Raw genomic sequence first — 57,671 nt, 5'->3', positions numbered from 1 at the left:
GGCGTCCTTCGGCGGCGGTGGCGCCGCGCAGCTCGAGCATCACGACGAGGTGATCACCGTGGGTGACCTGTCCGGCTATCACGGCGGTGAAGTGTGCGGTGGCTCCGTCTATGAGCACCGCATCGCCGACCGCATGGTGGCGGACGTCCGCGAATCGTTCGCCCGTCTTCGAGGACAACCTGCCGACATGGGCGGGTTGATCTTCGGCGAGCACCGACACCCCGAGGAGGCCGGAGCGCCGCAGCCTCCGCCAGGTCCGGGAGGAATCCTGGATGCAGATGCTCGCCAACGGCGGTTCCAGGCTCACCCCGGTGAAGGAGGCGACGACCATCCCATCGGGCAGGCCGTCGACCAGGCCGCCACGGCGACGATGGAAGTGGGCACGTGCGCGAGCAGCCGTCGCAAAGCCAACGGATCTTCGATCGGCGCCGGGCCGGCAAGAGCACTCGTAGCAGCAGGAGCACCCGGCGCGACGGGGACGGAAGCGGAGGGCGGGGAGAATACGGGCGAGGCGGTGACGGAAGCGCCGGCGGGGGTCATGCGGTCTCCTTCAGGAACGGGACGGGGGAATCGTGGAGGGCGCCGTCGGCGGCACCGCAACGCCCGGTGGCGCCGATGCCGCGGCGGTTCAGCGCAGCGACGAGGCCTTCGCCGACGTGATACGCCTCCTCCAGGTGCGGGTACCCGGAGAGGATGAAGTGCCGCATGCCCAGGTCGCGGTATTCGGCGATGCGCTCGGCGACTTCGTCGTGGCTGCCGACCAATGCGGTGCCGGCGCCGCCGCGGACGAGCCCGACCCCCGCCCACAGGTTGGGGGCGACTTCGAGGGACCGGGGATCTGCCGTGGGGTCGAAACCCGCGCCCCGGCCGTGGAGCTCGGCCATCCGGCGCTGTCCCTCGGATTGGGACCGGGCCAGGCCCTCCTGAACCCGGCGGACCTCCCGGGGATCGAGTCCGCGCTGCAGGCGGGCGGCTTCGGCCCAGGCTTCCTCGGAAGTATCACGGGTGATCACGTGCAGGCGGATGCCGTGATCGACGGTTCGCCCGGCCCGGGCCGCCGCGGCGTCGACCCGCGCCTTCTTCTCCGCGACCGCCCGGGCGGGCTCACCCCAGGTGAGATAAACGTCGATGGCGCTTCCGGCGACGGCCAATGCCGGGTCGGAGGAGCCGCCGAAGAACACGGGCGGGGCGGCGGCGGGGGGATTGGCCAGGGCGGCGCCCTCGACGTGGACGTGATCGCCGTGGAAATCGACGGCTTCGCCTGCCCAGAGGCGGCGGATCACGGCCAGTTCCTCGCCCGCGCGCGCATATCGCGCGGCTTTGTCCAGATGGTCGCCGAAGGAGCGCTGCTCGTGGTCTTCGCCGCCGACGACGACGTTGACCAGAACGCGCCCGCCGGACAGGTCGGCGAGCGTCGCCGCCTGCTGCGCGGCGAGCGTCGGCGAGGCCAGGCCGGGCCGCAGGGCGACCAGGAATTTGAGGCGTTCCGTGGCGGCGGCCAGCGTCGACGCGATGACCCACGCGTCGGCGCACCACGCGCCGGTGGGGATGAGCACCGACTCGAAGCCGTTCGTTTCCGCGGCCAACGCCAACTGCGTGAGATAGCGCAGGTCCGCTTTCCGGTTGCCGACGTGATTTCCGGCGCCATGGCCGCCCGCGGTGATTCCGCGGGAGTCGCCGTAAGTCGGCAGGAACCAATGCAGGGTCACATCGTGGTCGGGGGACGTTGATTGGAGGTGTGTTTTCTCGGACATGGCGTCGAGTAGACCACCCGGTGCGCGAATTCGGAAGAAACCATTCACCGTGACTGGAATGGCTGTTCCTGAGACCGTTTCCCCAAACAAGTTGACAGACCAGTCGGTCTATTCAATGATGTTCCGCATGCCCCGCTCCGCCCCGTCGATCGCCGACCGCCAGGCCGAGGCCGCCGCGACACCGGCCCCGGCCAAGGCTGCGGCCCACGCCACGCCCCACACCGCGGCCGCAGCCCCGGCCGCTGCCGCAACCCACGCCGCAGCCACGGCCCCGGCCGGCGTTTCGCGCGCGCGGTCCACGGACGCAGCTTCGCCCGCGCGGTCCACGGGCGCGTCCCCCGCCATCAGCCCGACGGCCGCCTTCCGCCTGCCCACTTCGCCGGCGGCGCGGCTGCACCACCAGATCCGCCTGCAGTGGCCGATTACCCGCCCCGATCTGGCGGCGTCGACGGGCCTGTCGCAGCCGACGGTGGCGCGCGGGGTCACGGCGCTGCTCGACGCGGGGCTGGTCGAGGAACGCCCGGACCTGATCACGGGCACGGGGACGGGCCGGCCGCGCGTCCCGCTGGCGCCGGCGAAGTCGCCGTGGCTGCACGTCGGGGCGCACCTCGGGTTACGCACGTCGCACATCGCGATCTTCGACACGGTCGGCCGGGTGCTGCGCGAAACGGACGTCGACTTGCCGCTGGACGCGCTGGCCCCTGACGAGGCCATCGATTCGATCGTCGCCGCCATCCACCGCCTGCGCACCGGCATCGCCCGGCCGCTGCGCACGGTCGGCGCCGCCCTGTCGGGCCACGTCGCCGCCGACGGGACGGTCAACTCGCGCTCCTACGGCTGGGGCCGGACCGACCTGGTCGGCATGCTTTCCGACGGCCTCGGCCTCCCCGCCCTCGCCGCCCCCGACGTCGCCGCGATGGCCGCATCCGAACTGGCGGCCAACCCGCTGCGGGCGGGCGGCGAACGCTTGCCGACGTCGCTGTACTTCTACGCCCGCGAACTCGTCGGAGTGGCATGGACCGTCGACGGCGCGGTGCACCGGCCGGCCCACGGCGACGGGTCGATCGGACATCTGCGGCCGGCGGACAGCGACCTCCTCGGCGGCGCGACGCTGCGGGAGGCGGTCGGCTCCTCCGGAGTGCTCGCCGCCGCCCGCGACGAAGGGGTCCGCGCGGGATCCATCGCCGAGCTCATCGCGGCGGCGCAGACGAACCCGGCGGCCCGAGCGATCCTCGACGAACGGGCGCGCCTGCTGGGGCTGGCGGTGGCCACGGTCGCCGACATCGTCGACCCCGCGCACGTCATCCTCGCCGGCGCGGCGTTCACCGACGATGCCGCCGGCCTGCGCGTCACGGCCCGAACCATCGCCGCCACCTCCCCGGCCCGACGCGACATCAGGGTCTCCCGCGCCCGCGGCACCATCACCCGCGACGCCGCCCGCGCCGTGGCGCTGGATCCGCTGCACGCCGACCCGCTGGGCCTCGCCCCGGCGCGGTGAGGCACAATCGTCGCCCATGCCCGGGGACCACGAACCTTCCAAGCCGGATGCCGTCGAGGGAGCCTTCGCCGCCCTGGCGAGCCAGGCGCCGCCGCGGCCGCCGCTGACCCACATCCTCGGCGCCACCGTCGGGGTGACCATCCCGCTGATCGTCCTCGGCGCCGCGGCAGACGCCACCGACCTGGCCCTGCTCATACCGCCGATGGCCGCCACCGCCGCACTGGTCGTCGGCGGCCCCGACCTGCCGTTGGCGCAGCCCCGCAACATCGTCCTGGGGCATCTGCTCGGCGCGCTGATCGGGCTGGGACTGGCCCACTGGTTCGGTGGGTCGGTGCTGGTCGGCGGGCTCGCGGCGGGCCTCGCCTTCGGCGCGATGCTGCTGCTGCGCTGCGCCCATTCCCCCGGCGCGGCCACCGCCATGCTCCTGGTCACCATTCCCCCGGCGGTCCCCGCCCGCTTCCTGGCCGTGCTCATGGCGTCGGCGGTGCTGGTGATCCTCGCGGGGCTGGCCGCCAATCGGCTGCGCCGCCTCCGCTACCCCGCGTACTGGTGGTGAGCGCCCGCGGGTGCGGGCGGGATGGCGCGCACGCGGGCGTCGTCAAGCACCCCCCGGAATCGCGGCGCGGGCGGAAGGTTTTCCACCCGAAAACGTGATCGCGGTTACCCTGGCGGAGGCAAGGGCGTTACCCCCGTTCACGCCTGCCCGCGGGCCGGGGGCACGCCCTCTGACCAGCCCCGACTTCGGAAGTGACGGTGATCCCCCATGTCCGCCAGCAACGACCGCAAGAAGAAGAGCGACAAGGCCAAGACGAAGGCCAAAACCAAGGCCGCCAAGTCCGCCAAGTCCGCCAAGGACGAGAAGGCCACCAAGACAAAGGCGAAGACCAAGGCCAAGAAGGGCGCCCACGACGCCGCGGCAATGCGCCCGGGCGTCCCCGGCCCCGAACCGGTCGCCTACGACGAGCCGACCGACCCCCGCGAGCCGCTGGCCCCCAAGGACGACCAGACCTCGCCCAAGCCCGCGACGCCCACCGGTTGCCCGGTCCACGCCGACCGCACCGACTTCGCCCAGCAGGGCCCCTACCTGACCACCCCGCAGGGCGTCCGCCGCGCCGAAACGGACCACTCCCTCAAGGCCGGTCCCCGCGGCCCGATCCTGCTGCAGGACCACCACTTCCAGGAGAAGCTGCAGCACTTCGACCGCGAGCGCATCCCGGAGCGCGTGGTCCACGCGCGCGGCGCCGGCGCCCACGGCGTGTTCCGCTCCAACGGCAAGGCCGCGAAGATCACCCGCGCGGGCTTCCTCAAGGAGGGCGTGGAAACCCCCGTCTTCGTGCGCTTTTCGACGGTCGCCGGCTTCCGCGGTTCCATCGACACCGCACGGGACACCCGCGGCTTCGCCGTGAAGTTCTACACCGACGAGGGCAACCACGACCTGGTGGGCAACAACATCCCGGTGTTCTTCATCCAGGACGGCATCAAGTTCCCGGACGTCGTCCACTCGGTCAAGCCGCACATGGACCGCGAGATCCCGCAGGCGCAGTCCGCGCACGATTCCTTCTGGGACTTCGTGTCGCTGCACACCGAGGCGACGTTCCACACCATGTGGAACATGTCCGACCGCGGCATCCCGCGTTCGTACCGGATGATGGAGGGCTTCGGCGTCCACACGTTCCGCATGATCAACGACGCCGGCGAGACGTCGCTGGTGAAGTTCCACTGGAAGCCCAAGCTCGGAGTCCACTCGCAGGTGTGGGAGGAGGCGCAGCTGTCCGGCGGCGCCGACCCGGACCTGCACCGCCGTGACCTGGCCGACGCCATCGAGGCCGGCGCCTTCCCCGAGTGGGACCTGGGCGTGCAGGTGTTCCCGGACAACGCCGAGGAGACCTTCGAGGGCATCGACCTGCTCGACCCGACCAAGCTCGTGCCGGAGGAGCTCGCGCCGGTGGAGATCATCGGCACGATGACCCTCAACGGCAACCCGACGAACTACTTCGCCGAAACCGAGCAGGTCGCCTTCTGCCCGTCGAACATGGTCCCGGGCATCGAGACCACCAACGACCCGCTGCTGCAGGGCCGCCTGTTCTCCTACACGGACACCCAGATGCACCGCCTGGGCGGCCCGAACTTCACGCAGCTGCCCATCAACCGCCCGCATGCCCCGGTCAACGACATGCAGCGCGACGGTTTCGCGCAGCACGCCATCCCCGGCGGCATCAACGCCCACCACCCGAACTCCGTCGACGGCGGCTGCCCCTTCCTGGCCGACCCGGAGACCGCGGGCGGTTACATCGAGGTGCCGCAGGAGATCGCCGACGCGATCAAGACCCGCGAGAAGCCGGCGAGCTTCGCCGACCACTTCTCGCAGCCGCGGATGTTCTGGAAGTCGCTGACCGACGTCGAGCGCGACCACATCATCGAGGCCTACACCTTCGAACTGTCCAAGTGCTTCGACGAGACCATCCGCCGCCGCGTGGTCGGCGAGGTGCTCGCGCACATCGACCAGGAGCTGGCGGAGTCCGTCGCCGAGGGGCTGGGCCTGCCCGCGCCGGATCCGGTGGCCGACCTGCCGGAGCCGGAGCCGTCGCCCGCGCTGTCGCAGATCCGCGGCCCGTACCCGCTGGACGGCCGCCAGGTGGGCATCATCGCCGACGACGACACCGACGCGAAGGCCCTGGACGCGCTGATCGAGGGCATCGACGAAGCGGGCATGGTGCCGCTGGTCATCGCCGACCATGCGGGCCGGCTGGGCGCCGACGGCGACGGCGCGACGGTGCAGCGCACGACGTACAACACGCGCTCCATCGAGTTCGACGCCGTCATCGCCGCGGCCGACGTCGACGCCCCGGAGATCGCCGTGCTGCTCGGCGAGGCGTTCCGCCACCTGAAGGCCATCGCGGCCTTCGGCGACGGGCGGGAGCTGGTCAAGCGCCACGTCGACGCGGACGCGCCGGGCATCGTCCTGGCCGCCGACGGCGGCAAGGCGCTGAAGTCCCTGCTGAAGCTGATGCCGGAGCACAGGGTGTGGGATCGGGCGTGACCGGCCCGGCCACGGAGCGCCCGGCCTCGGGGCGCACCGCCCCGGAGTGATCGGGCCGCGTCGGGCCCGGTCCGGCTTCACCCCGGTCCGGCGGGGCGTCAGGCCAGCTTCACCCCGGCCCGGCGGGACGTCAGGCCAGCTTCACCGCGGTGCCGGAGGCGGTGACCATCAGCATGCCGTTGTCGGCGCCGAGGACCTCGTAGTCCAGGTCCACGCCGATGACGGCGTCGGCGCCGAGGGCCTGCGCGCGCTCGTACAGCTCCGCGAGCGCGGTCTCGCGGGTCTTCTCGAGCTCCTTCTCGTAGGACTCGGCGCGGCCGCCGACGAGGTTGCGGAAGCCGGCGCCGATGTCCTTGAACATGTTGACGCCGGAGATGGCCTCCGAGGAGACGATGCGGATGTAATGGGCGATGTCGCGGCCCTGGATGCTGGGGGTGGTCGTCATGATCATGGCAGCGAGCATACGCAAGGAGGGGCCGCCGCGCCCGGGTTAATTCCGGTCACGGCGGCCCCTCCAACAGCGGTTTCGCTACACGCCGATGGGCATGTCCGCCGGCTCCACCGCACGCGGCAGATTCGACTCGCCCATCAGGTGGCGGTCCACCGCCTCGGCGCAGGCGCGGCCCTCGGCGATGGCCCACACGATCAGGCTGGCGCCCCGGCCGTTGTCCCCCGCGACGAACACGGGGCCGGTGAACGAGCCGTCGTAAAGCGCGTCCGGCTCGAGCGTCGCCCTGTAGTCGCCGTCGCGGACCATGCGGCCGCGCTCGTCGAACACGACGCCCAGCTCGGCGACGATCCCGCCGCGCTCGGGGCCGGTGAAGCCCAGCGCGATGAGCACCAGATCGGCGTCGATGTCGAAGTCGGTGCCCTTCATGGGCACGCGGCGGCCCTCGACGACGGCGACCTCGTTGGCCGAGATGCCGGTGACTCGCCCGTCCTCGCCGTGGAAGGACACCGTGTTGGCGTTGAACACGCGCTTGCCCAGCGTCTCGCCGGACACCCGCGCATCCAGGCCCAGCGCCGCGGTGACCTCCGGCGGCTCCGAACCGGAGATGACGTACTCGCCTTCCTCGTGCGCCGTGGCCACGCGCCAGACCAGCGGGTACATCGGCCACGGGGTCGACGCCGCACGCGAGCGCGGGGCCCGCGGGCGGATGTCGAACTGCGTGACCGACGCCGCGCCCTGGCGCAGGGCGGTGCCGAAGCAGTCGATGCCGGTGTCGCCGCCGCCGATGACCACCACGCGCTTGCCCCGGGCGTCGATCTCCGGCACCTCGGCGTCGCCGGCCGCCACGCGGTTGGCGTGCGGCAGGTACTCCATCGCCTGGTGGATGCCGTCCAGGTCGCGGCCGTCGACGGGCAGGTCGCGCGGCAGCGTGGCACCCGTGGCCAGCACCACCGCGTCGAAGTCCGCCAGATCAGCGGCGCTCGGCGAGATGCCGCAGCGGAACACGGTGCCCTCGGCCTCCATCTGCTCCAGGCGGCGGTCGAGGAACCGGGCCTCCATCTTGTAGTCCGGCACGCCGTAGCGCATCAGCCCGCCGGGCTTGTCGTCGCGCTCGAAGACCGTCACCGCATGCCCGGCGCGGGTCAACTGCTGGGCGGCGGCCAGGCCGGCCGGCCCGGAACCGATCACCGCGACCGACTGGCCGGTGTCGAAGCTCGGCGGGATCGGCTGAACCCAGCCCTCCTCGAAGCCGCGCTCGGCGATGGCCAGCTCGATGTCCTTGACGGTCACCGCGTCATCGTTGATGGCCAGGACGCAGCCGCCCTCGCACGGCGCCGGGCACAGGCGGCCGGTGAACTCCGGGAAGTTGTTCGTCGCGTGCAGGCGGTCGAACGCCTCGCGCCACCGGTCCTGCCGCACCAGGTCGTTCCACTCCGGGATGATGTTGCCCAGCGGGCACGCGGCGTGGCAGAACGGCACGCCGCAGTCCATGCAGCGGGTCGCCTGGGTCTCGATGTGCCCGGGCGCCGGGTGCTCGTGGACTTCCTTCCAGTCCATCAGCCGCAGGGGCACGGGGCGGTGGGCCGGCTCCTCGCGGCGGTGCTTCATGAATCCCTTGGGATCAGCCATTGTTCACTGCCTCCATGATCGCTTCGTTGACGTCCAGGTCCTCGGCTTCGGCGCGCGCGACGACATCGAGCACGCGCGCGTAGTCGCGGGGCATGACCTTCACCATCGACGCGGGGTCGGCGTCGGCGGTGGAGCCGGTCAGCTCGCGGTGGCGGGCGATGACGCCGGTGAGCCACGCGATGTCGTCGGCGTCGGGTTCGAGCAGGTCGACGAGCTCGGGGTTGATGTGCCGGGCCAGTTCCTCCGCCCCGCCGTCGGCGCGGAGGAACGCGATGCCGCCGCTCATGCCGGCGCCGAAGTTGCGGCCGACGGGGCCGAGCACGACGACGCGCCCGCCGGTCATGTACTCGCAGCCGTGGTTGCCGATGCCCTCGACCACCGCGGTCGCGCCGGAGTTGCGCACGCAGAAGCGCTCGCCGACGGTGCCGCGGATGAAGATTTCGCCGCTGGTCGCGCCGAAGCCGATGACGTTGCCGGCGATGGTGTCGCTGGCCGCGTCGGCGGTCGGCGGGGCCGACCGGGACGGCTTGACGACGATCCGGCCGCCCGACAGTCCCTTGCCCACGAAGTCATTGGCGTCGCCCTCGAGGAGCAGCTCCACGCCCGAGGGCACGAAGGCGCCGAAGGAGTTGCCGGCGGAGCCGGTGAGTTCCACGGCGAGCGCGCCGTCGGAAAGCCCCCTGGCGCCGGTGGCCTTGGTGATCTCGTGGCCCAGGCGCGTGCCCACCGACCGGTCGACGTTGGAGATCGGGTAGCTCAGGCGCAGCGGCCCGACGGCGCCGGCCGCGCCGCGGCGGGCGGCGACCAGCAGCGCCGAGGAGTCGGCGATGATCTGCTGGTCGAGCGTGCCCTCCAACCCGTGCTCCTGCGACTTGGTGCAGCGCGGGTCCTGGCCCATCCAGGGGCTCTCGACGGCGTGGAGGATGCGGTCGAGGTTCAGCTTCGCCGCGCGGGGCAGCTCCGCCAGGTCCGAGCGCGGGCGCAGGCACTCGACGTGGCCGACGGCCTCGTCGATGGTGCGGAAACCCAGCTCCGCCAGGTACTCGCGGATCTCCTCGGCGATGAACGTGAAGAAGTTGACCACGTGCTCGGCCCGGCCCGTGTACTTCTTGCGCAGCTCCGGGTTCTGCGTGGCGATGCCGACGGGGCAGGTGTCCAGATGGCAGACGCGCATCATCACGCAGCCCTCCACCACCAGCGGCGCGGTGGCGAAACCGTACTCCTCCGCACCGAGCAGCATGGCCACCATGACGTCGCGGCCGGTCTTGAGCTGGCCGTCGCACTGCACGCGGATGCGGTCGCGCAGGCCGTTGAGCAGCAGCGTCTGCTGCGTCTCGGCCAGGCCCAGCTCCCACGGGCCGCCGGCGTGCTTCAGGCTGGTCAGCGGCGACGCGCCCGTGCCGCCATCGTGGCCGGAGATGAGCACCACGTCCGCGTGGGCCTTGGACACGCCCGCCGCGACGGTGCCGACGCCCAGCTCGGAGACGAGCTTGACGTGGATGCGCGCGTTCGGGTTGGCGTTCTTCAGATCGAAGATCAGCTGCGCCAGGTCCTCGATCGAGTAGATGTCGTGGTGCGGCGGCGGCGAAATCAGGCCGACGCCCGGGGTGGTGATGCGCACCTCCGCGACCCACGGGTAGACCTTCGACGGCGGCAGCTGGCCACCCTCGCCCGGCTTGGCGCCCTGGGCCATCTTGATCTGGATGTCGGTGCAGTTGGACAGGTAGTGGCTGGTCACGCCGAACCGGCCCGAGGCGACCTGCTTGATCGCGCTGCGGCGCCAGTCGCCGTTGGCCTCGCGGGCGAAGCGCTTCGGGTCCTCGCCGCCCTCGCCCGAGTTCGACATCGCCCCCAGGCGGTTCATGGCGATGGCCAGCGTCTCGTGCGCCTCGGCGGAGATGGAGCCGTAGCTCATGGCGCCCGTCGAAAAGCGCTTGACGATGCTCGACACCGGCTCGACCTCGTCGATCGGCACCGGCGGGCGGTCGGAGACCATCTCGAACAGGCCGCGCAGCGTCGCCAGCCGCTTGGTCTGGTCGTCGACCTTGCGGGTGTAGTCGCGGAACACCGCGTACTGGCCGGTGCGCGTGGCGTGCTGGAGCGTGAACACCGTCTCCGGGTTGAACAGGTGGTACTCGCCTTCGCGGCGCCACTTGTACTCGCCGCCCAGGTCCAGGTCGCGGTGCGCCTGCTCCTCCGGGCGGGGCAGGAAGGCGCTGCGGTGGCGGGCCTCCACGTCGGCGGCGACCTCGTCCAGGCCGACGCCCTCCAGCGGCGACACCGCGCCGGTGAAGTACTCGTCCAGGAAGTCCTGCGCCAGGCCGATGACGTCGGCCAGCTGCGCGCCGCGGTAGGACTGCACCGTGGCGATGCCCATCTTGGACATCACCTTCAGCACGCCGCCGGCGGCCGCACGGCAGTAGTTCGAGCACGCCTCGTCCAGGTCGAGGGTGCCCAGCCGGTTCTTCATCCGCAGCTCGTCGATGGTCTCGAACGCCATGTACGGGTTGATCGCGTCGGCGCCGAAGCCGATGAGCATGGCCATGTGGTGGACCTCGCGGGCGTCGCCGGCCTCGACGATGAGCGAGGCCCGCGAACGGGTCTTCTCCGCCACCAGGTGATGGTGGACCGCGGAGGTCAGCAGCAGCGACGGGATCGGCGCGAACCGCTCGTCGGACTCGCGGTCGGACAGGACGATCAGCGACGTGCCGCGGTCGATGGCCTCGGAGACCTCGCGGCGCACGCGGCGGATGGCGTTGCGCATGCCGCGGCCGCCCTGGGCCACCGGGTACAGGCCGGAGATGACGGCCGACTCGAACCCGGCGAAGCGCTCGTCCTCGTGGGCGCGGACCAGGGTGACGAACTCGTGGTTGTCCAGGATCGGCTGGTCCAGGCGGATGCGGCGCGCCGCGGCGGCGGTCGGGTCGAGGACGTCGGCCTCGGCGCCGAGCAGCGTGTGCATGCTGGTGACGGACTTCTCGCGGATGGAGTCGAGCGGCGGGTTGGCCACCTGGGCGAAACGCTGCGCGAAGTAGTCGAACAGCATGCGGGGGCGGTTCGACAGCGCGGCGATCGGGGTGTCGGAACCCATCGAGCCCAGCGCCTCGGCGCCGGTCAGCGCCATCGGGCGGATGATCAGGTCGACGTCTTCCTCGGTGATGCCGAAGACGCGCTGGCGCAGCACCGCGCGGCGGTGCGGCATGTACTCGTAGCGCTGCTGCGGCAGCTCCGCGGTGGTGACCAGACCCTCTTCGACCCACTCGCGGTACGGGCCGGTCGCGGCGAGCTCGGCCTTGATCTCGGCGTCGTCGATGATGCGCCCGGCGGCGGTGTCCACCAGGAACATGTGGCCCGGGCGCACGCGGGTGCGCTGGACGATGTGCTCCGGCGCGATGTCGAGCACGCCGGCCTCCGACGCCATGACCACCAGGCCTTCGTCGGTGACCCAGATGCGCCCCGGGCGCAGGCCGTTGCGGTCGAGGGTGGCGCCGATGACGGTGCCGTCGGTGAACGCCACCGCCGCCGGGCCGTCCCACGGCTCCATGAGGCAGGAGTGGTACTCGTAGAACGCCCGCACGTCGGGGTCGAGGTCGTCGTCGTGCTCCCACGCCTGCGGGATCATCATCATGACGGCGTGCGGCAGGCTGCGGCCGCCCAGGTGCAGCAGTTCCAGGGCCTCGTCGAACCGGGCGGTGTCGGACCCGTCGGGGTCGCACACCGGCAGGACGCGGTCGATGTTGCCCAGCTTCTCCGAGCGGATCAGGGCCTCGCGGGCGCGCATCCAGTTCTCGTTGCCGCGCACCGTGTTGATCTCGCCGTTGTGCGCGACCAGCCGGTACGGGTGGGCCAGGGGCCACGAGGGGAACGTGTTCGTCGAAAAGCGGGAGTGGACGATCGCCAGGGCGGAGGTCATCTCCGGCCGCCGCAGGTCGGCGTAGAAGCCGGCCAGCTGCGGAGTGGTGAGCATGCCCTTGTAGACGATCGTGCGGCTCGACAGCGACGGGAAGTACACGGTGTCGCCGCCGGCGCCCTGGCCGGCACCGCGGTCGCCGAGCTCGCGCTCGCAGCGCTTGCGCACGAACCACACCTTGCGGTCCAGGTCGATGCCCGTCAGCGGGCGGCCGTCGCGGCCCTTGGCGGAGACGAAGATCTGCCGGAACACCGGCATCGCGTCGCGGGCCATCGAGCCCAGCGCCGAGTCGTCGACCGGCACGTCGCGCCAGGTGATCAGGTCCACGCCCTCCTCGGCGCAGATGTCCTCCACCGCGCGGATGGCGTCGAGGGTGGCCATGCGGGCCTGCGGCAGGAAGGCGATGCCGGTGGCGTACGCGCCGGGCTCCGGCAGCAGCACGCCCGCGTGGGACAGTTCCGCGCGGTAGAACGCGTCGGGGATCTGCAGCAGGATGCCGGCGCCGTCGCCGGTGTTCTTCTCCGCCCCGGCGGCGCCGCGGTGGTCGATGTTGATCAGCGCCTGGATCGCCTTGTCCACGATGTCGCGGCTGGCGCGGCCGTGGATGTCGGCGACGAAGGCGACGCCGCAGGCGTCGTGCTCGCGGGAGGGGTCGTACAGGCCCCGGCGCGCCGGGCCGTGCGCGAGGGTGGCGCCTGCGCGCGTCCCGGTTGCGCCGGTGCGGCTGCTGTCGTTCGGGCTCGTGGCGTCGGTCATTGCCGGCCCCTTTCGTTGCTGGTGTCCTCTCGGACGTCACGGGTTTTCGCGTCGCGCGCCGCGTCCGGGGCCCGGGGTGCCGGGTCGGCGTTTCCGGTGGTCCGGGCGCGGCGCGCGCGTGGCTTCTGCAAGGAGCATCGGGGGTCGCGGCCGTAATGACATAACTCGGCGACAACCATTTCCCCAGGTCACGCGGACACTGTGACATGCGACACAATTGGCCCGGGGCCTGATTACCGCCGGGCAACCGCCGTTTAACCCCGCCGAAACAAACCGGGGGTGCCGTTCGCCGCCGCCCAGCCCCTTCCACCGCTGCCCCCCTCCGCCCCAGCCCCTCCACAGCCACACAGCCCCTCCGCAGCCGCCCCGCCCGCGATCGATACCTTCGAACATGCGCGCCAAAGCCGGAACCCCTCGCGCGGGCGGATCCGGGCGGTGTCATATGGTCGCCGCATGTCATCCAGCGCCCGCACCACGCCCCGCAAGCACCGCCTCCTCGCGGCGGTGCTTGCGGCGGGGTTGGCACTGTCGGGTTGCTCGGCCCTCGACGGCGAGGGCTTTGCGACGCCGCCGTCGGACCCCTTCGGCGCCCCCGGGACTTCCGCCGGGGGCGAGGTTTCGGACGGAGCCGGGCCGGACGGAGGAGACGCCTCCGCCGATTCCGGGGCGCCGGAACCGGAGCCCGCGCCCACGGAGCCGCCTCCGCCCGCGCCCATCGACCCGAACGCCCCTGCCGGCGATGGGGCGATGGGCGGCGACGGCGGGGCGTCGTCAAGCGGGGAAGCCGGCCCCCTGGGCGCGATCCGCGGACAGCTGGCCGCCCTGGAGACCAAGGGGCGCGCGCCGAAAACCGGGTACGACCGGGACCTGTTCGGGCAGCGATGGTCCGACGACGTGCCCGTGGCGCTGGGGCACAACGGCTGCGACACGCGCAACGACATCCTGCGGCGCGACCTGGTCGACGTGGAGATCAAGCCGAACACCAACGACTGCGTGGCGCTGGCCGGGACCCTGCACGATCCGTTCACCGGCGCGGCGATCGCGTTCCAGAGAGGGTCGAGGACGTCGAGCGCGGTGCAGATCGACCACATCGTGGCCATGTCCGACGCCTGGCAGAAGGGCGCGCAGGGGCTCGACGGCGACGCGCGGCGGGCGTTCGCCAATGACCCGCTGAACCTGATGGCCGTCGACGGGCCGTCGAACCAGCGCAAGGGCGACGGCGACGCCGCGACGTGGCTGCCGCCCAACTCCGCGTTCCGCTGCCAGTACGTCGCCCGGCAGGTCGCCGTCAAGCACCGCTACGGCCTGTGGGTGACGCCCGCCGAGCGGGACGCGCTGGACCGTTGGCTGGGCACGTGCGGGCCGGCCGACGATGCCGCGCTGGCGGCGCTCGTCGAAGGTGGCGTGGCCGAGCGCAGGTGGCGGCCTGCGTGTCCACATAGCTGTCGAATTAGACATATCCCCGCCGCGAATGTCGGTAACCTCGAGTCATGGACACCAATGACGACGCCATCCGATCCGAGCGACGCGGCGACGACGTCGCCATGGGGAGCACCGAACGGGCCGACGACATCGACAAGGTCGCGGCCGCCGCCGTCGCCGAGGACGCGGGAGTCGGCGACGGGAAAGACAAGGAGAAGGGCAGGGGCGGGGACAAGGGCAGAGGCGGGGACAAGGCCGGGGACGGCAAGTCCAAGCCCGAAACCGTGGGCAAGGGGCCCGCGAAACTGCCCGCCACCCCGGATCCCGCGGTGGCGAAGGAACTGCAGAAGGTCCTCGACGGCAAGTACGCCGACGAACGCGAACGCGTCCGGGCCTTCCTCGACGACGAATTCTTCCGCCCGCAGGCGGGACTGCCGCTGGACGAGGCCCGCGAGGCGGTGCTCGCCCGGCTCGAACGCCTCCGCGACACCGGCATGCCCAAGGGCGTGTTCAGCGCCGACCATGGCGGCACCGGCGAAATCGGCGCGACCCTGACCGGGATGGAGATGGTCGGGCACGCGGATCTCGGAGTCATGGTGAAGTCCGGCGTCCAGTGGGGGTTGTTCGGCGGCGCGGTCGAGGCGCTGGGCAGCGAGCGCCACATGCACCTCGTGCCGCAGATCATCAACCTGGACCTGCTCGGCTGCTTCGCCATGACCGAGCGCGGCCACGGCTCCGACGTGCAGAACCTGCTGACCACCGCCACCTACGACGCCGAAACCGACGAGTTCGTCGTCCACTCCCCCAGCTTGGCGGCGGAGAAGACGTACATCGGCAACGCCGCCCGCCACGGCCGCATGGCCGCTGTGTTCGCGCAGCTGCACACGCCCGGCAGCGCCACCGACGCCAACCACGACCCCGCCGAATCCCACGGGGTGCACTGCATCCTCGTGCCCATCCGCGACGAGGACGGCAACCCGATGCCGGGCGTCACCCTCGGCGACCACGGCCTCAAGGGCGGGCTGCCGGGCGTGGACAACGGCACGATCATGTTCGACAACGTGCGGGTGCCGCGCGAGAACCTGCTCAACCGCTTCGGCGACGTCGACGAGCGCGGCAACTACTCGTCGCCGATCGACTCGCGCAACCGCCGCTTCTTCACCATGCTGGGCACGCTGATCCGCGGCCGCATCTCCGTCGGCGCGGCGGCCGGCGCGGCGACGCGATCGTCGCTGACCATCGCCCTGCGCTACGCCACCCGCCGCCGCCAGTTCGAGGGCGTGCCCGGCAACGAGAAGCGGCTCATCGAGCACCGCTCCCACCGTCTGCGCCTGCTGCCGCGCCTGGCCCGCTCCTACGCCCTGGCGCTGCTGCAGAACCAGATCATCGCCCGCCTGGACGAGCAGGAGAGCCTGATCGCCGCCGGCGAGTGGGACGTCGCAAAGCCCACCGACGAGCAGCAATGGAAGCAGCGTGAAATGGAATCGCGCGCCGCGGCCGTGAAGGCCGCCGCCACCCGCCACGCCACGGACACCATCCAGGCGTGCCGCGAGGCCTGCGGCGGCGCCGGCTACATGGCGGAGAACCTGCTGACCATCCACAAGGACGACTCCGACGTGTTCACCACGTTCGAGGGCGACAACACCGTCCTGATCCAGATGGTGGGCAAGGAGCTGATCACGGCCTACGCGCGCGGCCTGTCCGACCTCGACCCGATGGGCATGCTGCGCTTCGGCGTCGAGAACGTCGGCGACATCCTGCTGCGCCGCACCCCGCTGGCCCGGTCGGTGCAGACGCTCATCGACAGCGTCACCGACCGCGAGGAAACCGACATCTTCGACGCCGGCTACCAGGTCAAGCTCTTCGAGGACCGAGAGTCGAACCTGCTGAAGTCGCTCGCGCGGCGCCTCAGCGGCGCGAAAAAGATGGAGGTGGAGGACGCCGTCGCGGCCGTCGACGCCGCGCAGGACCACCTCATCGCCTGCGGGTGGGCGCGGGTCGACGCGATGCTGCTGGAGGCGCTCGTGGAGGCGGAGGCCTCGCTTGACGACGGCTCGCCGGTGAAGGACGTGTTCGTGCAGATTCGCACGCTGTTCGCATTGTCCGTCATCAACGACCACTCGGGCTGGTACCAGGAGCAGAACGTGCTGAACGGCCTGCGCACGAAGGCGGTGCGCGCGGCGATCAACGACCTCGTCGATTCGCTGGGGCCGTGGGCCGACGTGCTCGTCGACGCCTTCGCCGTGCCGGAGGCCCTGGTGTCCGTGCCGATGCTCGACGACGCGGGGGTGGACGCCCGCTGATGCCCTCCCCCGCCGCCGGAGCGCGGGCACCGGCGGCGGGGAGCGGATCGGGGGCGGACCGGGGGCGATGCGGGGGCAAGGGGCCAGATGCGTTGGGTGACGGAAATTTCGGTGGATACGTCGCCCGGCCTTCGCAGGTGGACTAACCTGCACCCACGTGACGACTGGGGCCAGTGGGATCCCGGTCGGACCCCCATCGCGCCCAATCCGTAATCGGGGCGTAACATTCCAGCCCATAATTCAGATGACACACCTAGCACGTGTGCGACGCGCCACTTTTTGCGGTTCGTTCGGGATCCGTATTAGTTTGACTCTCAAACAACACGTCGCGCCGCCACGTCACGCAGAAGAACACCGTTTCCCCGCGAAGCGGCCAGCCCGCAAACTCCTTGGAGGAACAGAGACAATGTCCGCCGAAATCAACTCCGCACCCAAGCTGCCGCTGCCGTTCCAGGTGAAGGCCGTTGCGAAGTCTCTGAGCCCCCTCCTCAAAACGGGCGCCCTCTACATGACTCCGAAGACCGCGCCGTTCTGCCTCAACTGCATCCGGCGCTGGCGCTTCGCGGTCGGCGGCCTGATCACCATGAGCGCCGAGCGTTACCCGGACCGCCTCGCGCTCGTCGACGACGAGGGCGAGCTGACTTACGCCGAGCTGCGCGACGACGTGTGGGCGCTGGCCCGCGCGCTCAAGGACCGCGGCATGGGCCCCGAGTCCCGCTTCGGCATCATCGCCCGCAACGGCCGCGGCATCATCATCCCGATGGCGGTCAAGGGCCTGCTGGGCTCCGAGATCATGATCATGAACATCGGCTCCTCGGCCCACCAGATCTCCGGCCTCCTCAACGAGACCAAGATCGATTACCTCTTCGTCGACGAGGAGTTCCTCGAGCGCGTGCCGGAGGACATCGGCGACTGCACCGTCGTGGTCACGCACGTCTTCGACAAGGACAACCGCCCCGAGGTCCCCGAGAACTACCTGTTCATGCAGGATCTCATCGACGCCGGCGGCACCTCGGAGCTGGAGACCCGCCCGAAGCAGGGCCGCATCATCATCATGTCGTCGGGCACCACGGGCATCCCGAAGGGCGTGCTGCGCAACGAGCCGAAGACCCCGGCGACCCTGGGCGCCATCGCGGACCGCATTCCGTGGCGCCGCAACATGGTCATCCACCAGTCCGCGTCGATGTTCCACGCCTGGGGCTGGGCGAACGTCATCATCGCGATGGTCACCGGCGCGACCCTGGTCACCCAGCGCCAGTTCGAGCCGAAGGCCGCGCTGGAGCAGTTCGACAAGTACGGCGTCAACGGCCTGGTGTCGGCTGCGATCTTCCTCCGCATCCTCAATGACGAGCTCGAGGCCAACCCGCGCCCGAACCCGGGTCCGTTCGAGTTCATGATTTCCTCGGGCAACGCCATCCCGGCGTGGCTGGTCACCGCACTGACCAAGCGTTTCGGCCCGGTGGTCTGCAACTTCTACGGTTCGACCGAGGCCGGCCTGACCTCCATCGCCACCGGCCCGGAGCTCGCGGAGCGCCCGGATTCGGCGGGCCGCCCCGCCATCGGCGCGCACGTCCGCATCCTCGACGACGACGACAACGATGTCCCGGCCGGCGAGATCGGCCGCATCCACACCGCCCAGGAGCTTGCGTTCACGGGTTACATGGCGTCGCAGCGCGACAAGTTCCGCACGGTCGACGGCCTGCTGGAGATCGGCGACCTGGGCCGCATGGACGAGGACGGCTTCCTCTACGTTTGCGGCCGTTCGGACGACATGGTGATCAAGGGCGGCGAGAACACCTTCCCGCGCGAGGTCGACGAGGTCCTGGGCGCCCTCGACGGTGTCGAGGATCTGCACACCATCGGCGTGAACAACACGAAGACGCTGCTCGCCGAGCTGCACACGTTCGTGATCCGCAAGGACAACCAGGCGGGCAACGCGCTGGATCCGGATGAGATGCGCCAGGTCGTCCGCGAGAACCTCGCGGAGCACTCGGTGCCGGAGCACATCCACTTCGTGGATGATCTGCCGCGCAACGCGACCGGCAAGGTCGTCCCGCGTCTGCTGCCGGTTCCGGAGCCGGAGTAAAAATCGGCGCAGGCCCGGCACCGGGCACTTCCGACACCGGGCACCAGCCTTGAGCGGCGAGGCTTCACGGGCGGGCCCCGAGCCGTTTCGGTGCCGGGCACACCCTGTACCGGGCGCATTCAACACCTGAGCGGCGAATCTTCGTTGCCGGGCCCGGTTTCATGGCCGGGTTCAAATTCGAGGCCAACCTAGCTTTGCGACGGCCCCGCGGACACCACGTCCCGCGGGGCCGTCGCCCATTTCCGGGCCGTGTCCGCCCAAACCCCCGCCATTCCCCGACCCCTCACCGCAGATGCGCCAGTTCCAGGCAAATACACCCGTTGCAACGGGCGCATCTGCCTGGAACTGGCGCATCTGGAGCAGTTTTAATTGCGCGGGCGGACGGTTACTTCCTCCACGATGCAGTCATCCGTCGCATCGACGCACAGCCGCACGGCGGCGGCGATGGAGTCGACGTGGACGTACTTCGAGCCGTCGTAGCCGTCGGCGCCCATGATCTGCACCTGCATGTCGGTGTCCACGCGACCCGGGTGGACGGAGGAGACGCGCACGCGGCCACGCTCCTCTTCGCGCAGGGCGTCGGTTATGGCGCGCAACGCGAACTTCGACGCCGAATACAGGCCCAGGCCCGGCCCCGACTTGTAGCCGGAGCCCGAGTTGATCGCCACGACCGTGCCGTGCCCCTCGCGGAGCGCCGGCAGCAAGCGGCGGGTCAGGTCGACGACGGCGACGACGTTGATGTCCAGCAACCTCGACCATTCGTCGCGGTCGGCGTCGGCGACGGTGCTCTTCGCCCATATCCCGGCCGAATGAACCAACACGTCGAGCCGCGGCTTCCGCGACGCCGGCGCATCCGCCGCGCCGCCCCCGTTCTCCCCGACACCGCCGCCTGCACCACCACCGTCGAGCCCCGCCCGCGCGACGGCGGCGGCGACTTGGTCGGGGTCCGTCAGGTCGGCGACGAACGCCTCGGCGGAGGGCAGCTCCGACACCACGGCCTCCGCCCCTTCGGCGGTCGTCGCACCGACGAGGACGTGATGGTCGCGCCCGAGATCGAGCGCCACCGCACGGCCGATCCCCCGCGACGCTCCGGTGATCAGCGCAATCGGGCGGCCGCCCGCACGCTCCACAGCGGAGCCAATCGCACCACCGCCCACGCCGGCGTCGCCATCCACGGGCAGACTTTCTCCCCCGCCAGAACCGCGCGCACCGCCGCCCACGCCGGCTTCCCCGTTCCCCGCCACGCCTACTTCACCGGCTTCGGCGCGGCGTTGCCGGCCTGGTCGATGGGGGTGATCTGCAGGAAGTCGATGTTGACGTGCGCGGGGCGGGTGGCCACGAAGGTGATCACTTCGGCGACGTCCTCGGCGGTCAGCGACTCGACGCCCTCGTAGACGCGGCCGGCCTTCTCGGCGTCTCCGTCGAAGCGCACGAGCGAGAAGTCGGTGTGCACGCGGCCGGGGTCGATTTCGGTGACACGGACGCCGTCGGCGGCGATCTCCTGGCGCAGCACCTCGGTCAGGGCGCGTTCGCCGTGCTTGGCGGCGTTGTATCCGGCGCCGCCGGGGTAGTTCTGGCGGGCGGCGATGGAGCCGATGGTGATCACGGCGCCTTTCGCGGCCTTCAGCGCGGGCAGCAGGGCGCGGGTGACGCGGAGGGTGCCCAGGACGTTGACGTCGTACATCCAGCGCCATTTTTCCTCGACGGCGTCTTCGACGGATTCCATGCCCAGGGCGCCGCCGGCATTGTTGACCAGCACGTCGCATGACTGGACCTCGGCGGCGAGGGCGTCGACGGCGGTTTGGTCGGTGACGTCGAGTTCGACGACCCGCGCCGTTCCGCCGGCGTCGCCGATGCGGCGGGCGACCTCGGCGAGTTTGTCGGCGCGCCGCGCGCCGAGCACGACTTCGTATCCCGCGGCGGCGAGTGCGGCGGCTGTGGCGGCGCCGATTCCCGAGGATGCGCCGGTGACTACTGCGACGGGCTTGCCCATGATTGTTCCTCCAGCTGGTGGTGCGTGTGCGGCGGCCGCGGGGCCGCCCGTGTCGTCGTTCGCGGGGTGCCGGTGGCGCGCGGGGCGCCGCCGCAACCTGCCTGACGTCGTTCCTACCAGCGTTGGCGGGCGGGGCGCGGGCGGTGGGGTGTGCTTGACGACGCCCACGTGGTCCGCAACCGCCCGGTTTCGTCAGAGGGAGCCGGCGCCTTCGGCGATCACGGCGACGGCGAGGATCAGGAAAATGGCGCCGGAGACGGCGTCGATCCACGGCCCGGCGCGGTGCAGCGCCCCGGCGAATGCGGGGTGGCCGAGGCCCCGGGCGACACCGCCGAACCACGCGATGGAGCAGGCCGCCAAGACGGCCACGATGAGCGCCTGCTGCCCGAAGCCCATGCCCGGCTCGATGAACCTGGTGAACACCGCACCGAAGAAGATGACGGCCTTCGGATTGGACAGGTTGGTGAACAGGCCCTGCAGGAATGCGCCGGTCAGGCCGGGGCGCTGCTCGGCGGGGACGTGGGCGTCGTCAAGCGGGTCCGGGGACGGCGCCCCGCCGCCGCGCAACGCGCGCACGCCCGCCCGCAGCGCGGAGAAGCCGAGCCACAGCAGGTACGCGCCGCCGGCGATCTGCAGAACCGACAGCAGCCACGGCGCGGCGGCGAGCAGCGCGCCGAGTCCGGCGAGCGTCAGCACCAGCCACACGAGGATGCCCGCGACGATTCCCGCCGCGGCGGCCAGCCCCCGCGCCCGCGACCGCGTGGCGATGCGCACCAGGCACAGCAGATCCGGCCCCGGCGAGCAGATCGCCGCGAACCAGACGCCGAGCAGTGCGAGGAAGGCGGTGACGGTCATGGGGAAAGCCTAAATCGCGGGCGGGGCCAGGCAAGGCGCCGCTACGCGCTCAGGCCCAGCTGTCCGGCGATGGCCTTCTTCGCCAGCGCCCACGGGGCTCCGTGGATCTTGCCCCAGGAGCCGTGGTCGGCGTCGTGGAGGATCCGCAGATCGACGGGGTTGCCGGCGGCGCGGGCGGCGTCGGCGTAGACGGTGGCCTGCTCGAAGGAGACGGTGCGATCGTTGCGGCCGTGCAGCACGGACATGCGCACGCCGGGGTCGACGTGGAAGACGGGCGAAGCGTCGCGGTAGCGGTCGGGGTAAGCCTCGGGCGGGCCGCCGAGCAGCGGGACGATGTGCTTGTCGCCCGCCCGGAACGCCTTGGCCAGGTCGTACACGCCGCAGATGGCCACGCAGTTGCGCACGGGGAACTTCGGCCGCGAACCGGGGATCTCCGGCGGCAGCATCGTCCGCCCCGCCGCCCACGCCGCGAGGTTGCCGCCGGCGCTGACGCCGGTGACGGTGACGCGGTCGAGGTCGATCTCCACGTCGGCCTGCCCGGCCAGCTTGGGCACGTGGTCCATCGCGGCGGCGACGTCGACGTACGTGTGCGGCCACCCGCCGCCGCGCCCGCTGCCGCGGTACTCGATGTTCCACACGGCCATGCCGCGCCGCGCCAGGTCGGCGGCCATGTGCCCGGTGGATGCGGCGGTGGAGAACCCCGACCAGCCGCCGCCGTGGATCATCACGGCCAGCGGCAGCGGCCCGGCGCCGTCGCGTTTGGCCCCCTGGGGCAGGAAGAGGTCCCCGACCTGCCGCTCATGCCACCCGTAGGAGTACCGCACCGCACCGGCGGCCCCGGCGTCCTTCTCGGACACGCCCCGCGGCCCGTCGCACGTGGCCACGCCCCCGACCGCGAAGCCGGCGGCGGCCAGGCCGAGCAGCTTTACGACGGTCCGCCGGTCCACCATCGGCGTGCCCGGCCCGTTCATGCCGGGGCGCGCGGAGACGTCCGCGCGACGAGGGCGGAGATCTGCGCGACGACGTCGGCGGGGCGATGGGTCATGACCATGTGCGGGCACGGCGCGAGGATAGCCACTTCCGGCCCGTCTTCGCCGTCTCGGGAGCCCCCCGCCAGTTCGCCCCACACGCGCAGATGCGCCTCCCGCCCGCGGGCGGCCGCCGCGACCGCCGCGGGATCCTCGCCCGCGCGCAGGCGCCGCTTCGGCACGGCGAAGATGTCCGTGACCGCCGTGACGGCGCGGACGCGGCCGGACCCGCCGGCGTCGCCGACCGCCGCATCCACCGCCCGCAGGTCCCGCAGATCGCGCGCCCACCGGGAGAACACGGCGTTTTCCAGCAGCATCGACGACAGCTCGCCGCGCCGCATACGGGGCCACGCCCACCGCACCAGCGGTTCCAGCGTCAGGCCGGTCGCATGCGACACCGCCTCGAACACCGGCGACGGGCGGCCGGCGTCCTCGACCACGGAGACGTCGATGAGCAGCACCCCGTCCACCAGGCCCGGATTGGCGCGCACGGCGCCCTCCGCCAGGAACCCGGCCGCCGAGTGGACCGCGAGAATCACCGGCGACGCCCCCTCCTCGCGGCACCGGCGCAGATCGTGGACCACGCGGCCGACCTCGTCGCCGAAATCCGGGACGTCGCCGAAGGTCCACGCGCGCCGCCGCCCCAGCCCGGGACGATCGACGATCACGTACGGGTACGGTCCGCCGTCGGGGGCGCGGGCGTCGGAAAGCTCCGCGACGACCGGCGCCCACTTGCGCGCCGGAACCCCCGCCCCGCCCGCCATGACGACGACGGGGGCGCCGGGGCGGATCGGCGGCGACGGGGGGATCTGCGGGGCCTTGCGGGAGGTCATCGGCGCGGGCTCACTTCTCGTCGCGGACGAAGGGGAACGCCAGCGACTCGCGGATCGTCGCACCCGTGATCAGCATGACCACGCGGTCGACGCCCATGCCCAGGCCACCGGCCGGGGGCATGCCGAACTCGAGGGCGCGCAGGAACTCCTCGTCGACCTGCATCGCCTCCGGGTCGCCGCCGGCCGCCGCGAAGGACTGCGCCTCCAGGCGGGCGCGCTGGTCCAACGGGTCGGTCAGCTCGGTGTAGGCGGTGCCCAGCTCCACGCCCCACGCCACCAGGTCCCAGCGCTCCGTCACCGTCGGATCGGTGCGGTGCGTGCGGGTCAGCGGAGACACCGACAGCGGGAAGTCGGTGTAGAAGGTCGGGAACGTCGTGCGCTCCTCCACCAGGTGCTCGTACATCTCCAGGGCGATCTGGCCCGAGTCCCAGTCCGCGCGGGCGGGGATGTCCAGCCGCTCGCACAGGGCGCGCAGGTGTGCCTCCGGCGTGCGGCCGTCGAGATCCGGGGTTTCGATGCCCTCCGCCCGGACGGCCTCGGTGACCGCGCCGAAGAGCGTCTTGACCGGCCAGTCGCCGGAGATGTCCACCAGGTTGCCCTCCGGGTCGCGCACCACGCACTCTCCGTTGGCGGCGATGGCGGCGTCCTGGATCATCTTCTGGCAGCGCAGGCGCATGGTCTCGTAGTCGTCGTGGGCCGCGTACGCCTCGAGGATGGTGAACTCCGGATTGTGCGTGGCGTCGACGCCCTCGTTGCGGAACACCCGGCCCAGCTCGAAGACGCGGTCCACGCCGCCGCACATCAGGCGCTTGAGGTACAGCTCCGGCGCGATGCGCAGGTAAAGGTCCATGTCGTAGGCGTTGATGTGCGTGATGAACGGCCGGGCGTTGGCGCCGCCGTGCACGCGCTGCAGGATCGGCGTCTCCACCTCGAGGAAGCCGTCGCCGCCCAGCGACGTGCGCAGCGAACCCAGCACCGCCGACCGCGCCTTGAGCACCTGGCGCGAGTAGTCGCCGACGGCGAGGTCGACGTGGCGGTTGCGGGCGCGGGCCTCCGGATCGCGCAGGCCGTGGACCTTGTCCGGCAGCGGGTGCAGCGACTTGGCCTCGATGGCCCACGAGTCCGCCATCAGCGACGGTTCGCCGTTGCGGGACGTGCCGCGCTCGCCGTCGACGTAGATCAGGTCGGCGAGGTCGATGTCGCCGAGCCGGTCGAAGCTGTTCGCCCGGTCGCGCTCCAGCAGCACCTGGCATTCGCCGCGGAAGTCGCGGACCATCAGGAAGACCACGCCGCCGAAGTCGCGGCGGGCCATCACGCGGCCGGCGACGGACAGCCGCGTCCCAGGCTCGGCCGCGGCGACGTCGGCGCAGGAATCCTGCGGGACGTTGCCGACGGTCCACGGGTCGATGCCCTCGCCCTTCATGCGGTGGGCGGCGCCGATGCGCGCGCCCGTCTGCTCGGGGACGCGGCGCTCGGGAAGCCGGTTCATGCCGGCCAGCACCTCGGGCACGGCGGCGTAGGCCGCGATGGCGCCCGGGGAACGGTCGACGGCGCCGGTGAAGTCGCGCAGCGCCGACCACGTGGGCCACGGGATGAAGCCCTCGGCGATGCCGGAGGCGATGGCGACCCGGCCGACCGTGCGCGGCGACTCGAAGCACAGGTAGCGCGGCAGCCACTCGGGGCCGTAGCGGTCGTTGGAGCGGTAGAGGGTCTCCATCTGCCAGAACCGGGACAGGAAGACCAGCAGCAGGCGCCACGTGCGGCGCACCGGGCCGACGCCGAGCTCGTCCTCGGAGGCGAAGACCCGGCGGAACACGGCGAAGTTGAGGCTGATCCGCGACACCCCGATGTCCTCGCCCTCGCGGCACAGCTCCGAGACCATCAGCTCGACGCTGCCGTTGGGGGCCTCGGGCGAGCGGCGCATCAGATCCAGGGACGCGCCGGTGCGGCCCCACGGCGAGAAGCTCAGCAGGGCCACGCGCCGGTCATCGACGAGGGTCTCCACAAGCAGGCAGTCGGAATCGGCGGGGTCGCCGAGGCGGCCCAGCGCCATGGAGAAGCCGCGTTCGTCGGTGGTGTCGCGCCAGGCGTCGGCGTCGTCGGACACCGCCGCCAGTTCCTCGGCGGACAGGTCGCCGTGGCGCCGGATGCGCACCGTCGCGCCGGCGTTGCGGGCGCGGTGCACCGCCTGGCGGATGGGCTTGCGCTCGGGGCCGGTGAGGCGGAACGTCGTCGTGTCCAGGATCGCCTCGTCGCCCAGATGGAACTCCATCAGGCCGTGGCGGCGGTAGGCGCGGGCGCCCTCGCCGGAGGCGCCCATCACGGCCGGCACCCAGCCGAATTCCTCGGCGCGCGCGAGGAACGCCACGATGGCGGCGTCCCATTCCTCCGGGGAGCCGACCGGATCGCCCGAGGCCAGCGCCACGCCGACCTCCACGCGGTAGGTCACCGCGGCCAGGCCGGATTCGGCGTAGACCACCGACTTGTCGCGGCGGGTGGCGAAGTAGCCCAGCGAGTCCTCTTCGCCCCAGCGGGCCAGCAGCGCGCGCAGGGCGGTTTCGTCGTCGGCGGTCAGCGCGTTGCGGCCGGACTGGGACCGCAGCAGGACGTAGACGGCGACGATGATGACCAGCGCGCCGAGCGCGCCCAACACCAGGTCGACCCACGTCGGCGGGCGGCCGGTGGAGGCGCGGGGATCGACCAGCGACAGGCCCGCGACCTTGTTCAGCGCCCACCAGAAGCGCTCGCCCTCGGGGAGCGCCGGCGCGCGGCCGCCGTGCCCGGGGAACGCCGACACCAGGGCCCAGCCCGCGAGGACGGCGATCACGGCGCCGGCGGCCCAGGTGGCCAGGCCCCGCCACACGGCGCCCGGCCGGACGCGGGCGCGGAACTGGTCGTGCGCCAGGATCACGAACGTCAGGATCAGCGCCTGCAGCAGAGTGCCCACCGCGAACAGCCCGATGATCTCGATCTCCTCGTCCACCGGCGACATGACCCACCACTCGCCCATCATGGACACCGTCATGCCGATGACCAGCACGGTCATGGCCACCGCGATCCACCATGCGATGCGCTTGCGGCTGAAGATCCCGCCCGCCAGCAGCAGCAGCGACACCGACCACGCCAGAGAGGTTTCGGGCACCGGCAGCAGCACGGTGTCGAGCAGGATGCGCAGGCTCAGCAGCGGCCCGCGCCAGGCGGGCACGAGGCTGAACGCCAGGGCGATCAGCGCGTGGATGGTCAGCAACCACCCGTACCACGTGGGGGTGGCGTCGATGATCCGCCGCAGGACGGATGTTTTCATGATGGATCCTCGGGGACGGGGGCCCTTCCGGGCGCGGCCGTCGCGGCCGTGCGGCGGGGCCCTTTGCTACGGGCGACGATGCCGACGGCGGCATCTCGCCGCCGAGGGTACCGCCGATGAAGGGGGCACCTTGATCGGTCAACCCCAACGCTTATCAACAATCGTCTCCGATATGTGGGCATCGGGGCCGGGCGGGAACCCCGGATCACCCCCGCATGTGAGCGATGCCCGCGCCGCAACACCGCGCCCCGTCGCCCCGCGCCGCACCGGGTCAGCGCGTTCCCTTCGGTACCGCTTCGACGCCGCGCCCCGTCGCCCCGCGCCGCGCCCGGTCAGCGCAACTGCGCGAGCAGCGCCTGCTTCACCGCCCGCCATTGCGGGCCGTGGATCTCGGCCCAGGAGCCGTGCGAGGCATCGTCGAAGATGTGCGTTTCGACGGGCCGGCCGTGCCGTCGTGCGGCGGCCTCGTAGGAGATGGCCTGCTGCACGTCGACGACCGTGTCGTTGCGGCCGTGGAACACGACGGTGCGCACGCCCGGCGCGAAATACGCGATGGGAGACGTGCCGCGGTACCGATCGGGGAATTCTTCGGGCGCGCCGCCCAAAAGGGGGAGGATGAACGGATCGCCCCACCGGATCGCCCGGGCGAGGTCGTAGACGCCGCACATCGCCACGCAATTGCGGATGGGGAACGCCGGCTTCGCGCCCGGCGCGCCGTCGGGAAGCGCTTCCCTGTTCGCCGCCCACGCGGCCAGGCTGCCGCCGGCGCTGACCCCCGTGACGGCCACGCGGCCCAGATCCAGGGGCACCGGCGAGCGGGCCGCCAGGTGCGGGATGACGTCGATGGCGGCGGCGACGTCCTCGTACGTCCGCGGCCAACCGCCCTCGCCGCCGGTGCCGCGGTACTCGATGTTCCACACGGCCAATCCGGAATCGGCGAGGTCCTTCGCCTGGTGCGCGGTGCTGGCGGCCGTCGACCCGTCGGTCCAGCCGCCGCCGTGGATCATCACCACCAGCGGCACCGGGCGCGCCGACCGCACCGTGGTTCGCGCCGCCGCCTCGGCGCGGACCCCTTCGGGACCTTCCGCGCGCGTGGGCGCCGGGGCGCCCTCGACCATGGCGGGCGGGAGGTGGAGGTCGCCGAATTGGCGGGCATCGGCGCCGTAGGTCATGCGCATGGTCACCGGCGACCCGGAGTCGACGACCCTCGGCCGCACCTCCGGGCCCGGCGCGCGATGCGGGGTGCCGGCCACGCGCGACGTCGTCGACGGCGTCCCGGGGGCGTCGCCCGGCGACCCGGCGACGTCGACGACGCGCCCGGCGATCACTCCGGCGGTGGCGCCGACGGCGGCGAGCCCGAGCAATTTCAGCATGCTGCGGCGGTTCCGGTTCCCGTTGATGTGCCTCAAGCCGTCCCTCCTCCTACCCCGCCGAGGTTACCGGCGCATTCGGCGGTGGGGCGGCGACGAACCGGGCGCGGGCACCCGACGGCCACATTCGGTGATACGCGCCACATTCCCGCCGAAAAATGAGATACTCCCATACATGTCGACCACCGCGCCCAGCCCCGCTTACCCCACCCTGCTGTCGCCCATCCAGGCCGGTCCCCTGACCCTGCGCAACCGCGTCATGATGGGCTCGATGCACACCGGCTTCGAGGAACGCTCCCGGAATCTGCCCAAGCTCGCCGCCTACCTCGCCCGCCGCGCCGAAGGCGGCGCGGCGCTGCTGGTCACCGGCGGCTACGCCCCCAACGTCGAGGGCTGGCTGCTGCCGGGCGGCTCGATGATGGCGTCGAAGCGCATGGCCGACGGCCACCGCCGCGTCACCGACGCCGTCCACGCCCACGGCGCGCACGTGGTGCTGCAGGTGCTGCACGCCGGCCGCTACGGTTACCACCCGTTCATCCGCTCGGCGGAGACGTCGAAGTCGCCGATCACCCCGTTCAAGGCGCGCCGCCTGGCCGGCTTCGACGTCGAGCGCACCATCCGCGCCTACGTGCGATCGGCGAAGCTGGCGCAGCGCGCGGGCTACGACGGCATCGAGATCATGGGCTCGGAGGGCTACCTGCTCAACCAGTTCCTGGCGCGGCGCACCAACCGCCGCACCGACGAGTGGGGCGGCTCGGCGCGGCGGCGGATGTCGCTGCCCATCGAGATCGTGCGGCGCATCCGCGCGGAGGTCGGCGACGACTTCATGCTGCAGTACCGCATTTCGCTGCAGGACCTGGTCGAGGACGGCCAGACGTGGGACGAGACCGAGGAGCTCGCGGGCCGCCTGGTCGACGCCGGCGTCGATCTGCTGAACACGGGCATCGGCTGGCATGAGGCGCGGGTGCCCACCATCGTCACCTCGGTGCCGCGGGCGGCGTTCGCGGAGCTGTCCGGCCGGCTCAAGGCGGCCGTCGACGTGCCGGTGTGCGCGTCGAACCGCATCAACGACCCCGGCGTGGCGGAGGACATCCTCGCCTCCGGCCAGGCGGACATGGTGTCGCTGGCCCGCCAGATGCTGGCCGACCCGGATTTCGTGCACAAGGCCCGCGACGGCCGCGCGGACGAGATCAACACGTGCATCGCCTGCAACCAGGCCTGCCTGGACCACACCTTCGCCAACAAGAAGGTGTCCTGCCTGGTCAACCCGGTGGCGGGCCGAGAGCTGGAGCTCACCCCGCGCCCGGCGGCGACGCCGCGGCGCGTCGCCGTGATCGGCGCGGGCGTCGCCGGCCTGGCCTTCGCCGAAGCCGCCGCCGTCCGCGGCCACGACGTCGAGATCTTCGAGGCCTCCGACGCGATCGGCGGCCAGTTCCGCCTCGCCGCGGCCATCCCGGGCAAGGAGGAGTACGCCCACACGCTGCGCTACTTCTCGCGCCGCCTGGAGGTCCTCGGCGTGCCGGTGCACCTCAATCATCGCGCCACTGCGGATCAGCTTCACGACGCCTCCGCGGGTGCCGGCGACGTCGCAAAGCAGAAGGAGGACCGGGACGCCGACCCGTCGTTCGAGGCGACGCCGGTGGACGAGGTGGCCAAGCCGTTCGACCACATCGTCTACTCCGCGGGCGTGGTGCCGCGCATCCCCGAGATCCCCGGCATCGACCACGATTGCGTGATCCCCTACGACGACCTGCTGTCCGGCCGCCGCACCGCCGGCGCGCGGGTGGCGGTCATCGGTGCCGGCGGCATCGGCGTCGACGTCGCCGAGTACCTGACCCGCGAGCCGAACCAGTCGCTGGAGCAGTGGCGCCGGGCGTGGGGCGTCGTCGACCCTGCGGAGGCGCCGGGCGGGCTGGGCAAGCCGGTCGACGAAAAGCCGTTGCGCGAGGTGCATCTGCTGCAGCGCAAGCAGACGCGCATCGGCAAGGGCCTGGGCAAAACCACCGGCTGGGTGCACCGCGCCGAGCTGAAGAAGGCCGGCGTCCACCAGTACACCGGCGTCACCTACGACCGCATCGACGACGACGGCCTGCACATCACGGTCGACGGCGAGCGGAAGGTCATCGCGGTGGACAACGTCATCGTCTGCACCGGCCAGGAGTCCGACCGGTCGGCGCTGGGCGCGGGGGCGGAGGATCCGCGCATCCACGTGATCGGCGGGGCCGACGTCGCCGCGGAGCTCGACGCCAAGCGCGCCATCCGCCAGGCCGTCGAGCTGGCGGCCGAGCTGTCGCGCTGACGGTCGGGCGGTTTGCCGCCGATTCCCGCTCGGCGGCTGCCCGCCGCTGTCCGCTCGGCGGCCGCTTTCCGCTTGGCGGCTGCTTTTTCGCTTGGCGACGGCCCATGTTCCGCGTGGGCCGTCGCCAAGCTCTTTTCAGAGCGGGTACCGGTCGACGTACACCCGCCGCGCGAGCGGCAACCGGCCGGGGTCGCGGGGCGCGCCGGAGGGACGGCCCACCGCCAGCAGCAGCGCGACCGCGACATCGCGGGCGGAATCGCCGGCACCGAGGGCGCGCTTGAGCTCGGCCTCGTCGAAGCCGGTCATCGGGGAGGTGGCCCAGCCGCGGGCCTCGGCGGCCAACATGGCGAAGGACGCGGCGATCATGGCGTCGCGGATGGCGTACTCGCGGGAGCGGCCGAGGTCGCGGCGCTCCTTCTGGAAGCCGGCGATGCGGTCGCGCTTCTGCGCGGCGAAGGCGCCGTCCCACAGGCCCGACCCGATGTTCTGGGCCGCGACTTCGTCGAACGTGTCCTCCCAGCCGTCGGGCTCGGCGATGAAGGCGAGCAGCAGCGGGGCCTCGAGGACCTGGCGCTGGCCGCGCGTGGCCTCGTGCACCGCGGCGCGGACCTCAGGGTTCCGCACCCGCACGATGGCGCGGGCCTGCATGTTGAACGCCGACGGGGCGGTGAGGACCAGATCCAGGAATTCCGCGATCTCGTCTTCGGGCAACGCCTCGGGCAGGAATTCGCGGTTCGCCCGGCGGGCGCGAACCATGGCGTCGAACCGGGCGCGGAAATCGGCCGGGCCGGTGTTCGGGTCAGTCATGTGCGGTTCCTTCCGGCATGTGCGTATCCCTCACGCATTCGCGGTTCCCTCCAGTTCCAGCAGCGCCCGCTTCATGGGCTCGCCGCCGCCGTATTTGCCGATGCCCCCCGACGCCGGCACGACGCGGTGGCAGGGGATGAAGATCGCCAGCGGATTGGTCGAGCACGCCGTGCCCGCCGCCCGTGCGGCTTTCGGGTATCCGGCGGCGTCCGCCAGTCCGCCGTAGGTGACGGTCTCGCCGAAGGGGACGCGGGTCAGCGCGGCGAGCGCCCGCCCCCGGAACCCGTCGCCGAGGTCGACGTCCAGCGGAACGTCAAACTCCCGGCGCTCGCCGGCAAAGTACTCGGTGAGTTGGCGCCGCGCGACGTCCAGGATCGCCCGCGCGTCGGGGTCGTCCTCAGGCCCGTGCGGTGCGACGGGCCCGCGCAGGGACACTTCGACGAGCCCGCGCGGCGACGCGGCGAGCCCCAGCGGGCCGAGCGGGGAGTCGAACGATGTCGTGGCCATGCGCCCAGGGTAGATGCGCGGCGCCTACGCCGTGACGGCCAGCCAGATGGCGATGTGGTGCAGCGTCGCGGCGACGATGGTGGCGGCGTGGAACACCTCGTGGAAGCCGAAGAAGCGCCGCGACGGGTTGGGCCACTTCAGGGCGTAGACCAGGGCGCCGAGGGTGTAGATGAAGCCGCCGACGCCCAGCAGGATGGTCACCGCCGGGCCGAGGCCGTTCCACAGGTCCGGGATCTCCCAGATGACCAGCCAGCCCAGCAGCAGGTAGACGCCCACGCCCATCCATCTGGGGTGGTTGACCCACACGACGTTGAGCAGCACCGCGAACAGGGTGCCCGCCCAACACAGCCCGAGCAGCAGCGCGGCGCGTTCGGGTGGCAGCGCCATGACGGAGACGGGCCCGTAGGTGCCGGCGATGAACACGGCGATCATCGCGTGGTCGGCGCGGCGCCACATGAGCACCGCGGACTCGCTGCGCCACGGGCCCAGGTGGTAGAGCGCCGACACGGCCATCGAGCCGATCAGGCACACGACGTACAGCGCCGACATCCACGTGGCGATGCCCATCCCGTGCGCGGTGGCGGTGACGACGATCAGGGCGATGCCCGAGCCGAGGAAGCCCCACGTCGACCGTTCGTGGAGGACGCCGCGCAGCAGCGGGCGGGGGCCGCGGTCGTAGCGGGGTCGCCGGCGGCGCCGGGGCGTCTCCTCGGGCGGGACGTTGGGGCGCGCCTCGCGTTCCTCCGCGCTGATCGGGGCCGCGGTCGCGCCCGCCGAATCGGCCGACGCCGCCGGTCCCGCCGCACCTTCGGCGGGGACGTGCGGCGTCAGATCGATCCGGGGCGGCACGCCGGCGGTGGTCGTGGCGTCCGCGTCGTGGGCCTCGAAAGCGTCAGGTCGCATACTGGCAGCTTACGCCTGCGTAAGTGACCAAGTGCTGATAAAACGATGATTATTTGCCGCGAATGTCCCCGGCCGCTCACCCGTCGCCGGCGGGCCCGCCCGGCCCGTTCGAACGCCATGCGGTCGCGGCCTCCGGGCAATCCGCCGGGTCTGCCAACATCGGCAGGAAATCCGCCAACGTTAGGATGTTGCCATGTCCAGGGCCAGCGTCGTTCTCCGCGAAGGAGACACCCACGAGTACCGCAAGGATCGTGGCGCCTTTTTCACGCCGGTTCCCGTTGCACGCTATCTCGCGGACCGAACGGTCGGACCTTCGACTTCGTCGGTGCTGGAACCGTCGTGCGGCGAAGCAGTGTTTCTGCTCGCTGCCTCGGAGCTCACCGAATCAACCTCCCGGCACGTCAAGTTCGCCGGCATCGATCTTCACCGACCGTCCGTGGAATTTGCGCGCAGCTTGCTTAGCGACGTCGGCGTGGAAGCCGAGATGGTCGTCGGCGACTTTTTCGATGTCCCGGGAAGCCGCGGCTACGACGCGATCCTCGGAAATCCTCCATTCGTCCGTTTTCACCGTCATGCCGGCACAGCGCGCGCCAAGGCTCTGACCGCCGCACGCCGTGCAGGCGTCGAGTTGAACGAGCTCGCTTCATCCTGGGCTCCCTTCGTGGCTCACGCGACCTCGTTTCTCGCCCCCGGCGGATCCCTCGGATTCGTTCTTCCCGCCGAGTTGCTTTACGCGGATTACGCCGCCCCCATCCGGGCGATGCTCATTGATCGGTTCCGCGACATTGAACTGACCTTGTTCGATGAACGCGTTTTCCCCGATGTCCAAGAAGAAGTCGTTTTGTTGGCGGCTACCGGCTACGGCATCGGCCCCGCAGAATCAATCGACGTTCTTTCGCTTCCCGACTCGGATGCCCTGATCCAAACTTCTACGATCCAAGCCGATGATCCGCGGTCCGGTACGTCGCCTGGGCACCAAACCCGGGCTGCGATTCCCCCCGCGGCGGGCGGGAGATGGACGTCCTTCATTTCGGGGACCCGCGCCGATGAACTCATCTCGGAACAGGTCGCCGTCGGTAATTTCTCCCCTCTGTCATCGTGGGGTACAACCCGGTTGGGTGCCGTAACCGGCGCGAATAAGTTCTTCGCGATCACCAAGGCGGAACGCGAAGCTTGGGGGATTCCCGAATCCGAGGTGATGCGCATCTCGCCTCCGGGATCGAAGCATCTGCGTAATCTCGAACTTTCTGCGGAGAAATGGCGGGACCTCACCGATGACGGCCTCCCCACTCTGTTGTTCCGTCCCGATGCTTCCCCCTCTCCGGCTGCCCAACGGAAACTCCGCGAAGGCATGTCCGCCGACGTCGATCAGGCCTATAAGTGCCGTGTGCGTTCTCCGTGGTGGCGCACCCCGGTTTCCACGCCTCCGGATTTGCTGCTCACCTACATGAATGCCCGGACGCCCCAATTGGCGACGAACTCGGCGGGTGTCAGGCATCTCAACTCGATCCATGGCGTCTACCTGCACGAGCCCGTGCGGGAGCTCGCCCGAGAGTTGCTGCCGCTGGTCGCGCTGAACTCAGCGACCGCCGTCGACGCGGAATTCACCGGACGCGGATATGGCGGGGGGCTGCTCAAGCTCGAACCTGGTGAAGCCGCACGATGGGCCGTACCCTCCCCCGCTCTCGTTACTCGGATTGCCGACGATCTGCGTTCGATCAAACATGAAGTAATGGAGCTCCTGGAGGATGGCGAAGTCGATGCCGCAGTATCTCTCGTTGACGACGTCGTTTTGCCCGCGGCTGGTTTCGATGGCGCCTCAAAGCTCAGGATCATCGAAGAACGTTCCACGCTTCAAACGAGGCGCACATCCCGAAGCAAGAGGAGGAAGTAGCGATGGGCACTGGGGATGAACTGGATTCCGTTCTCGCTGCCGCGGACCTCGACGGAAATCCCTGGAAACAGGCGGAACCCGCCCCCGTCTACCGTCATTCCCCCGAGCTGCTCGCCCGTCTCATGGAGATCCCCGTCAAGGATTTCGCGACCACGCAGAGTGGTCGAGTGGCCAAAGCCGTGGACGCGTGGATAGCGCATGAATTCCGCCGAGCCGGCTTCGATCCAGATGCGGTGTGGCCGCGAGCGAGCTCTCCCCGGGTCTTGCCGACCGAGATTCGCAAGCTCTTGAATGGGTTGCCCTCCCATGCCGAGGAAGACCTGTTGAAATACATCCTCCGGTTGCCCGCGATCGCCCCAAAGGATGCCCGGTTTTTGGGTCGCGCCTACGACAAGCAGGTCGACGTTGCGATGTCCGATTGGTCTACGGGTCCCGAAATGCTGGTCTCGACCAAGCTCATGACCGCTTCCTTCGGGAAGAATCTCTCGAATCGTTTCGAAGAGGCTTACGGCGATGCCGGCAACCTTCGGGCCCGGTATCCGCTGGCCGCCGTCGGTTTTCTGTTCCTGCAACACGCATCGATCGTCGACAAGGAACCCGCGACGTTCGAGCGTTCGGTGGACATGATGCGCAAGCTCAAAGACCGGGGAGATGGAAACGGCTACACGGCAACGTGTCTGATCCTCGCCGATTGGGACATCGATGATCCTTCGACGGGCGTCACCATTCTCCCGGCCGCTGACCGCGGGCACTCCACGCTAACTCCCGACGGCACCGTGCCCGCAGATCTCGGTCCAGAGCAGTTTTTCGAGAAGCTGATCAACGGCATCCTGGAAGCCGCGCCCGTGTCCTACCACGTGCATGCGCGGGAGAAACTCGCCGGTCGTCACCTGGCGCAAGCGGATGACTGACCCTGAAATCTCCGCCGGCGCCGTTCCCGGCCCGGATGGCCGCCCGCGCACGCCGTGGGCGCTGGGCAACGCGCGGCTGCTGGCCTATTACGACGCCGAGTGGGGTGAGCCGATCCTCGACGAGCCCGGCCTGTTCGAGCGCCTGAGCCTGGAGGCCTTCCAGTCGGGGCTGTCGTGGGACGTCATCCTGGCCAAGCGCCCGGCATTCCGCGAGGTCTTCCGCGGTTTCGACCCCGATCGCGTCGCCGGGATGGGCGGCGCCGACGTCGAGGCGGCCCTCGCCGACGCCCGGATCGTGCGCAACCGCGCCAAGGTCATGGCGGCGATCGGGAATGCGCGGGCCGTCGTCAAGCTCCGGGATGCGGACGACCCGCTGGCCCGGCCCGGTTCGCTGCCGGACCACGCGCGGGCCGCTTTGCGACGGGCCGGCCTCCCCCTGCCCGCCCCCGGCCTGCCGGCGCTGATCTGGTCGCATCTGCCGCGGACGACGCCCCGTCCCGAGACCGTCGACGAGGTCCCGGCGACGTCGCCCGAGGCGACCGCGCTGGCGAAGGCGCTGAAGAAGCGGGGTTTCCGGTTCGTCGGGCCCACGACGTCGCATGCGCTGATGGAGGCCATCGGGATGGTCGACGGGCATCTCGCGGGGTCCTGGCGCCGCGGGTGCTCCGGCCTGTGGGACGAGTAGCGGGGCGGGCGGCACGCGCGACGGGGCCATGCGCACCCCAACCACCCGCAAACCCACCCCGACCAGCGAGACGGGCGGCCCGACGGGCGGGGCACCCGTGCCCAATGGCTGACGTGCCAAGCGCCCGACGGGCCGGGGGTTAAGGCGCCGGTTATGGCGCGGCGGCCGCTAGACCTTCGACTCGAACCACTCGAGCAGCTCGTCCCACTCCTTTTCGTGGCCCTTGCGGAAGTAACCGCCGTAGCCGACGCCCTGGCCGCGCGCGGGGCGGGCCTGGCGCTTCTCCACGCCGGCCGAGCCGGTCAGGCGGTCGGTGATCAGGTCCGCGGACGACTCCTCGGTCCAGTAATCGTCGGGGATGCGGATGGACAGGAACGGCTGCGTCGCGCGGGCGAAGCGGGCGTCGAAGTCGAATTCGCCGTCGGAGAAGAAGTAGTCGTTCTTCCGGGCCCACGACGCCCACTGGCGCATGACGCCCAGCGGCGGCTCGGACGTCAGCTTCCACCCCGACGCGGGGATGTGGCCGGTCAGGGTCGCGGAGATGGGGCCGATGATGTTGAACAGGGTGAACGCGCGGATCTTGCCCACCAGCGACGGCACCTTGGTGATGCGCATGCCGCGGCAGTTGATCAGCGCCGCCGCGTCGAACGTGCCCTCCGGGCCGGCGTAGGCGATGCCGTGGCCGCCGACGGCGTGGCCGACTGCGAAGTTGGGCACGCCGGGGAATTCGTCGCGCGCCCAGGAGATGACGCCGCCGACGTCCTCGGTGATCCAGTCGGACATGCGGATGTCGGCGTTCTCCGGGTCGGACTTCATGCCGGAGCGGCCGGTGCCGCGGTAGGAGTAGGTGATCACGGCGTAGCCCTTGTTGGCCACGTATTCGGCGAAGCGGTGGTAGAAGCCCTCCGGGACGCCGGTGCCGCCGTGGACGGTGATGACGCCCCGGATCGTCCCCGGGTCCTCCTGCGGCCGGAAGGCGGTGCCGCGCAGCAGCAGGCCGTCGGCGGCGGGGATGATCACGTCCCGGCGGGGCCGGGGCGCGGACTCCAGGGGGCTGGTCTCGGGGTACATGTCGTCCTTCCATGCCCCGGTGGCGGCGGGGCGCGCGTGACTGTTCGTGTGGCCCGTCACGGGCCGTTTCACCCGGGAGTCTAGGACCGGCTTTGGGCGGTCACAGGGGTTTTGCCCAATTCGGGAGAAAGGGGCTGCTTTACGACGTCACGGCGCTCGAATCGGCGGCCGCGCCTACAGATCGACGTCTCCGTAGGCGCGCTCATCCTCGATGGGCTCGAGGTGCGACGAAATGTGGACGCCGGGGAAACGGTCGCGCAGGTCGTCCTCCATCGCATGGAGGATGTCGTGGCCGTGCTCGACGGACCACTTGCCGGGCACCAGGAGGTGGAACTCGATGAACTCCTGGCGGCCGGAAACGCGCGTGCGGACCTCGTGGACGTCGATGTTGCGGGAGGGGTCGCGGTGGGAGTCGAGGATGCGGTCGACGTCGGCGCGGTCGGGGCCGTCCATCGCCCGGTCCATCAGCCCGCTGCCGGCCTCCATCAGCAGCTTGTAGCCGGTGAACAGGATGTTCAGGGCCACGAGCAGCGCGATGACCGGGTCGAGCCACCACCACTGGGTCAGCCACACCAGCAACACGCCGACGACGACGCCGGCGGAGGTCCACACGTCCGTCATCAGGTGCTTGCCGTCCGCGGTGAGGGTGATGGACCTGTGCTTGCGGCCGGCGTCGATGAGGATCAGCGCGACCACGAGGTTGACCACCGACGCGGCGACGGACAGCACCAGGCCCAGGCCGACCTGCTCGATCGGCTGCGGGTCGATCAGCCGCCCGATCGACGCGGCGATGATGAAGCCGGAGGCGACGAAGATCATCGCCCCCTCCAGCCCGGCGGAGAAGTACTCGGCCTTGGAGTGGCCGAACTCGTGGTCGTCGTCGGCGGGCTTCGCGACGACCTTCAGCACGATCAGCGCCACAACCGCCGCCACCAGGTTGACCAGCGATTCGGCGGCGTCGGAAAGCAAACCGACCGAGCCGGTGACGAAGTAGCCGGCGACCTTCATTGCGATGGTCGCGACCGCCGCGGCAACCGACAACCATGCGAAACGACTCAAATCACGCATGAGGGGAACCTTACTCGCCGTTCCGGATCACGGCTGGGGCGCAGGTTCGGGCGAAGTTTCGGGCCAAGTCCCGACGGCCCTCAGTCGAACTTGTGGAACGCCAGCGAGTTGTCGCGCATGACGCGCGGCATCTCCCATTCGCCGAGGACGTCGAGGATGACGTCGACGTCGCTGCGGTCGAAGCGCCGCGCGGCGTGGGTGCCCGGCAGGTCGGTGCCGAACATCAGCGCGCGGGGGTTGGCGGCGTGGATGCGCTCGAGGGCGTCGGCGACGGGGAATTCCAGGCGGCCGAAGCCGGACGCCTTCACCCGCACGCCCTCCGCGGCGAGCTCGACGACGCGGTCGATGCCCTGCGCCGACATGCCCAGGTGGTCGATTGCCACGGCGGGCAGCTGCGGCAGCAGGTCGGCGACCTCGGGGCGGGAGGAGACGTCGAAGTACACCTCGGTGGTCCAGCCGGCGAGGTCGTGGACCTTGCGGGCGAGGGTCTCCAGGTCGCCGACGGCCATTTCCTGGCCCTTGAACAGGTTGAAGCGGATGCCGCGGATTCCCTTGGCGTCGAGCGACAGCACGCGGTCGGCGCCGAGGTCGGTCGTGCCGGTGATGATGCCGATGAAGTTGCGCCCGTCCTCGCGCGCGAACCCCCGCGAGCGGGCCTCCAGTTCCAGTTCCTCCAGGGCCTCGCCCAGCGTCTCCTCGCGGGTCTGGGCGGAACCGCCGACGACGACGCCGCCGACGACGCGCGACCACCGGTCGACGTCGGCCATGCGGTCGGTGAGCTGCAGGTACCGGTCCACGGTGAACGGGGGCGGCGCGAAGGCCTTGTCCGGCTGCAGGTCGCGCGCCCCGATGATGTGGAAGTGGCTGTCGATGATGTCCATCGCCCCCGATACTACGTTCGCCGGTGAACGACATGTCCGGTGCCGTTCCCCCTTGGAGGGGTGGGCTCAACGGTTGCGGGGGACTCGCCTGGCGCGGCGGATTCCGCCGACGGCCCGTATTCACCGGTTGCGGGTGCGATCCGGGGCGGCTGGCATGCTGGTGGCCATGACCGGCCAGCTTCCGGCGGGTGCCCCGCCCTTCGACGTGTCCGCCATCGGCGCGGGCCTGCCCTTCACCGCCGTCGCGGGCGACCTGGATGCCGCGCTGGGTGGGTCGGTGGCGGTGGTGCAGGCGCCGCCGGGCACGGGCAAGACGACGGTCGTGCCGCCGGTGGTGGCCAATCATGTGGCGGCTCGGGCGGGGTCGGGTGCGGAGGCGCCGGGCCGCGTGATCGTGACCGCGCCGCGGCGGGTGGCCGTGCGCGCGGCGGCTCGGCGGCTGGCGGAGCTGTCGGGCGGCGAGCTCGGGGGCGCGGTCGGTTACACGGTGCGCGGCGACCGCCGGGTTTCACGGGAAACGTCGGTGGAATTCGCGACGCCGGGCGTGATCACGCGCCGTTTGCTTCGCGACGGCGACCTGCCCGGCGTCTCGGCCGTCATCCTCGACGAGGTCCACGAGCGCAATCTCGACTCCGACATTCTGCTGGGCATGCTGCGCGATTTGCGGGAGCTGCGCGATGACCTGGTGCTCGTGGCCATGTCGGCGACCGTCGATGCACCGCGGTTCGCGGGGCTGCTGGGCACGCCCGGCGCGCCGGCGCCCATCGTCGCGGCGGATTCGGTGCTGCACCCGTTGACCGTGCGGTGGGCGCCGCCGGCGGTGCCGCGGTTGGATCATCGGGGCGTGACCCGGCCATTCCTCGATCACGTGGCCGGGGAGGCGGCGCGGGCGCTGGAGGAGGCGCCCGATGGCGGCGACGTCCTCGTCTTCGTCCCGGGCGTCCGCGAGGTCGAGCATGTCGTCGGGGCGCTCGGGCGCATGGAGTTGGGCGGCGGTGATCCCGGCCGCCCGGGCTCCTCGGGCGCAGATGCTTCGGGCGGCGCGGATTCCCGCGGCGTCGAAATCCTGGCCCTCCACGGCCAACTGCGCGCCGGCGAGCAGGACCGCGTGGTCCGCGGCGGCTCCCCGGGCGGGCCGCGCAGGATCATCGTGTCCACGGCCATCGCCGAGTCCTCGTTGACGGTGCCGGGGGTTCGTGCGGTGGTGGACGCCTGCCTGTCCCGCGGCCCGCGCCTGGATCTGGCGCGCGGGATGTCCGGGCTGGTCACCACGTCGTGCGCGAAGTCGTCGGCGGAGCAGCGCGCCGGCCGCGCCGCCCGCCTCGGCCCCGGCGTGGCGGTGCGGTGCATCGGCGAGTCCGAATGGGCCGGCCTGGACGCCTGGCCCGCGCCCGAAATCGCCGTCGCCGATCTGACCCGCGCCATGCTCGACGTCGCCGCGTGGGGCACTCCCGGCGCGGTCGGCCTGCCGCTTCCCGACGCTCCCCCGCCCCGCCACGTCGCCGCCGCCCACGGGACGCTCGCCGCGCTCGGCGCCATCGAACTTGCCGCCATCCACTCCGCTGCCATGGACCCCGGCGCCATAGATCCCGGCCGCGCCGCCGTCGGGGCCGAACCCGCGACCGACGCCCGCATCACCGATCTGGGCAAAGTCCTCGCCGAACTGCCCGTCGACCCGCGCCTCGGCCGTGCGCTGTTGGCGGGCACGGCGGTCCTCGGCGCGAAGCGGGCGGCGGAGGCGGTGTCGCTTCTCGACGAATCCCCCCGCGGCGACCTCACCCGCGCCACTGGCCGGGGCGAACGCGGCCGCAATCGCTCCGGCGCGGATGCCTCCCGCCTCATGCGGCTGGCGGGTGAACATTCCGCCGCCGTCGACGCCGTCGCCGAGACCATGCCCCCGCTGCCCGACGCCGTGCCCACCCGTTCCACGGCAGACGCCATCGCGCTGGTCACGGCCCTGGCCTGGCCGGATCGCCTGGCCAAGCGACGTTCGGCGCAATCCGACGAATACCTCTTCACCGGCGGCACCGCCGCCACCGCCCCTCCGGAGCTGCGCGGGCATGACTGGCTGGCCGTCGCCGACGTCGGCCGCGCCGGCGGTCGCCTCGCGGGCCGGGCGGGCGCGGTCATCCGCGCGGCGGCACCGGCGTCCCGGGAATTGGCGTGCTGGGCTGCATCGGGGCTGTCGGCCGAAGGGGTGGAGGTGGGCGTCGCAAAGCCGAATCCCGATGCGAAGCCGAAGGTCACCGCCCGGCGCCGGGAGCTGCTCGGCGCGATCGAGCTGGGCGCGCACCCGCTCGCGCCCGACGCCGAGCAGTGCCGTCGGGCGTGGCGGGAATTGTTCGCGAAGGACCCGGCGGCGCTGCGCACGCACGTGGGGTTGTCGAAGGACGCCGATGCTTTGCGACGCCGCCTTGCCCTCCTGCACCGTGACATCGGCGACCCATGGCCCGATGTGAGCGATGCCGGGCTTGCCGTGCGGGCCGAGGAACTGCTCGGGGCGGCGATGGCGGAGACCTCGCCGAAGCCGATCGGCGTCGACCAGTTGCGGGGGCTGCTGCCGTGGCCGGAGGCGGCGCGGCTCGATGAGCTGGTGCCCGAACGCCTCGAGGTGCCGAGCGGGTCGCGCATCCGCGTCGATTATCCCGAGGTCGGGGCGGCGGCGGAGGCACCGCCGGTGCTCGCCGCGAAGCTGCAGGAGTGTTTCGGACTGGCGGACACCCCGGCGCTCGTCGATGGCCGCGTGCCCGTCCAGTTGCAGCTGCTGTCGCCGGCGGGGCGGCCGCTGGCGGTGACGCAGGACCTGCGCAGCTTCTGGGATGGGCCGTATGCGCAGGTCAGAGCCGAGATGCGCGGCCGCTACCCCAAGCACCCGTGGCCCGAGGACCCGTGGACCGCGCAGGCGACGAAACGGACGAACCGGCGGAAGTAGGGCCGGGGGCGGTCGAGGGGCAGACTGCGCAGCCCGACCGCCGTCTACCCGGCCGGTGAAGCGCCCCGACCGCACGCGGACCCACCCCGAATGCGTTGACCCACCCCCTAAAACAGGTGGGTTAGCGCATTCGGGGTGGGTTAACGAGGGCGGCTGCGATGACCGGGCGGCCCGAAGGCGGGACCGGCCCCGCCGCCGGGCTCAGTCGTCGTTCTCGGCGGCGTAGGCCTCGGCGTCCATGAGCGGCCCGACCTCGGTGACGCGGATTTCGTAGATCCAGCCTTCGCCGTAGGGGTCGTCGTTGATGACGGCCGCCGAGTCCTCCAGGTCCTCGTTGACGGCCACGACCTCTCCGGACACCGGCGCGTAGATGTCGGACACCGACTTGGTGGACTCGACTTCGCCGCAGGGCTCGCCGGCTTCGGCTTGCGCGCCGATCTCGGGCAGTTCGACGTAGACGATTTCGCCGAGCTGGTCGGCGGCGTACTGGGTGATCCCGACTCGCACGACGTCGCCGGGGTTGACGTCGGTGGAGTTCACCCACTCGTGTTCGGCGGAGTAGAGGTAGTCGGTGGGCAGGTCGGCCATGGTGGTTCCTCCTGGTCTGGGCCCCGTCGGGGCGGTCGGTTCAATTGTGTCGGATGGTGGTCGGTCGTGCCCGGCGTTTGCCGGGCGGGCTTCAGGGGCGCGTGTAGAACGGGGGCTTGACGACGACGTACGGCAACGCCTTTCCCCGCACGTCCACGGACACGGCCGCTCCTTCGATGGGCGTGGGCTTGGCGGGGTCGTCCGCGGCGAGCAGCCCGGCGGCGATCCCCGCTTCCGCGTCGACGTAGGCCAGGGCGATGGGGTGGCCCAGCGTCGGTGAGAGGGCTCCGGAGGTGACTTCGCCGATGGCGGTGCCGTCGGCGTCGACAAGCGGATACCCGGCCCGCGCGGCGCGGCGGCCCTCGCCGGCGAGGGCGATGAGTACCTTCGCCGGGCCGGACTGCTTGGCCTCGACGATGGCGTCGCGGCCGACGAAGTCCGGCTTCGATTTCGTGGCGGCGAGGATCCCCAGCCCGGCGTCGACGGGCGTGACCTCGCGGGACAGTTCATTGCCGTACAGCGGCATGCCGGCCTCCAGGCGCAGCGTGTCGCGGGAGGCGAGGCCGCAGGGCACGGCCACGGGGAGGCCGTCGCCGCTCCCATCACTGTCGGCGCGCCCATCACTGTCGCCGCTCCCGTCCGCGGCACCGGCGCCGAGCTGCGCCGCGGCCGCCATGACGGCGTCCCACGTGGCGCGGGCACCGTCGTTGGCCACGAAGATTTCGAACCCGTCTTCGCCGGTGTAGCCGGTGCGGGCGAGGAGAACGGGGATGTCCGTGCCATCACCCGGGCCGCCCTCACCTGCGCCGTCGCCTGCGCGGATCACGCCCGGCAGCGCGGCGTAATAGCCCAGGCCGGCGACGGTCGGGGCGGCATCGCCGGAAGCGCCATCCGAGGTGGCGGCTGCATCAGAGTCACCGTCCAAACCTCCGGCCGGGACGACGACGGCCGCGACGATCTCCTCGGCGCGCGGCCCCTGCACGGCGATGAGCGCCGTTTCGAGTGTCTCGTCCGCGATGGCGCAGTCGAAGGCACCGCCACCGCGGCGCGAATGCAGTTCGGCCACGACGGTCGGGGCGTTGCCGGCGTTGGGCACGACCAGGAATTCCTCGTCGCCCAGGCGGTAGACGATCAGGTCGTCGATGATGCCGCCATCGGCGTCGCAGATCATCGAATATTTCGCCTTCCCCACCGCCACGGCGGAGATGCGCGAGATCAACGCATGGTCCAGGAACGCCGCGGCGTCCGGGCCCGTGATGCGGACCTCGCCCATGTGCGACAGGTCGAAGACGCCGGCGGACTCGCGCACCGCGCGGTGCTCCTCCAGCTCCTTGCCGTACCTGAGCGGCATGTCCCAGCCGCCGAAGTCGGTGAACCGGGCACCCAGCTCGGCGTGCAGATCATGCAGCGCGGTCACCTTCGTCGTCGCCCGTCCGGTCTCCTCCGGAGAAGCCTGTCCGGCCCCTTCCGGGGTCGCCTGCGGGGTGGTGTTCGCGTCACTCATCGTCGGACTCCTCATCCTTGGCGTCGTTGGCGGCGGCCCCGATGTCGAAGGCCTCGATCGGCGGGCAGGAACACATCAGGTTGCGGTCGCCGTAGGCGTTGTCGATGCGCCGCACCGGCGGGAAGTACCTGTCCGCGCGCAGCGAATCAACGGGGAACGCGGCCTTTTCGCGGCTGAACTTCCCGCCGCCGACGGCGTCGTCGAAATCGCCGCGCAGCAGCGACGCCGCAGTGAACGGCGCCGCCCGCAGCACGGACTCCTCGGCGCTGACCTCGCCCGCGATGACCTCGTCGATTTCGGCGCGGATCACGCGCATCGCCTCGATGAAGCGGTCCAGCTCGCCCTTGTCCTCCGACTCGGTCGGCTCGACCATCAGCGTGCCGGGCACGGGGAACGCCAGCGTCGGGGCGTGGAAGCCGAAGTCCATCAGTCGCTTGGACACGTCCTCGGCCGTGATGCCGGACTTCTTGGCCAGGTCTCGCACGTCGAGGATGCATTCGTGGGCCACCAGGCCGTCATCGCCGACGTAGAGCGTCGGGAAGGAATCCGCCAGCGCCCTGGACACGTAATTGGCGTTGACCAGCGCCATCCGCGACGCCTCGGTCAAGCCCTCGGCGCCCATCATGGCGATGTAGGTCCACGAGATCGGCAGCACCCCGGCCGACCCGTACCGCGCCGCCGACACGGGCCGGCCGGACGCGTCCGCCGCCGGGCCGTCGGAAAGCGTGCCATCGGAAAGCGAACCGCCGGAAAGCAGCTCGTCCGACAGCGGGTCGGCGGGCAGGAAGGGCACCAGGTGCTCGGCCACGCACACCGGGCCGACGCCCGGCCCGCCGCCGCCGTGCGGGATGGTGAAGGTCTTGTGCAGGTTCAGGTGCGACACGTCGCCGCCGAACTCGCCCGGCTGCGCCAGCCCGACCAGCGCGTTGAGGTTCGCGCCATCGATGTAGACCTGCCCGCCGGCGGCGTGGACGCGGTCGCAGACCTCGCGGACGTGCCCCTCGAACACGCCGTGCGTGGACGGGTAGGTGATCATGATCGCCGCAACGCGGTCGCCGTGCTCGGCCAGTTTCGCGTCCAGGTCGCCGAGGTCGATGGAGCCGTCGCCCGCATTCGCCACGGCCACGACCTTCAGGCCGGCCAGCGCCGCCGACGCCGCGTTCGTGCCGTGCGCCGAGGCGGGGATGAGCACGATGTCGCGACCTTCGTCGCCGCGCGACACGTGGTACCGGCGGATGGCCAGCAGCCCGGCGAACTCGCCCTGCGACCCCGCGTTGGGCTGCACCGACACCTTCGCGTAGCCGGTGATCAGCGCCAGGCGCTCCTCCAGGTCGGCGATGAGCTCGAGCCATCCGGCGGCCTGATCCTCCGGCACCATCGGGTGGATGCCGGCGAACTCCGGCCACGTGATCGGCTCCATGGACACTGCGGCGTTGAGCTTCATGGTGCACGAGCCCAGGGGGATCATCGTGCGGTCCAGCGCCAGGTCGCGGTCGGCGAGCCGGCGCAGGTAGCGCATCATCTGCGTCTCGGAGCGGATGGTGCGGAAGATCGGGTGGGCGAGGATGTCGTCGTCGCGCAGCAGACCGGCCAACGGCCCGTCCCCGGGGGCGTACTTTGCGACGGTGCCCGCCACATCATGCTCGCCCGGCTCGTCGCCGGCACCGGGGCCGCCGGCGATGGCCGCGACCAGCGCCGCGACGTCGGCGTCGGTGGTGGATTCGCCGATGGAGACGCCCACGACGTCATCGGAGACGCGGCGCAGGTTGAAGCCCGCGTCGAGTGCGGCGGCGAGCACGACGTCGGCGCCGGCGCGGCCCGAATCGGAGCGGGCGGAGACGTCGACGGCGATGGTGTCGAAGAACCTGCCGTGCACCGGCTCGAATCCCCGGTCGGCCAGCAGCTCGGCGAGCGCGGCGGCGCGGCCGTGGATGGCGGCGGCGATTTCGCGCAGCCCCTCCGGCCCATGCCACACGGCGTAGAAGCCGGCGACGACGGCCAGCAGCGCCTGGGCGGTGCAGATGTTCGACGTCGCGCGGTCGCGGCGGATGTGCTGCTCGCGGGTCTGCAGAGCCAGGCGATAGGCGGGGGCGCCGTCGGCGTCGACGGACACGCCCACCAGGCGGCCGGGCAGTTTGCGCTGCAGAGATTCCGTGCAGGACATGAACCCGGCGTGCGGGCCGCCGAAGAACAGGGGCACGCCGAAGCGCTGCGCCGAACCGACGGCGATGTCGGCTCCGAGCGATCCGGGCGAGGCGATGAGCACCTGCGCCAGCAGATCGCACGCGACGGCGACCAGGCCGCCGGCCTCCTTCGCCGAAGCGATGGGGGCGGTCAGGTCGCGGATCTCACCGGTGGTGCCGGGATTCGACAGGACGACGCCGATCAGCGGCACGGCACCGCCGGCGGCTCCATCCCCGGACCCGTCTCCGGCCTTCCCGGCACCGTCTGCCCCGGTCGAGTCTCCCCCGGACCCGTCTCCCCCGGTCGCGGCTGCCAGGGCGGCGCCGATGTCGTCGCCGATCTCGGTGACGCGCACGTCGATTCCGGCGGCCTCCGCGCGGGCGAGCGTCACGGTCAGGCTCTGCCGGTGCAGCGCCGCATCCAGCAGGACCACGCCGCCCTTCTTCGCCGCCTTCGCATTGCCGCGGGCCATCATCTGGACGGCTTCGGCGACGGCGGTGGCTTCGTCGAGAAGCGACGCGCCCGCCACCGGCAGGCCGGTCAGGTCGGAGACGGCGGTCTGGAAGTTGAGCAGGGCCTCCAGCCGCCCCTGGGAGATTTCCGGCTGGTACGGCGTGTAGGCCGTGTACCAGCCGGGGTTCTCCACGACGTTGCGGCGGATCACCGCCGGCGTGACGGTGTCGTAGTAGCCGGCACCGATGAGCTGCTTTTTCAGGGTGTTCTTCGCCGCGAAGCCGCGGAGCGAGGCGAGGGCGGCGGTTTCGTCGAGGGCGTCGGGCAGCGGCGTCGCCTCGGTTTGGGCGATGTCGGCGGGCAGGGCGGCCGCGGCGAGTTCCGCGGCGGAGCCGTAGCCGAGGAATTCGAGCATCTCGGCGGTGCCGGCGGGGTCGGGGCCGATGTGGCGGTGGACGAAGGCGTCGTGCGGTGTGGCCATGGATTGGGCCTTCCGGTGGCGGGGGCGGTGGTCGGAGTTTCCGGTCCTCCGCCGTCGCCGCCGCCATGAGTCGGGGCGCGCCGGAGCACCGGGGCCCTCCCCGCTCTGTCGCGTGTGCCTGAGAGCTTTAACCGGCGCGGCTGCCGCGCCGCCGCCGCGAGGGGTGCGGTGCGGGGTGCGGTGGGCGCCGAGTTTCTCCTTCGGCGGTCACGGCGCAGACGAGTGCGCGCGACTCTTTCCAGAGGTGCCTCGCTGTGACGGTGCTGGTGCCTGAGAGTGTCCCGGGGAGGATTTGCCCCTACGGCGGCCGGGCGTGGTGCGCCGGCCTCTCCCGCCGCAGCTGGTGGCGGCTATGCGGTTGTCGCGTGCGGGGCGGCGTGGTTTCCGCCGCCCCTCGTTGCGCCCGCGATATTACCCGCGTCACACCGGGCGGCCACGGATTTCGGGTGGATTTTCCGGGTCAGGCCGCTTGTGGCTTTGCGACGTCGTCGTCAAGCCCGCGCGGCCCGTTCCCCGGAGCCGCCGCCCGCAACGCGCAGGCGATGAGCGCGACGAAGGCGATGCCGCCGAAGATGCCCTGCAGGTTGCCCCACACCCATTCGGCCGGGTTGAGGGCGTGCCCCCAGGGGTTGCCGGGGAAGGTGCCGTAGGGCGCGAGCAGGTGCGCGACGTAGAAGCCGACGGCCAGCGCGATCTGCCACGGGCGGCGCAGGGTGAAGATCAGCGGCAGGAAGATCATGGTGATCGACCAGTGGTGGCTGACCGTGTACGGGCCGACGAAGCACACCGCCAGCGCCACCACGGCCAGCGACGCCACCCGCAGGCCGCGGCGCTCGAAGCGGTACGCGGCGATGCCCGCCAGGATCGCGCCGACGACGAAGCACGCCATGACGATGATGTTCAGCGCCGGATCCTGGATCGTGGCGCGGGCCAGCAGGCCGGACAGGGCCTGGTTGGCTTCGTAGGTGGGGGCGCCGCCGCGGTTGCCCTCGAAGAACTCGTCGGTCCAGAAGTAGATGGACTCCCGGAAACGGATGGCGAAGCCGATGGCGGCGGTGGCCAGGAACCACAGGAAGCTGGTGAGCACCGCGCGGTAGTCCTTGCGCACCAGGAAGATCAGCGCGTAGGCGGCCGGGGTGATCTTGATGCCCGCGGCGATGCCGATGCCCAGGCCGCGCAGTTTCTTGGGCAGGAAGCCCAGGACGTCGGCGACGACGAGCAGCGCCAGGAAGACGTTGATCTGGCCGAAGTTGATGTTCTCCAGCAGCGGGTCGAGCACGAGCGCAGGGCCCAGCAGCAGCGCCGCGACCGCCTTCGGCGCGGGCACGCCCAGGCGCGTGGCGACCATCCACAGCATCGCCCACACCGCGGCGACCGTGCCGGCGGTCCAGATGATCTGCAGCGTCACCGGCCCCGCCCACGTCAGCGGATAGAACAGCAGCGCCGCGAAGGGCGGGTAGATGAAGCGGTAGCCCGAGCGGGTGGGGAAATCCTCCGAATAGAGGTCCTGGCCGCGGCGCAGGGCCCAGCCGGCGTCCTGGAAAACCTCGACGTCCATCATGTAATACGTTGCCGCGCGGTACATCTGGAAACCGACGACGGCGATGGCGAAGATGGCGCCGACGACGGCGATGAGGCGGCGCCAACGGTCGGGCAGCGCGATCAAGCGATCCTGGAGCATGAATCGAACGTACCGCACGCCCCGGATCGGTCCGGGGCGCCCAGTAACCTTGGGGCCATGGAGCACAACGAGCCCGAGTGTCCCACCGGTTCCGGCCCCGCGAGCCCGGCGGAGGTCCTCGCCCGCCATGACGCGATCCGCGCGCGCATCGACGACGCCGCCCGCGCCGCCGGCCGCGATCCCTCCGAGATCCGACTGCTGCCGGTGAGCAAGACGGTCCCCGCCGAGGCCGTGCTCGCCGATTGGCCGGTGCTTCGCGACGCCGGGTGCCCGACGCTGGCGGAGAATCGGGTGCAGGAGGCCGCCGCGAAGGCGGAGTTCTTCGCCGCCGCTGCCGCGGATCGTTCGGCCGTCGGAGATGCCGCCGCCATCACTCCCCTGCCGCGCTGGTCGGTCATCGGGCCGTTGCAGACGAACAAGGCCGGGCAGCTCGCCGCATTCGCCGACGAGTTCCAGGCGCTGGACCGCCCGAAGGTCGCGGCGGCACTGCAGCGGAGGTTGGCGGGGGCCGGTGCGACCGCATCGGCGGAACGGGATCCCGATGACGCCGGCCGCACCCTCGACGTGCTCATTCAGGTCAACACGTCCAATGAGCCGCAGAAGGCAGGGCTCGCCCCCGATGACGTCGCAGCATTCGTCGATGAGTTCAGCCCGGATGGCCCGTATCCGAACCTCCGGCTGCGCGGGTTCATGACCATGGCAATGATCGCCGACCCGTCGTCCCCCGATGGCTACGCCGACGTTCGCCGGTGCTTCGCCACGCTCCGGGAACTGCGCGACCGCATCGCTCCGAATGCTCCCGACGGCGTGACCCTCGATGATCTGTCCATGGGCATGTCCGGGGACTTCGAGCTGGCCATCGCCGAAGGCGCCACCACGGTGCGCGTGGGTCGGGCGATCTTCGGGGAGCGGCCGAAGCGGTGACGCCACTCCCCGGCTCCGGGCCGATCGGGGGCGCGAGGGCCCGTCGTAAAGCAATGCCCTGCCGGGTACCCTGAGGAGCATGAACGACAAGGCAGCCCCCAAGTTCTCCTGCTCCCGCCGCGGCTTCCTGCTCGGCACGGCCACCACCGCCGCCGGCGCCCTGCTCGCCGCGTGCGCCCCCGGCTCCGACGTCGAGCGCGTCGCGGCGGCGGACATCCCGGTCGGCGGCGGCACGGTGGTCGGCGACTACGTGGTCACCCAGCCGGAAGAGGGCGTGTTCAAGGCGTGGTCCGTGCATTGCCCGCACCAGGGCGGCCGCATCAACGCCGTGCGCGACGGCGTGATGGTCTGCCCCGAGCACAATTCGCACTTCGACATCGCCACCGGCGACGTCGTGTCCGGCCCGTCGCGCCAGCCCGCCGGGCCCGCGAAGATGGCGGCGGACAACGGCGAGCTCGTCGTCGGCTAAGCCGTCTTCCGGCTGCGAATCGCCCGGATGCCGCTGGTGCCCACCACCGCGGCGACGCCCGCCAGGACGTACAGGCCGATCAGCCACCCGACCAGCACCCCCCAGCTGCCCCAGTCCAGCACGTGGCCGGAGAACCACCCGACCGCCGAGGACCCCAGGTAGTAGCTGAACAGGTACATCGAGCTGGCCTCGGCGCGGTCGGACGTCGCGATGAGCCCCACCGACGACGACGCCAGCGAGTGCGCCACGAAGAACCCGCCGGTGAACAGCGCGATGCCGAGCAGCAGCGTCGCCAGCCAGGGCGTGGCCGCCAGCGCCAGGCCGGCGATGGCGGTCACGATGGCGGCGAGCATTGCTTCGCGACGCCCGATGCGCTGCGCGTAGGAGCCGGCGCGCGCCGACGACCACGTGCCCGTGAGATAGAGCAGGAAGACCATCCCGGCGACACCGGCGGACAGGCCGAAGGTGTCGCCCAGGCGGAAGCCGACGTAGTTGTACAGCGACACGAACCCGCCCATCGACAGGAACGCCAGGGCGTAGAGGCCCAGCAGGCGGGGATTGCGCAGGTGGCCGACGATCGCCCGGAACTCGCCGCCCAACGTCAGCGTCTTCGGCGTGAACCGGCGCTGCCGCGGCAACAGCCACACGGTGGCCAGGGCGAAGGAGAAGGCGACGACGGAAGACACGACCGTCGCCACGCGCCACCCGCCGAACTCCAGCACCACCGACGGGATGATGCGGCCCAGCAGCCCGCCGACCGTCGTGCCCGCCACGTACAGGCCCATGATGCGCGGCACGTGCTGCGGGTGGACCTCCTCGGACACGTACGTCATGGCCACCGCGGGCACGCCGGCGATGATCACGCCCTGCACCAGGCGCATTCCGATCAGCGCCGCCGCACCGGGCGCCAGCGCCAGCGTCAGGCCCAGCACCGTGGCCAGCACCGCGCCGATGAGGATCATCGGGCGACGGCCGAAACGCTCCGACAGCACCGACATCGGGATGATCGCGCAGGCCAGGCCACCCGTCGTCGCCGACACCGTCAGCGCGGCGGTGGCCGGGCTGATGCCCAGGTCATCCGTCAGCACCGGCAGCAGCGCCTGCGTGGCGTACAGCGCCTGGAACGACGCGATGCCCGCGAACAGCACCGCCACCAGCGCACGGCGGAAGCCGGGGTCGGTGGGCGTCAGGCCCGGCGGCACGGAAGCGTCCGTACGCGAGCCCGCCGCCGTGGACGCGGGCGTGGCCGCGCCGGCGGACTCCTGTGCCGAGGCCGAGGGGTGCACGTTGCTCATGCCCGTCATGCTGCGACGACGTCAGATATTCGTCAAATGCATTGCGATGGTCGTTTTCATTCCGTTTCAGCATCATCGCCGGTGGGGTCGGGGATTCCCCGCGTCCCCGCGAGTGCCGCGACGGCGGCGGCCGTGAAAAGCACGGCCAACCATCCCATCAGCGTCCCCCAGCCGCCCCATTCCAGCACATGCCCGGAGAACCACCCGACCATCGACGAACCCAGGTAGTAGCTGAACAGGTACATCGAACTGGCCTCCGCACGGTCGCGGACCGCGATGAGCCCCACCGCGGACGACGCAAGCGAATGGGCGATGAAGAAGCCTCCCGTGAACACCGCGACCCCCGGCAGAAGCGCGGCCAACCACGGCGTCGCCGCCAGGGCCACGCCCGCCAACGCCAAAGCGATTGCCCCCACGGTCGCCGGCCTGCGCCCGAACTTCCCCGACAAATCGCCCGCCCGCGCCGACCCCCACGTGCCGGCCAGGTACATCAGGAACACCAACCCGGCCAGGCTCGCGGGCAGCCCGAATGTGTCGCGCAAGCGGAAACCGACGTAGTTGTACATGGACACGAACGCGCCCATCGACGTGAAGGCCAGCGCGTACAGGCCGAGCAGGCGCGGGTTTCGCAGGTGGCCGACGAACGCCCGGATTTCGCCGCCCACCGTGAGCTCCTTGGGGGTGAAGCGACGCTGCCGCGGCAGCACCCACGCCGTGACCAGCGCCAACGCCAGGGACACGACCGCCGATGCGAGCACGGCGACGCGCCACCCGCCGACGTCGACCAGCACGGCCGGGATGATCCTGCCCGCCAACCCGCCGACCGTCGTGCCGGCGACGTAGAGGCCCATCACCCGCGGCACATGGTCGGGGTGGACCTCCTCGGACACGTAGGCCATGGCCACCGCCGGCACGCCCGCGACGGCCAGGCCCTGCAGCAGGCGGATCGCGATCAGCGCCCCGATGCCCGGAGCGGCCGCCAACGCCAGCCCCAGGGCCGTGGCCGCCAGTGCGCCGATGAGCAGCACCCGGCGGCGCCCGAAACGCTCCGACAGCACCGACACCGGGATGATCGCGCAGGCCAGGCCGCCCGTCGTCGCCGACACCGTCAACGCCGCCGTCGCCGGATCGACGGACATGTCCGACGTGAACGTCGGCAGCAGCGCCTGCGTCGCGTACAGCGCCATGTACGACGCCACGCCCGCCAGCACGACGGCGACCAGCGCGCGGCCGTGGCCGGGCACGCCGGGCGCCAGGCCGCCGCCGGCCTCCGGGGTCCGACCTTGCTCCATGATCGAATCCTCCATGAAATGCGAACATGCGTCCAATGCATGGGAAAGCCGCGCATGATGCCCGCGAAGCATCACCCCTGCACGGCTACCGTGAAACCCATGATCCCCACCGACCTGGACTGGTTCCTGGATCTCGCGCGGACCCGCCACATGGGGGATTCCGCGGCGAATCTGGGCATCCCGCAGCCCACGCTGTCGCGTCGTCTGGCGCGGCTGGAGGCGTCGCTCGGGGCGAAGCTGTTCGACCGCGATGGCCGGGGCCTCGAGCTCAACGCCCGCGGCCGCGCCTTCGCCGACGCCGCCACCGCCGCGACGGAGTCCCTGCGCGCCGGCGCCGCCGAGGTTTCCCGCCTGGTCAACCCGGCCCACGGTCCCGTCCGCCTGGATTTCATGCATTCGCTGGGCACGTGGATGGTCCCGGAAATCCTCCGCGCCGCGCGGGCCGCCCGCCCGGACGCGGAGATCACGCTGCACCAGGGTGCGGCGCGCCTGCTGGTCGATCGCGTGCTCGCCGACGAGGCCGACCTCGCCCTCGTGGGGCCCCGGCCACCGGAGTCACTGGACGGCGGGCCGCTGGAGTGGACGCCCCTGGCCCGCCAGCGGCTGGCCATCGGCATGCCCGCCGACCACCGGCTGGCCGGGTCGACCGCCCCGCTGCGCCTGCGGTCGGTGGAACGCGACCCGTTCATAGCGATGCGGCCGGGTTACGGCACGCGCCTGTTGCTGGATTCGCTTGCCGACGCCGCCGGTTTCCGCCCCCGCCTCGTCTTCGAGTCGATGGAGTTGACCACCGTCGCCGGGCTGGTCAGCGCCGGTTTGGGCGTCGCGCTGTTGCCCATCGACGACCCTTTCCTCCCCACGACCGGCGTCGTTCTGCGCCCGATCGCCCCGGCCGCCCACCGGGATCTGGGGATGGTCCGCCGCCGCACGCCGGCCATGACCCCGCCGGTCGCCGCGTTGCACGACGACATCGTCGCACTGGCCGGCACGGGGAACTGGGCGACGGGCGGGAGCTGACCGGCGCACCTCTCGACGGTGCGCTGCGCCGTGACGTCGGTCACCCGGCCGACTGCGCCTAAAGCCGGTCGAGCGCCTGCGCCAGGTCGGCGATGAGGTCGTCGGCGTCCTCGATGCCCACCGACAGGCGGACCAGGTCGGCGGGGATTTCCAGCTGCGTGCCCTCCGTCGACTGGTGGGTCATGCCCGCCGGGACCTCGATGAGCGACTCGACGCCGCCCAGCGATTCGGCCAACAGGAACTCGCGGGTCGACTCGCACAGCTTCGCCGCGGCCTCCGCGCCGCCGGCCAGGCGCGCCGAGACCATGCCGCCGAAGCGCTTCATCTGCGCCTTGGCCACCTCATGGTTGGGGTGCGACTCCAGGCCGGGGTACAGCACCTGCGAGATCTCCGGTCGGGTCGCCAGGAACGCGGCGACCTTCTCCGCGTTGTCGCAGTGGCGGTCCATGCGCAGGCCCAGGGTCTTCAGGCCGCGGGCGGTCAGGTAGGCGTCGAAGGCGCTCGGCGTTGCGCCGATGCCGCCGCGCAGGAAATCCAGCTCCTCGTCCAGCGCCGCATCGTTGGTGACCACCGCGCCGCCGATGACGTCGGAGTGGCCGCCGATGTACTTGGTGGTCGAATGCAACACTGCGTCCGCGCCGAGCTCCAGCGGGCGCTGCAGATACGGCGACGCGAAGGTGTTGTCCACGATCAGCTTCGCGTTCGCCCCCAGCTCCGCGTTGGCCTCCTTGACGGCCGCCGCGATGCCGGCGATGTCGCCCACGGTGAGCAGCGGGTTGGTCGGGGTTTCGATCCACACCACGGTGGTGGTCGGCTTGATCGCCGCGCGCACCGACTCGACGCTGCCGAGGTCCGCCACCGAGTACTCCACGCCCCAGTCGCCGAACATGGTGTCCACCAGGCGGTACGTGCCGCCGTAGGCATCGTTCGGGATGACGATGTGCGCCCCCGGCCGCAGCAGCGCGCGCAGCAGGATGTCCGTCGCCGCCATGCCGGAGGCGAAGGCGCGCCCGTACTTCGCGCCCTCCAGCTCGGCGATGGCGGACTCGAGCGCGGCGGACGTCGGGTTGGCCACGCGCGTGTACTCGAAACCGCCGCGCAGCACGTTGACGCCGTCCTGGGCGAAGGTCGAGCTGGCGTAGATGGGCACGTTGACCGGGCCGTACAGCGAATCGGGGTGGTAGCCCGCGCGCACCGCGGCGGTGTCGAAGCGGCGCTCCGGGCGCTGCGCCCCGCGGGTCGAGTCGTAGTCGGCGCCGTCCCCGGGGGCCTGGGACTGGGCGGCGTCGGCCTGGCTCATCTGCGATCGTCTCCTGCTCGTGACTGGTGCCCGCCGCCGTTGGCTGCGCATCTGCGCAACCGGCGGACGGCGGGCGAGGTTCACGCCATTATGCCCTTAGACCGAGCTGTCTACAAAAGAACGCCCGAAAAGCGGGCGAAAAGCCACCCGCGCCGTTAGCGTGGGGCCATGACACGGGACGACAACGCCTCTGAACGAACCGACCGGATCGACGACGCTTCGACCGCGACGGACCGCACCGCGCCCGACCGCGCCGGCCGCCCCCACGACATCGTGGTGTTCGGCGCCACCGGGTTCGTGGGCGAACTCGTCGCAAAGCATCTCGCCGCCCACGCGCCCGCCGGGACGTCGATCGCCCTGGCCGGCCGCGACCGCGCGAAGCTCTCCGCGGTGCGCGACGGCCTCGCCGGAGCCCCCGCCGGCGACGGCGCCCGCGCGACGACGGCGGCGGACTGGCCGCTCATCGTCGCCGACGCCTCCTCCGAATCGGACATGCGCGAACTCGCCGAATCCACCCGCGTGGTGCTCACCCTCGTCGGGCCCTACGCCAGCTACGGCAGGAAGCTGGCCCACGCCTGCGCCGCCGCCGGCACGGATTACGTCGACCTGACCGGCGAGGTCCTCTTCGCCCACGACTCCATCGCCGCCAACCACGAGCTGGCCAAGTCCACCGGCGCGCGCATCGTCCACTCGTGCGGCTTCGATTCCATCCCCTCGGACATCGGCGTCAAGGTGCTTCACGACGCCGCCGCGGCCGCCGGCGACGGAAACCTCGGAGAAACCACCCTCGTGGTCACCCACATGCGCGGCGGGGTGTCCGGCGGCACGATCGACTCGATGCGCCGGCAGCTGCAGGAGCTCAAGGAGAACAAGGAGCTCGGCAGGATCGTGCGGTCGGCGTACTCCCTCAACCCCGGCATGCGCGGCCCGGGGCCGTCCTACCAGGACGACGCGCCCATCGTCGCCCGCGAAGAGGTCTACGCCGGCGAATCCGGGGCGTTCGCGCCGTTCTTCATGGCGCCGTACAACACCCGCATCGTGCGCCGCACCGCCGCGCTGCTCGACGCCGACGCCGGGCAGCGCGGGGTCGAGGGCGATCCCGGCACCGACGGCGCGGGCCTCGGCGGCGCCAACGTCAACGGCGCCAACGCCGGCGATTCCGTCGGCTACGGCGAAGGCTTCCGCTACCGCGAGGTCATGTCCGTCGGCCGCGGCCTGAAGTCGGCCGCCCGCGCCCGCGCCGTGAAGGCCGGCATGGGCGCGCTGATCGGCGGCATGATGTTCGGCCCCACCGCGAAGCTGCTGGACAAGAAGCTGCCGGCGCCCGGCGAAGGCCCGTCGGAGGAAAGCCGCGCCCGCGGCCGCTTCACCATCGACGTCCACTCGGTGACGCTGTCCGGCGCGCAGTGGACCAGCCGCGTCGAACTGGAGAAAGACCCCGGCTACGACGGCACGGCGATGATGATCTCCGCCGCCGCGCTGGCCCTGGCCTTCGACCGCGATCGCCTGCCGAACCGGTACGGCGTGCTCACCCCGGCGTCCGGCATCGGCGACGCGCTGGTCGACCGCCTGCGCGAGGGCGGCATGAAGATCGAAGCCCGAAAGGTGAAGTGACGTGGCGGCCGCGAAGGGCCTGCCCCGCACCGCGCTGACCCACGGGCCGAAGCTGCCCGCCGCGCGCGGCCGGGCGCTGGTCACCGGCGCGTCGTCGGGCATCGGCTGGGCGTGCGCGGAGGCGCTGCGCGACGCCGGGTTCGAGGTGATCGGCACCTCCCGCAAGGGCGCCGGCGCGCCGCATCCCGGGGGCATCGAGATGGTGGCGCTCGACATGGGCGACCCCACGTCGATCGCCGCCGCGGCCGACCGGGTCCTGGAGGGCGGGGCGCCGACCGTCGTCGTCGCCAACGCCGGCGAAAGCCAGTCGGGCCCCTTCGAGGAGCTGCCCGCCGACGCCCTGAACAGGGTGTTCCAGGTCAACGTGCTGGGCCAGGTGGATCTGGTGCAGCGGCTGCTGCCGGGGATGCGCGCCGCCGGCCGCGGCCGGGTGATCCTGGTCGGGTCGATGCTGGGCAGCCTGCCGCTGCCGCACCGGTCGTCGTACGTGGCCACGAAGGCGGCGCTGCGCGGTTTCGGCCTGGCGCTGCGCGGCGAGGTGTCGCGCTTCGGCATCGGCGTCACCGTCGTGGAGCCGGGGAGCATCAACACCGGCATCTCCACCCGTCGCACGAAGTACGGTGCCGCCGAGGGCTCGCCCTACCGCGAGGACACCACCACGATGGTGCGCAACCTCGAC

At 71.5% G+C, this 57,671-nt stretch carries 40 protein-coding genes, 1 pseudogene and 1 riboswitch (2 of these 42 cut by a window edge); of the genes and pseudogenes, 16 read left to right on the top strand and 25 right to left on the bottom strand.

What is annotated here, in order from left to right; all coding sequences use genetic code 11:
- Both CHAN_RS00460 and CHAN_RS00455 read right to left on the bottom strand, forming a co-directional pair.
- Positions 1-343: the 5' portion of a flavin reductase family protein gene (locus tag CHAN_RS00460; RefSeq protein WP_290293197.1), read on the bottom strand. The gene continues 47 nt to the left of window position 1, outside the view; only the first 343 of its 390 coding nucleotides appear in the window; it begins with the start codon at positions 341-343; the stop codon falls past the left edge of the window.
- Positions 344-536: 193 nt separating this feature from the next.
- The gene (locus CHAN_RS00455) at positions 537-1,754 is read right to left on the bottom strand and encodes an LLM class flavin-dependent oxidoreductase (RefSeq protein ID WP_290290766.1); all 1,218 of its coding nucleotides are present in this window, start codon (positions 1,752-1,754) and stop codon (positions 537-539) included.
- Between the two features lie 127 nt (positions 1,755-1,881).
- On the opposite strand from CHAN_RS00455, the gene CHAN_RS00450 reads away from it, so the two are divergent.
- From CHAN_RS00450 to CHAN_RS00440, 3 genes are all read left to right on the top strand, one after another.
- Positions 1,882-3,252 carry an ROK family transcriptional regulator gene (locus tag CHAN_RS00450; protein ID WP_290290765.1) on the top strand — a complete coding sequence of 457 codons (1,371 nt, stop codon included), beginning with the start codon at positions 1,882-1,884 and terminating at the stop codon, positions 3,250-3,252.
- Positions 3,253-3,268: 16 nt separating this feature from the next.
- Positions 3,269-3,808, top strand: a complete 540-nt coding sequence (locus CHAN_RS00445; RefSeq protein ID WP_290290762.1) for an HPP family protein — start codon at positions 3,269-3,271, stop codon at positions 3,806-3,808.
- A 363-nt stretch (positions 3,809-4,171) separates the two neighbouring features.
- Complete coding sequence (locus CHAN_RS00440) at positions 4,172-6,292, top strand: catalase (protein WP_290293194.1); 2,121 nt, start codon at positions 4,172-4,174, stop codon at positions 6,290-6,292.
- A 130-nt stretch (positions 6,293-6,422) separates the two neighbouring features.
- On the opposite strand, the gene CHAN_RS00435 is transcribed toward CHAN_RS00440, so the two are convergent.
- From CHAN_RS00435 to gltB, 3 genes are all read right to left on the bottom strand, one after another.
- The gene (locus tag CHAN_RS00435; protein ID WP_048743198.1) at positions 6,423-6,743 is read right to left on the bottom strand and encodes a heavy metal-binding domain-containing protein; all 321 of its coding nucleotides are present in this window, start codon (positions 6,741-6,743) and stop codon (positions 6,423-6,425) included.
- Between the two features lie 78 nt (positions 6,744-6,821).
- Positions 6,822-8,372, bottom strand: a complete 1,551-nt coding sequence (locus CHAN_RS00430; protein WP_290290760.1) for a glutamate synthase subunit beta — start codon at positions 8,370-8,372, stop codon at positions 6,822-6,824.
- A complete protein-coding gene (gene gltB, locus CHAN_RS00425; RefSeq protein WP_290290759.1) occupies positions 8,365-13,038 on the bottom strand; it encodes a glutamate synthase large subunit in 4,674 nt (1,557 codons plus the stop codon). The genes CHAN_RS00430 and gltB overlap by 8 nt, the downstream gene beginning before the upstream one ends.
- A gap of 453 nt (positions 13,039-13,491) precedes the next feature.
- Here gltB and CHAN_RS00420 point away from each other — a divergent pair.
- The 3 genes and pseudogenes from CHAN_RS00420 to CHAN_RS00410 form a co-directional block, all read left to right on the top strand.
- A pseudogene (locus tag CHAN_RS00420) lies at positions 13,492-14,364 on the top strand (HNH endonuclease family protein); the annotation flags it as partial.
- Positions 14,365-14,528: 164 nt separating this feature from the next.
- Positions 14,529-16,763, top strand: a complete 2,235-nt coding sequence (locus CHAN_RS00415) for an acyl-CoA dehydrogenase family protein (RefSeq protein WP_290290757.1) — start codon at positions 14,529-14,531, stop codon at positions 16,761-16,763.
- Positions 16,764-17,169: 406 nt separating this feature from the next.
- Positions 17,170-18,849: an AMP-binding protein gene (locus CHAN_RS00410; protein ID WP_290290755.1), complete on the top strand. Its 1,680-nt coding sequence runs from the start codon at positions 17,170-17,172 to the stop codon at positions 18,847-18,849.
- Positions 18,850-19,214: 365 nt separating this feature from the next.
- On the opposite strand, the gene CHAN_RS00405 is transcribed toward CHAN_RS00410, so the two are convergent.
- The 7 genes from CHAN_RS00405 to CHAN_RS00375 all read right to left on the bottom strand — a co-directional run bounded on the left by CHAN_RS00405 (position 19,215) and on the right by CHAN_RS00375 (position 28,235).
- A complete protein-coding gene (locus CHAN_RS00405) occupies positions 19,215-20,024 on the bottom strand; it encodes an SDR family oxidoreductase (RefSeq protein ID WP_435384052.1) in 810 nt (269 codons plus the stop codon).
- Between the two features lie 71 nt (positions 20,025-20,095).
- Positions 20,096-20,842: an SDR family NAD(P)-dependent oxidoreductase gene (locus CHAN_RS00400; protein ID WP_048743189.1), complete on the bottom strand. Its 747-nt coding sequence runs from the start codon at positions 20,840-20,842 to the stop codon at positions 20,096-20,098.
- A gap of 192 nt (positions 20,843-21,034) precedes the next feature.
- Positions 21,035-21,697: a LysE family transporter gene (locus CHAN_RS00395; protein ID WP_290290751.1), complete on the bottom strand. Its 663-nt coding sequence runs from the start codon at positions 21,695-21,697 to the stop codon at positions 21,035-21,037.
- Between the two features lie 41 nt (positions 21,698-21,738).
- Positions 21,739-22,668 (bottom strand): alpha/beta hydrolase family protein, encoded by a 930-nt coding sequence (locus tag CHAN_RS00390; protein ID WP_082144497.1) that lies wholly within the window; start codon positions 22,666-22,668, stop codon positions 21,739-21,741.
- Positions 22,665-23,558, bottom strand: a complete 894-nt coding sequence (locus CHAN_RS00385; RefSeq protein WP_290290749.1) for an alpha/beta fold hydrolase — start codon at positions 23,556-23,558, stop codon at positions 22,665-22,667. Before CHAN_RS00385 ends, CHAN_RS00390 begins: the two co-directional genes overlap by 4 nt.
- Positions 23,559-23,568: 10 nt before the next feature.
- On the bottom strand, positions 23,569-26,862 hold the full coding sequence (lysX, locus tag CHAN_RS00380) for a bifunctional lysylphosphatidylglycerol synthetase/lysine--tRNA ligase LysX (RefSeq protein ID WP_290290747.1): 3,294 nt from the start codon (positions 26,860-26,862) through the stop codon (positions 23,569-23,571).
- A 332-nt stretch (positions 26,863-27,194) separates the two neighbouring features.
- Positions 27,195-28,235, bottom strand: coding sequence for an alpha/beta hydrolase family protein (locus tag CHAN_RS00375; protein ID WP_290290745.1), 1,041 nt, complete (start codon positions 28,233-28,235; stop codon positions 27,195-27,197).
- A 172-nt stretch (positions 28,236-28,407) separates the two neighbouring features.
- On the opposite strand from CHAN_RS00375, the gene CHAN_RS00370 reads away from it, so the two are divergent.
- Complete coding sequence (locus CHAN_RS00370) at positions 28,408-30,531, top strand: oxidoreductase (protein WP_290290744.1); 2,124 nt, start codon at positions 28,408-28,410, stop codon at positions 30,529-30,531.
- A gap of 135 nt (positions 30,532-30,666) precedes the next feature.
- Here CHAN_RS00370 and CHAN_RS00365 read toward each other — a convergent pair whose 3' ends face one another.
- The 3 genes from CHAN_RS00365 to trhA are packed head-to-tail and all read right to left on the bottom strand — an operon-like array spanning position 30,667 to position 32,748.
- A complete protein-coding gene (locus CHAN_RS00365; protein WP_290290742.1) occupies positions 30,667-31,338 on the bottom strand; it encodes a nitroreductase family protein in 672 nt (223 codons plus the stop codon).
- A 30-nt stretch (positions 31,339-31,368) separates the two neighbouring features.
- Positions 31,369-31,845 carry a methylated-DNA--[protein]-cysteine S-methyltransferase gene (locus CHAN_RS00360; protein WP_290290739.1) on the bottom strand — a complete coding sequence of 159 codons (477 nt, stop codon included), beginning with the start codon at positions 31,843-31,845 and terminating at the stop codon, positions 31,369-31,371.
- Between the two features lie 24 nt (positions 31,846-31,869).
- Positions 31,870-32,748 (bottom strand): PAQR family membrane homeostasis protein TrhA, encoded by an 879-nt coding sequence (gene trhA, locus CHAN_RS00355; RefSeq protein WP_153251559.1) that lies wholly within the window; start codon positions 32,746-32,748, stop codon positions 31,870-31,872.
- Between the two features lie 193 nt (positions 32,749-32,941).
- Between trhA and CHAN_RS00350 the strand changes: the two genes are divergently transcribed.
- From CHAN_RS00350 to CHAN_RS00340, 3 genes are read left to right on the top strand one after another with little or no spacing between them, the layout of a single operon-like run.
- Positions 32,942-34,642 carry an HsdM family class I SAM-dependent methyltransferase gene (locus tag CHAN_RS00350; RefSeq protein ID WP_290290737.1) on the top strand — a complete coding sequence of 567 codons (1,701 nt, stop codon included), beginning with the start codon at positions 32,942-32,944 and terminating at the stop codon, positions 34,640-34,642.
- A gap of 2 nt (positions 34,643-34,644) precedes the next feature.
- A complete protein-coding gene (locus tag CHAN_RS00345; RefSeq protein ID WP_290290735.1) occupies positions 34,645-35,553 on the top strand; it encodes a hypothetical protein in 909 nt (302 codons plus the stop codon).
- Positions 35,546-36,238, top strand: coding sequence for a DNA-3-methyladenine glycosylase I (locus CHAN_RS00340; RefSeq protein WP_290290733.1), 693 nt, complete (start codon positions 35,546-35,548; stop codon positions 36,236-36,238). The genes CHAN_RS00345 and CHAN_RS00340 overlap by 8 nt, the downstream gene beginning before the upstream one ends.
- 168 nt (positions 36,239-36,406) lie before the next feature.
- Here the strand turns inward: CHAN_RS00340 and CHAN_RS00335 are convergent, their stop codons facing one another.
- From CHAN_RS00335 to CHAN_RS00325, 3 genes are all read right to left on the bottom strand, one after another.
- On the bottom strand, positions 36,407-37,309 hold the full coding sequence (locus tag CHAN_RS00335; protein ID WP_048743171.1) for an alpha/beta hydrolase family protein: 903 nt from the start codon (positions 37,307-37,309) through the stop codon (positions 36,407-36,409).
- A gap of 174 nt (positions 37,310-37,483) precedes the next feature.
- Positions 37,484-38,377: a cation diffusion facilitator family transporter gene (locus CHAN_RS00330; protein WP_290290731.1), complete on the bottom strand. Its 894-nt coding sequence runs from the start codon at positions 38,375-38,377 to the stop codon at positions 37,484-37,486.
- Positions 38,378-38,457: 80 nt separating this feature from the next.
- Positions 38,458-39,258 (bottom strand): amidohydrolase family protein, encoded by an 801-nt coding sequence (locus CHAN_RS00325; protein WP_290290729.1) that lies wholly within the window; start codon positions 39,256-39,258, stop codon positions 38,458-38,460.
- A gap of 166 nt (positions 39,259-39,424) precedes the next feature.
- On the opposite strand from CHAN_RS00325, the gene CHAN_RS00320 reads away from it, so the two are divergent.
- Complete coding sequence (locus CHAN_RS00320; RefSeq protein WP_290290727.1) at positions 39,425-42,190, top strand: ATP-dependent RNA helicase; 2,766 nt, start codon at positions 39,425-39,427, stop codon at positions 42,188-42,190.
- Between the two features lie 201 nt (positions 42,191-42,391).
- Here CHAN_RS00320 and gcvH read toward each other — a convergent pair whose 3' ends face one another.
- From gcvH to CHAN_RS00300, 4 genes are all read right to left on the bottom strand, one after another.
- Complete coding sequence (gene gcvH, locus CHAN_RS00315; RefSeq protein WP_290290724.1) at positions 42,392-42,778, bottom strand: glycine cleavage system protein GcvH; 387 nt, start codon at positions 42,776-42,778, stop codon at positions 42,392-42,394.
- 91 nt (positions 42,779-42,869) lie between these two features.
- Positions 42,870-44,282, bottom strand: a complete 1,413-nt coding sequence (locus CHAN_RS00310; RefSeq protein ID WP_290290722.1) for a glycine cleavage system aminomethyltransferase GcvT — start codon at positions 44,280-44,282, stop codon at positions 42,870-42,872.
- Positions 44,275-47,400, bottom strand: coding sequence for an aminomethyl-transferring glycine dehydrogenase (gcvP, locus tag CHAN_RS00305; protein ID WP_290290720.1), 3,126 nt, complete (start codon positions 47,398-47,400; stop codon positions 44,275-44,277). Before gcvP ends, CHAN_RS00310 begins: the two co-directional genes overlap by 8 nt.
- Positions 47,401-47,648: 248 nt before the next feature.
- Positions 47,649-47,744, bottom strand: a riboswitch (glycine riboswitch).
- 116 nt (positions 47,745-47,860) lie between these two features.
- On the bottom strand, positions 47,861-49,081 hold the full coding sequence (locus CHAN_RS00300) for a glycosyltransferase 87 family protein (protein ID WP_290290717.1): 1,221 nt from the start codon (positions 49,079-49,081) through the stop codon (positions 47,861-47,863).
- A 57-nt stretch (positions 49,082-49,138) separates the two neighbouring features.
- Between CHAN_RS00300 and CHAN_RS00295 the strand changes: the two genes are divergently transcribed.
- Positions 49,139-50,005: a YggS family pyridoxal phosphate-dependent enzyme gene (locus tag CHAN_RS00295; protein ID WP_290290716.1), complete on the top strand. Its 867-nt coding sequence runs from the start codon at positions 49,139-49,141 to the stop codon at positions 50,003-50,005.
- 79 nt (positions 50,006-50,084) lie between these two features.
- Positions 50,085-50,474, top strand: coding sequence for a Rieske (2Fe-2S) protein (locus tag CHAN_RS00290; protein ID WP_048743162.1), 390 nt, complete (start codon positions 50,085-50,087; stop codon positions 50,472-50,474).
- Here CHAN_RS00290 and CHAN_RS00285 read toward each other — a convergent pair.
- A complete protein-coding gene (locus CHAN_RS00285) occupies positions 50,471-51,769 on the bottom strand; it encodes an MFS transporter (RefSeq protein ID WP_290290711.1) in 1,299 nt (432 codons plus the stop codon). The two genes, CHAN_RS00290 and CHAN_RS00285, sit on opposite strands and share 4 nt — an antisense overlap.
- 56 nt (positions 51,770-51,825) lie before the next feature.
- Complete coding sequence (locus tag CHAN_RS00280) at positions 51,826-53,061, bottom strand: MFS transporter (RefSeq protein ID WP_290290709.1); 1,236 nt, start codon at positions 53,059-53,061, stop codon at positions 51,826-51,828.
- 99 nt (positions 53,062-53,160) lie between these two features.
- Between CHAN_RS00280 and CHAN_RS00275 the strand changes: the two genes are divergently transcribed.
- A complete protein-coding gene (locus CHAN_RS00275) occupies positions 53,161-54,078 on the top strand; it encodes a LysR family transcriptional regulator (RefSeq protein ID WP_290290707.1) in 918 nt (305 codons plus the stop codon).
- 58 nt (positions 54,079-54,136) lie between these two features.
- Here the strand turns inward: CHAN_RS00275 and CHAN_RS00270 are convergent, their stop codons facing one another.
- Positions 54,137-55,378, bottom strand: a complete 1,242-nt coding sequence (locus CHAN_RS00270; protein WP_290290705.1) for a cystathionine gamma-synthase — start codon at positions 55,376-55,378, stop codon at positions 54,137-54,139.
- A gap of 168 nt (positions 55,379-55,546) precedes the next feature.
- Here CHAN_RS00270 and CHAN_RS00265 point away from each other — a divergent pair, with 168 nt between their 5' ends.
- On the top strand, positions 55,547-56,992 hold the full coding sequence (locus CHAN_RS00265) for a saccharopine dehydrogenase family protein (RefSeq protein WP_290290703.1): 1,446 nt from the start codon (positions 55,547-55,549) through the stop codon (positions 56,990-56,992).
- A 1-nt stretch (position 56,993) separates the two neighbouring features.
- Positions 56,994-57,671, top strand: partial view of an SDR family oxidoreductase gene (locus CHAN_RS00260; protein WP_290290702.1) — the 5' portion only. It continues 186 nt past the right edge of the window; only the first 678 of its 864 coding nucleotides appear in the window; its start codon is at positions 56,994-56,996; its stop codon lies beyond the right edge, outside the window.

Source organism: Corynebacterium hansenii, assembly GCF_030408795.1.
Taxonomy (GTDB): Bacteria; Actinomycetota; Actinomycetes; order Mycobacteriales; family Mycobacteriaceae; genus Corynebacterium; species Corynebacterium hansenii.
The sequence above is the reverse complement of the archived record's forward strand: the minus strand, read 5'-3'. Positions and strand labels throughout refer to the sequence as shown.

What these genes read in the sequence shown, in the direction of transcription:
- CHAN_RS00455 (WP_290290766.1), bottom strand. Translation starts at nt 1,754, where the DNA reads ATGTCCGAGAAAACACACCTCCAATCAACGTCCCCCGACCACGATGTG.
- CHAN_RS00450 (WP_290290765.1), top strand. Translation starts at nt 1,882, where the DNA reads ATGCCCCGCTCCGCCCCGTCGATCGCCGACCGCCAGGCCGAGGCCGCC.
- CHAN_RS00445 (WP_290290762.1), top strand. Translation starts at nt 3,269, where the DNA reads ATGCCCGGGGACCACGAACCTTCCAAGCCGGATGCCGTCGAGGGAGCC.
- CHAN_RS00440 (WP_290293194.1), top strand. Translation starts at nt 4,172, where the DNA reads ATGCGCCCGGGCGTCCCCGGCCCCGAACCGGTCGCCTACGACGAGCCG.
- CHAN_RS00435 (WP_048743198.1), bottom strand. Translation starts at nt 6,743, where the DNA reads ATGATCATGACGACCACCCCCAGCATCCAGGGCCGCGACATCGCCCAT.
- CHAN_RS00430 (WP_290290760.1), bottom strand. Translation starts at nt 8,372, where the DNA reads ATGGCTGATCCCAAGGGATTCATGAAGCACCGCCGCGAGGAGCCGGCC.
- gltB (WP_290290759.1), bottom strand. Translation starts at nt 13,038, where the DNA reads ATGACCGACGCCACGAGCCCGAACGACAGCAGCCGCACCGGCGCAACC.
- CHAN_RS00415 (WP_290290757.1), top strand. Translation starts at nt 14,529, where the DNA reads ATGGACACCAATGACGACGCCATCCGATCCGAGCGACGCGGCGACGAC.
- CHAN_RS00410 (WP_290290755.1), top strand. Translation starts at nt 17,170, where the DNA reads ATGTCCGCCGAAATCAACTCCGCACCCAAGCTGCCGCTGCCGTTCCAG.
- CHAN_RS00400 (WP_048743189.1), bottom strand. Translation starts at nt 20,842, where the DNA reads ATGGGCAAGCCCGTCGCAGTAGTCACCGGCGCATCCTCGGGAATCGGC.
- CHAN_RS00395 (WP_290290751.1), bottom strand. Translation starts at nt 21,697, where the DNA reads ATGACCGTCACCGCCTTCCTCGCACTGCTCGGCGTCTGGTTCGCGGCG.
- CHAN_RS00390 (WP_082144497.1), bottom strand. Translation starts at nt 22,668, where the DNA reads ATGAACGGGCCGGGCACGCCGATGGTGGACCGGCGGACCGTCGTAAAG.
- CHAN_RS00385 (WP_290290749.1), bottom strand. Translation starts at nt 23,558, where the DNA reads ATGACCTCCCGCAAGGCCCCGCAGATCCCCCCGTCGCCGCCGATCCGC.
- lysX (WP_290290747.1), bottom strand. Translation starts at nt 26,862, where the DNA reads ATGAAAACATCCGTCCTGCGGCGGATCATCGACGCCACCCCCACGTGG.
- CHAN_RS00375 (WP_290290745.1), bottom strand. Translation starts at nt 28,235, where the DNA reads ATGCTGAAATTGCTCGGGCTCGCCGCCGTCGGCGCCACCGCCGGAGTG.
- CHAN_RS00370 (WP_290290744.1), top strand. Translation starts at nt 28,408, where the DNA reads ATGTCGACCACCGCGCCCAGCCCCGCTTACCCCACCCTGCTGTCGCCC.
- CHAN_RS00365 (WP_290290742.1), bottom strand. Translation starts at nt 31,338, where the DNA reads ATGACTGACCCGAACACCGGCCCGGCCGATTTCCGCGCCCGGTTCGAC.
- CHAN_RS00360 (WP_290290739.1), bottom strand. Translation starts at nt 31,845, where the DNA reads ATGGCCACGACATCGTTCGACTCCCCGCTCGGCCCGCTGGGGCTCGCC.
- trhA (WP_153251559.1), bottom strand. Translation starts at nt 32,748, where the DNA reads ATGCGACCTGACGCTTTCGAGGCCCACGACGCGGACGCCACGACCACC.
- CHAN_RS00350 (WP_290290737.1), top strand. Translation starts at nt 32,942, where the DNA reads ATGTCCAGGGCCAGCGTCGTTCTCCGCGAAGGAGACACCCACGAGTAC.
- CHAN_RS00345 (WP_290290735.1), top strand. Translation starts at nt 34,645, where the DNA reads ATGGGCACTGGGGATGAACTGGATTCCGTTCTCGCTGCCGCGGACCTC.
- CHAN_RS00340 (WP_290290733.1), top strand. Translation starts at nt 35,546, where the DNA reads ATGACTGACCCTGAAATCTCCGCCGGCGCCGTTCCCGGCCCGGATGGC.
- CHAN_RS00335 (WP_048743171.1), bottom strand. Translation starts at nt 37,309, where the DNA reads ATGTACCCCGAGACCAGCCCCCTGGAGTCCGCGCCCCGGCCCCGCCGG.
- CHAN_RS00330 (WP_290290731.1), bottom strand. Translation starts at nt 38,377, where the DNA reads ATGCGTGATTTGAGTCGTTTCGCATGGTTGTCGGTTGCCGCGGCGGTC.
- CHAN_RS00325 (WP_290290729.1), bottom strand. Translation starts at nt 39,258, where the DNA reads ATGGACATCATCGACAGCCACTTCCACATCATCGGGGCGCGCGACCTG.
- CHAN_RS00320 (WP_290290727.1), top strand. Translation starts at nt 39,425, where the DNA reads ATGACCGGCCAGCTTCCGGCGGGTGCCCCGCCCTTCGACGTGTCCGCC.
- gcvH (WP_290290724.1), bottom strand. Translation starts at nt 42,778, where the DNA reads ATGGCCGACCTGCCCACCGACTACCTCTACTCCGCCGAACACGAGTGG.
- CHAN_RS00310 (WP_290290722.1), bottom strand. Translation starts at nt 44,282, where the DNA reads ATGAGTGACGCGAACACCACCCCGCAGGCGACCCCGGAAGGGGCCGGA.
- gcvP (WP_290290720.1), bottom strand. Translation starts at nt 47,400, where the DNA reads ATGGCCACACCGCACGACGCCTTCGTCCACCGCCACATCGGCCCCGAC.
- CHAN_RS00300 (WP_290290717.1), bottom strand. Translation starts at nt 49,081, where the DNA reads ATGCTCCAGGATCGCTTGATCGCGCTGCCCGACCGTTGGCGCCGCCTC.
- CHAN_RS00295 (WP_290290716.1), top strand. Translation starts at nt 49,139, where the DNA reads ATGGAGCACAACGAGCCCGAGTGTCCCACCGGTTCCGGCCCCGCGAGC.
- CHAN_RS00290 (WP_048743162.1), top strand. Translation starts at nt 50,085, where the DNA reads ATGAACGACAAGGCAGCCCCCAAGTTCTCCTGCTCCCGCCGCGGCTTC.
- CHAN_RS00285 (WP_290290711.1), bottom strand. Translation starts at nt 51,769, where the DNA reads ATGAGCAACGTGCACCCCTCGGCCTCGGCACAGGAGTCCGCCGGCGCG.
- CHAN_RS00280 (WP_290290709.1), bottom strand. Translation starts at nt 53,061, where the DNA reads ATGGAGCAAGGTCGGACCCCGGAGGCCGGCGGCGGCCTGGCGCCCGGC.
- CHAN_RS00275 (WP_290290707.1), top strand. Translation starts at nt 53,161, where the DNA reads ATGATCCCCACCGACCTGGACTGGTTCCTGGATCTCGCGCGGACCCGC.
- CHAN_RS00270 (WP_290290705.1), bottom strand. Translation starts at nt 55,378, where the DNA reads ATGAGCCAGGCCGACGCCGCCCAGTCCCAGGCCCCCGGGGACGGCGCC.
- CHAN_RS00265 (WP_290290703.1), top strand. Translation starts at nt 55,547, where the DNA reads ATGACACGGGACGACAACGCCTCTGAACGAACCGACCGGATCGACGAC.